We start from the raw sequence: 57671 nt of genomic DNA, 5'->3' as shown, positions 1-57671 counted from the left end.
AAGATGGGTGACCAAATTCCGGACAATATTATAAAAGTACTTAAAGACAGTTTAACAACAGAAGAAATTGTTGAACTCATTGCATTTATTACATTCACAAATGCACAACAAAACTTTGGCGCAATAATGAAATTGCAGCCATAATAAAATCCTCTAGCCAACTTGGTTAGAGGGTTTTTTATTTAAGTGAGTAGCAAGATAATCTTCCAAATCTTATAAAACTTATATGAAATAACGGAAATAAGTATATAAAAATTTAATTTTACAATTATTTGAAAATTAAAAATCATGAGTATAAAATGTAATTAAAGAAATGAGAAAACGCTTACATTAAGAATATAGCATATCTCATTTCTATGTTTTTACAGTATGTTTTGGGATGCACAACGATATGATCTTACGGAAGTGGGTGATAGTGATGACGGACTCATATGATTTGATTGTGGTTGGTGCAGGACCTGGTGGATATGTTGCCGCTATTCGCGCTGCACAATTAGGTCAAAAGGTTGGAATTGTAGAGAAAACAAACGCAGGGGGGACTTGTTTAAACGTAGGTTGCATACCTTCTAAAACACTACTCGAACATGGAACGAAAGCACATGATATACGTAAGGCTAATGATTGGGGAATTGAGACACAAGCGATGAAAGTGAATTTCTCTAAATTAGTGCAACGTAAACAACACATTGTTAGCACGCTCACAGGTGGTGTGAAGCAATTATTAAAGAAAAACAAAGTTACTTTTATTAAGGGTGAAGCTACTGTAACAAAAGATTTAGAAGTTAAAGTTAATAATCAAACATATCAAGCGAAAGATATTATTCTAGCAACTGGTAGTAAACCTTTTATTCCACCTATTGAGGGATTAAATGACATAAAGTATGAAACGACAGACACATTTTTTGATATAGAAACGTTGCCTAAACAACTCGCAATTATTGGTGGCGGTGTTATTGCTACTGAGTTAGCATCTTCAATGGCTGATTTAGGAGTCGAGGTTACAATGATTGAAGTTAATGAAGATATTCTTCTCACCGAGATTGAAGAAGTACGTGAACTATTAAAGGACCATTTGAAGAATCAAAGTATAAGAATTTTAACAGGCGCAAAGATATCTAAAGTAACAACCTCTAAAGTGATTTTGGATAATCATGAAGATGTGTCATTTGATACTTTATTAGTGGCAACTGGTCGACAACCGAACATCAAGGTAGCTGAAGATCTAGATATCGATATGGATGGTAAATTTGTACAAGTCGATGAACATTATCAAACAACAATTAATCATGTATATGCTATTGGAGACCTTGTTAAGGGCTATCAACTTGCACATTCAGCAAGTGCACATGGTTTACATGTTGTTGAAACTTTGGCTGGATTAAAACCAACGCCAGTATCTCCAAACAATATTACACGTTGTATTTATACCCGTCTTGAAGCAGCATCAGTTGGTTTATCTGAGTCTCAAGCTAAAGAAGCGGGTTATGACGTATCTGTTACACAATCTTCTTTTCAAGGAAATGCAAAGGCACTCGTAAAAGGAGAAGCACAAGGCTTTATCAAAATTGTGACTGATAAAGCATATGGAGAGGTTTTGGGTGCTTTTATTGTTGGTCCACATGCTACAGATTTAATTAGTGAAATATTAGGTGTCAAAGCTTCAGAAGGTACAATGAATGAGTTATCTAACATCATTCAACCACATCCTTCTCTATCCGAAGCAATTGGCGAGAGCGCGGATGCATACTTTGGAAAAGCCATTCATATGTGATAACAGAACAAATCAATGAATGATAGGAGGAACTAACGATGGAAAAAGAACAAGCACGTTGGATTTATAAAACGATGAATGAAATTCGATATTTTGAAGAAAAGGTGCATAAAATCTTTAGTGACGGTAAGATTCCTGGTTTTGTTCACTTATACGTAGGCGAAGAAGCTGTAGCAACTGGTGTAATGTCACAACTTGAAGACGACGACTATATTACAAGTACACACCGCGGTCACGGACATGCAATTGCCAAAGGATGTGACCTTAATGGCATGATGGCGGAGATAATGGGTAAACGTGATGGACTTGGTCATGGTAAAGGTGGTTCCATGCACGTTGCAGAAATAGATAAAGGAATGCTCGGTGCTAATGGTATCGTAAGTGGTGGCTTCGGACTTGCTACTGGTGCAGGTATTTCTATTCGAAATCAAGGTAAAAAGAATGTTGCTGTATGTTTCTTTGGTGATGGTGCAGCCAATGAAGGTAATTTCCATGAGGGCCTTAACTTTGCCTCAATCTTAAACCTTCCAGTTATCTTTGTTTGTGAAAACAACCAATTCGGTGAAGGTACAACACATGATTATGCCAGTGCTTCAGAAACAATTGCAGAGCGTGCTTCAGCTTATAACATGCCAGGTGTCAGAGTGGATGGCATGGATGTCGTTGAAGTTTATAAAGCAGCGCAAGAAGCTGTAGAACGAGCAAAAAATGGTGAAGGCCCTACGCTAATTGAGTGTGACACGTATCGTAAATATGGTCATTTTGAAGGGGACGAACAAAAAGTTAAATCACCAAATGATCGTAATGCGGATAAGAATGCAACAGAAGACTTTAAACGTCAAGCACTTGAAGAAGGTTGGTTAACAGAAGAAGAATTAAATGAAATTGAACGAGCAGCTGAACAAGCAGTAGAAGATGCAGTGAAATATGCAGATGAAAGTGAATTACCAGATGTAGATTCATTACACGAAGATGTATTTGCCTAAAAGGAGGTCATAACTATGAGTGAAGAACGCAAGTTAACATTTATGGGTGCAATTAACGAAGCAATCGATCAATCAATGGAACAAGATGATAATGTTATTCTCATTGGTACGGATGTTTCAGGTGGTGCAGGTGTAGAACATATTAAAGATGACGATACATTTGGTGGCGTTTTTGGTGTAACTAAAGGACTTGCGAAAAAATATAGTCGAGATCGTGTTATTGACACACCAATCGCAGAACATATTACACTCAGCTCTGCTGTAGGTGCGGCAGCTACCGGTATGCGTCCTATTGCAGAATTAATGTTCAATGACTTTATTGGATTTGGTTTAGATCCTATTTTGAACCAAGGTGCAAAAATGCGTTACATGTTTGGTGGTAAAGCTAAAATCCCACTTGTGGTACGTACAGTTCATGGCGCTGGTGCAGGTGCAGCAGCACAACATTCTCAATCGTTATATAACATGTTCGCCGCTATTCCAGGTGTGAAAGTGGTTGTGCCGTCTAATCCTTATGATGCTAAAGGACTGTTAATGGCAGCAGTACAAGATGATAACTTAGTAGTCTTTTCAGAAGATAAAACATTATTAGGACAAAAAGGTGATGTGCCTGAAGAACCTTACACAATAGAAATTGGTAAAGCAAATGTGACACGTGAAGGTGAGGATTTAACAATTGTAGCAATCGGTAAAATGGTTGCTGTTGCAGAAGAGACAGCAGAGAAGTTAGCAGAGGATAACGTTTCAGTTGAAGTTATTGATTTACGTTCTGTATCACCATGGGATAAAGAGACAGTTCTAGAATCAGTGAAGAAGACTGGTCGTTTAATTGTGATTGATGAATCAAATCCACAATGTAATGTAGCGGGAGATGTTGCATCTGTTATTGGTGATATTGGTTTTGATTATTTAGACGGACCAATCAAGAAAGTCACTGCACCGGATACACCAGTTCCATTCGCAGCAAACCTTGAACAAGCCTATATACCAAACGTAGATAAAGTATTAGATGTCGCATCTGAACTAATTGAAGACTTGAAAAAAGTTAATTCATAGGCAAGGAGGTGTTGAACGATGAGCGAAAATATTATTATGCCAAAACTCGGTATGACAATGAAAGAAGGAACAGTCGAAGAGTGGTTTAAAGCAGAGGGAGATGTGGTTGAACAAGGTGAAAGTGTATGTACGATTAGTTCTGAGAAATTGACTCAAGACGTTGAAGCGCCAGCTAGTGGTACATTACTCGAAATCAAAGTTCAAGCCGGAGAAGAAACTGAAGTTAAATCTGTACTTGGTATTATAGGTGATGAAGGAGAAAGTACTGAATCAAGTAGTACGACTGATTCTGATAATGAAGAATCCAATAACTCACAATCAGACGATGAAGAGCAACAAACCAACGATACAACTTCTGTAAATGAAGATGATAGTAATCATGATGAAGATACAAATATGTCTAATAATGTTGAACCCCAAAATGGTAAACGTATCTTTATATCACCACTTGCACGCAAGATGGCAGAGGATAAAAACTTTGATATCACTAGAATTCAAGGTACAGGCGGTAATAATCGTATAACAAAATTAGATATTCAACGTGTAGAAGAGCAAGGATATGATATTGAAGCAAAAAATGAGGATATGCAATCTAAAGAGGATAAGAACACTAAATTTAACAGTGCTAATGTCGGTGAAGGACTAAATCCAATGCGTAAGCGTATAGCACAGAATATGCGTCAAAGCTTGGCCGAAACAGCACAACTTACGCTACATCGTAAAGTGGATGCTGACCGTTTGTTAGACTTCAAAAACAAACTATCAGCTGAACTTGAGAATGCAAATCAAGATACTAAATTGTCTGTCACAGCATTGCTAGCTAAAGCCATCGTCTTAGCACTTAAAGATTATGGTGCAATGAATGCTCGATATGAAAATGGTCAACTTACAGAATATGATGATGTTCATTTAGGTGTGGCAACGTCACTCGACGAAGGGTTAATGGTACCAGTTATAAATAATGCAGACACTAAAAGTATTGGTGCTTTAGCTAAAGAGATTAAATCTTCAGCAGAAGCGGTACGTGATGGTAATACAAATGATGTTAAACTGTCAGGTGCTACATTCACAATCACCAACATGGGTACGAGTGGCATCGAATATTTCACACCAATTCTTAACCTGGGTGAAACAGGAATCCTAGGTGTAGGTGCACTTTCTAAAGAAGTTGTACTTGAAGGAGATAGTGTTAAACAAGTATCACGTATACCGTTAAGCTTAACGTTTGATCATCAAATTCTTGATGGTGCGAGCGCTGCTGATTTCTTAAAAGTATTAGCTAAATATATTGAAAATCCATATCTATTAATTCTTTAATAACAAATATATTTAATTTGATTAAGACCCTCAGTACACAAAAAAGTGCTGGGGGTCTTTTCATGTCTCGAACCACACTTCCAATCCTTTCGCACAACACAAATCCCTTTATTGAAAAAGTAAAAATTCTGTCACTTACGTTTATTTGAAATTATAAAAATATAACTCTAATATATAATTGAAAGGGTATAAAAGCGCTTACACAATAAACAAGTGGTTATGTTCATAACAAAGGTTATTAAGGGATGAAAACAACTTCAAAGGTGAAAGGGGTACAAATGATGTCTAAATCGTATGATTTGATCGTTATTGGAGCAGGACCTGGAGGTTATGTAGCAGCAATTCGAGCAGCACAACTAGGCAAAAATGTAGCGATTGTTGAGAAACAGCACGTTGGCGGTGTATGCCTCAATGTAGGTTGTATACCGTCGAAGATTTTTTTAGAATATGGTGCTAAAGTGAGAGATATTCATTCTGCAAACAATTGGGGAATCAAGACGAATCAGATAGACATTGATTTATCAGGTCTTGTGCAACGTAAAGACCGAGTAGTTCAGTCCGTGACTGATGATGTTCGAGACGCATTAAGACAACACAACGTTGATTTTATTGAAGGGGAAGCAGAAGTATTAGATGGATTAAAAGTTCAAGTCGATCAAACTATTTATACCGCGAAAGATATTATCTTAGCGACAGGAACAAAGCCATTCGTACCACCAATCGAAGGGCTAGATAAAGCGCACTTTGAAACAGCTGATACATTTTTCGATATGGAACAGCTGCCGAAACAACTTGTGATTATTGGCGGCGGCGTTATTGCCTCGGAAATAGCCTCATCAATGGCTGATTTAGAGGTCGATGTTACGATTTTGGAAAAGGGCGATAGCATCCTATCTAGTGAAATTAAAGAAATACGTGACCATCTATCAACCTATTTGAAACAACAAGGTGTTAACATCATCACCAATTCAGAAACTAAGAAAGTAAATGCCAAGACTTTGGAAATTGATGGAAAAGATGGTCCTAAGGAAATACCATACGAGACATTACTCTTTGCGACAGGACGACAACCTAATGTTCATGTAGCTAAGGCACTTAATTTAGAACAAAATGGCAAATGTTTACAAGTTAATGAACATTATGAAACTAGTTACGCACACGTCTATGCGATTGGTGATTTAGTGCCAGGCTATCAGTTAGCACATACTGCAAGTGCACATGGTAAATATGTGGCAGAATATATTGCAGGCAAACAACCAGAACCGATAAATCAAGAGGATATACCAAGATGTATTTACACAAGATTGGAATCTGCGTCAGTAGGTTTATCAGAATTACAAGCACAAGAAGCGGGTTATGAGGTTGAAGTGACGACTGCACCTTTTCAGAAGAATCCTAAAGCAATCTTAAAAGGTGAAACACAAGGAATGGTTAAAATAGTAGCGAATAAGCAGGATGGTAAGATTTTAGGTGGATTTATCGTTGGACCTCATGCGACAGATTTAATTAGTGAAATCTTAGGCATTAAGGTTTCAGGCGGTACATTAAACGATATTTCTCGAATTATACAACCACATCCTTCTCTATCGGAAGTGATTGGTGAAAGTGCAGATGCATCTTTTGGAAAAGCAATATATCATTAAGTAAGATCGATTATGATCTTTTAAAGTCTTAGTAAAATACATTGATAATCTATACCTTTTAACGCATTAGCGTTTTGATTAAAAACACATAAAACGAATTATAATATATAAGTTACTAGCATGAAAAATCCCCCAGGCGCGTCAAAGTTGCTGGGGGTTTTAATGTGTCATTTATGTAACTCGTTAATTAACGTAGCGATTAAAATGTTAAAGTAAATTAAATTGTTTAAGTAATAAACCTCATTCGTTAACAATACGCAGTATTATTTAAACTGCAATTATTAAAGTAACTTAATAAACTGCGATTTATCAGCCATTAAGTAACTACTATCTTTTATCGTAAGATAGTTGACTTATTTATTAAAATACACTATCTTATATTATAAGATAGTTAATAAAAGGTGATGACATGTCAGTATCTAATCAAATGATGAAGGGGCTTTTAGATGGTGCAATACTTGGACTTATAGCTAAGGGCGAGACGTATGGCTATGAAATTTTAGAGAAATTAAAAGAAAACCAATTTCCTGAAATTAGCGATGGTAGTATTTATCCTGTATTGCTTAGGTTAAGCAAGAAAGGATATGTTCACACAACCACGCGCAAATCGGATAACGGTGGACCTAAGCGGAAGTATTATACGATTTCTGAAAGTGGACAAGAAGAGTTAAAACGATTCAAAGAGAAATGGAGTTATCTTAACTCAGGAATGAATAACTTATTCGGGAGTGATGAATATGATGACTAAAGAACAAGAGGATTATATATTTAAATTAAAGGCAGAATTAATGTTTAGAGGTAAGGATGAAGATGAAGTACACGCTATTGGAGATGAATTGCAAGATCACTTTGAAATGGCAGAAGCAAATGGTGATGATGTTAGTAATATTTTAAACACACCAGTTAAAGATTATGCCGACAACTTTTCTAAAGAAATGAGCTTTACCAAAGGACTACCTAAATATTTAACATACTTTGTGCTTTTTATGTTTGCGATATTCACAATTCCAGATTTCTTTGAAAATGACTTTACCCTAACATTAGGATATATTTTAAATACAATCTTTATCTTCGTTTTGAGTGTTGTCGTACCATTATTTTTAATAAAGAAAGCTATTATGAAATATGGAGATGCTAAACGTGTATATGTCTATGCATTTATAGGAGGAATAATTCTTTTCTCACTGATGGTTTTAAGTACGTTTATTGCCAAAAGATACCCAATATATACACTTGTTACACTAGATCAAACCCAAAGCATCATTACTGGGCTCATATTATTAGCAATCGTCATGGTGCTATGTTTCATAGTTAAACAAAAACTATTTGCACTTGTAATATTTATTGTGTGCTTACCTAATTTAATAGGTCAAATCTTTAAAGCCCATAGCCATTCTAATGAGCAATTTTTAGCGATATCAATTGTACTTTACATCGTGTTGATTATTGGAATGAACATCGCATTCTTTGTTCATGCTTATTATACGAACCGAAAAGAGCGAAAACATCATTCTTAAATGATTGATAAAAAGCGTTGGATCACTTCATTAATAGTGACTCAACGCTTTTATTACTGACACATCATTGAAATATGAATGCATCATTAATCGACTAACCAACCACCATCGATTGGAATAATTGAACCATGGATGAAATCAGAATCATCACTTGCTAGGAAGAGTGACAATTGTGCAATTTCCTCTGGTTGACCATAACGACCAGCAGGTACAGAATTTGTTTTTTCCATAACATCTGCAGAACCTTCTTCAAACATCGCATGTGTCATGCCAGTATCAACAGCACCAGGTGCTATGGCGTTTGCTTTAATACCTTTAAGGCCATAATCAAATGATAATTGTTTCGTATAACCTGCAATACCATGTTTCGCTGAAGTATAAGCTGCACCACCACCGCCAGCTACAAATGCACCGATAGAAGCAATATTAATAACAGTACCTTTGCCATTGTCAATCATATGTGGCAACACTGCATTCGTTACAAGATACGTACCTTTTAAATTGATATTAATAATTCTATCCCATAATTCCTCTGACGTTTCTAGCGTTGGTTTATAATCATCTAGAATACCAGCTGTATTACTTAAGATATTAATCGTACCAAATGCTTCAACACCTTGTTTAACAGCGTGATCAACACTTTCTTTATTAGATACATCGATTGTAACTGGCAGTGCTTCGCCACCATGCGCTTTAATGTCACTAGCTGTTTGGTTCACAGTTTCTTCATTGATATCAGCGATTATAACTCTAGCACCTTCTGATGCATAAAGAATGGCCTGTGCTTTACCCATACCAGAACCTGCACCTGTAATAAATGCGACTTTACCATCTAATTTTCCCATTAATAATCCCTCCAAGATATATTCATGAACACCCTTTATTTAACTATTCCTTTAAATTGTGAAAGTATTCATATCACTTATTTATGTATTCATAACTTTAAGTTATGAGACTTTGAATGATTATTAATTAAGTCGAAAGAATTTATCAGTTGATAGAAAATATATTTAACGTTAAATGATATTAAGCTATTATATTAAAGTTCAACTGTAAGACGAGAATGAGAATAATAGCAATTAGAATATTATATTAATTAAAAAGCGTTGAATCATGATCTACTTGACTAAAAAAGCCTGTAGAATGATTCAACGCTTTTATTATTTGTATTTCAAATTATTTGTAACAAAATCAATTAAAAGATTTGTGATTTCATTAGATCTAGTGTCTATCATACTTTTAGTAAAGTGTTTTTCATTTCCAGTTAACTTAGGAGTATCTATATAGGAATTTAACATATTTACTAATCTAGTATCCTGCCCATTTTTTACGTTTGTTTCTAAATCAGTAGCTAATTTTTTGGTTAGTAAAAATTCCACGTCTTCTTTATAGTGAGCTAGTTTATCAATAAACTTTTTATTTCCTATTGAAGAATTATCAGTATTATTAATTAATGTCAAATTGCCGACTTTATTTTTGTACTGAGCAAATTCTTCAGCGTCTACAAACCCTAAAAGGCTATAATCATCTATATCGATTTTTTGAGATAGTATGTGCTCTATTGTAAGTTGTTTAGATAAAGACTTAGATATTGCATTATTATTTTCACTGATTAATCCTTCTAATAATCTGTAAAGTAACAATGCTTTTGAAGAGTGAGTGCCATTTTTATTTTCTAATCTTTTTGAGGGTAAACTTGCTTTAATATCGTCCACGTATAGATTTATTTCATCATTAATTAATTTTACAGTTTTCTTAATATTTTTATCTTCATAGTGTTTTTTTATCATTTTAGGTATAAAGCTTTCTATACTATTGGTCTGATTAAAGCTAAAGAGAACGGATGTAACATATCGAATTATAGCTTTTAAAATTAATTCTTTATCATCTTCATTAGTAAGTGAATAAAAAGGCATTAACATAACTTTAGCTTGTTCTATTCCTATTACTTCATAGATAGTGGTCATTAAGTATTGGTGTTTGGTTGTGAAAGTAGTATAGTCATGTACTTCTAATTTAGCGTAAATATAAGAAATATTTGCTAAATCTTTTGAAAAATCAACTATATCTATTGATTTCCAGTCCTTCAATTTATCTTTGAAAAATTTTAAAAGATTATTCTTTTTAACATTTTCACCATAAATAGCTAAGAAATAATTTGTTAAAAACTTAGAAGAAGATATTTTTTTTCTACGATTATCTTGTTTGAAAGGGTACTCTAAATTTTCACTAAACTTTTTCCAATGACTTAAAAATTCTTCTTTAAGGGATTCATCACCATCTTTAACTATTGATTTTAGTGCTAAGTTTTTAATTAAATCTAATGGCTCAAGCGCTCTTCCTCTATCATTTAAAACCTCAAATAATTGAAATGCTTTAGCTTCACTTGGGGCAGTTGTCATAATTAAATAAACATTATACATTAGATAATTAATGAAGCGTATTATTTGTTTTTCTGTAAGTGCATTTCTTTCGATGAAATCAAATACATATTCATAAATTTCATTTATATTTTTATCACTATTATTTTTGATTACATAGTCTTCATTTAATTGATCTTGCATTAATCTTCTGTAATAGTCTCCGAAAGGTAAAGAAGCATCATGTTTAATTTTTAACTTAACAAACTCGCCTAAATCGTTGGTCATACTATAACCTTTAGGTAAATTACTAGCTAAGTTGGACCATTTTTCTTTATATTCACTATCTTCGTTAATTTTTCTTTTTGCATAAGATTGAAGAGCCTTAAATATAATTGTAATGGTAGTTAACCTTTGTTGCCCATCAATAACAGTCATATCTGAATTATTTGCGATTAAAACAATATTACCTAGTCAATAACCACTTAACTCACTTGTTTCTTTTTTGAAATCTTCAGAGTCTTCTTTAAAATCTATTAATAACTCTTCTACATCTTTCTTTTCCCAAACAAATTCTCTCTGAAATTCAGGTATGAAAAATGGTTGTTTACTATTAAAAACCAATTCTGAAATATTTTGGTGCCTTGAATCAATTTTATTTTCTTCCATAAAGAATAAGACCTCTCATTTAATAGCTTTAAGATCAGTATAATAAAAATTAATAATTTAGATCAACTGTTAAATATAAAAACAAAATAACAATAAACATTATAATAATTATATAAGTCATTAAATATATATAAATCAGTATACGTAAATAATCAATTACTATCGCACAAGGGATTATCTGAGAACCATAAATAGCGTAACTATTGAAACCAGTTCTTATTGAAAAAGCGTTAAACCACGTTTTAGAAGGCCTTGAAAAAGGCTTTTAACGTGATTTAACGCTTTATGCTATATGTTTAACTAATGTATTATAGTTCTTCATAAACAGATACAATTTCATCTGCTAAACGGTCATTGATTTTCGCATATTCTTGTAAGAATGCTTTCACACCATGTGCATCAATGTATTCACGCATTTCAACTGTTTCTTTATCGTTCATATCATCATATTTTAATAATAACGCTGCTGCTTTTAATAAGCCTTTGCGACGTAAATTATTTTCATATAAATAAGATAAAGGTTTGATAATACGATCTTTAGGACCGATTTTACGAATTGTTCCACGACCTACACGTGTTACTTCGTCAGATAGGTATGGATTTTCGAAACGACCAATAATCTTCTCAACATAAGCCGCTTGTTCTTCTTTAGTGAAACTGAAGTTATCAACGATGTACTCGCTTGTTTCACCTAATACTTGACGTAAATCTGCAACGATAGCTTCATCTTTAACAGCATCTAATACAGTATCTCTACCATAGAAGCGACCAGCATATGCTAATAAAGCATGACCAGTGTTAACTGTTAATAATTTACGTTCGATGTAAGGTGTTAAATCATCAACATATTTAATATGTTCTAACTCTTCACCGTACCAAGCGTCTTTTTCAACAACCCATTCAAAGAAAGGTTCAACCATAACGTCTAAGATATTGTCATTCTTTTGAAGTGGGACAATACGGTCAACTGCAGAGTTCGCGAAGTGAATGTTATCACCTAATGGACCAGTGATGTCTAAAATCGCGTCTTTAAGCGTATCAGTCGCCATAATCGCATTTTCACACGCTACGATATTAACGTGATTTTCCTTCTCTTTTAAAACAGGTGCGAATGATTTCGCAATGATAGGAAGGATGTTCACACCAACTGCAGTTGTAATAATGTCAGCTTCAAGAATTGCTTGTTTCAATTCATCTGAAGGTTGACCACTATTAATCGCACTAACACCAGTAACATGTGTTGTTGTTTTCTCTTCATTAGCAAGAATAACGTTATACGCGCCTTCATTATCTAATGCGTTAATAATTTCCTCATTAACGTCTGCAAATGTTACATCAATGTTGTTATCTGAAAGAATATAGCCGATGAATCCACGGCCAATATTTCCAGCTCCGAAGTGTACAGCTTTCATTATGCGTCAGCCTCCTCGAAGACTTGTTTAATTTCTTCAGCAGATTTAGCGTTGACGATACGATCAACATTTTCTTCTTCACTGAATGTAATTGCGATTTTAGATAGTAAGTCTAAATGTTCGCCATCTTTACCAGCGATACCAACAACAACCTTAACTGTTTCGCCGTTCCAATCTACGCCTTCAGGAATTTGTAGTAATGTTAAACCTGATGCTAATACATCACCTTTAGCTTCGTCAGTACCGTGAGGAATTGCTAAACCGTTACCCATGAATGTTGAAACAAGTTGTTCACGTTCTTTCATTGCTTGGATATACGCTTCGTTTACAGAACCGTTATCTACTAAAGCACGACCAGCTTTTTCAATTGCTTCGTCTTGGCTTCCTACAGATACGTTTAAAAAGATATTGTCATTGCTAAATAATTCAGTCATTTTATACACTCCTAAGTTAATTGGTTTTGAATTCGTTTTAAAAAGCTATCTCTCAATATGTGTTTCATAGCGTCAGGGTCTTGCATGAAGTCATCAATTTGCTCGAGATGATGTCCTAATTCAGCAGATAATTCCCCAACAAGTTGTGCCATTTCATCATTATTTGGGATGAATAGGCTAACCATATATTTAATTTTGAAAAGGTCATTTTGAGTACTTTGCATGCCCAAACTTTCATTTAATATCGTGATTAAAATGAGAGGGCGTAATATTAAATCATCCTTCATATGTGGAATTGCAACAGGATAGGGTTGCAATATCCAACCAGGATTCTGATTTAATTTATCTTGCAACAGCTCAGCGAATGACGTCTGACTATTCGGCGCAATGACGCCATGTTCCTCAAGATAGTCAGCTAAATGATGATTCCAAATAGTTACATCTTTGTATTCAAATTGCATAGAGTTCAACAATGTTAAGCCGTGTTCGATGTTCATGACCACTTTATCAGGGTCTTGAATCGAATGCTTCATTTCGTTCTCTTCATGTTGTTTCGCTTTATGCTCGGTTGTCTTTAAGAATGATGCTACATACGTCACATCGGATTCTGGTAGCAATGGATTGACGGTAATAAATGGCGTTGTGATATCCAATTTAACCGTTGAAATAATGCCATCGTAATCCTCTAGATTTAACATTTTCAAATCACTGACGGACGCTTGTGTAATCTTCTCTATTTCATTAAAAGATTGTTGTAATCGTGTTGCCAACAATCGACTTGTTCCAATACCACTACTGCAGACAACTAAAACATGTAGAAGTTGGGTGGACTGACTTTTCAAGGAGCCACCAAAATGCAAGACGATGAAGGCAATCTCACTATCCGGGAAGACTAACTCCGGCCATGTCTGATCGATGGCCTTGTGTACAATATCGAAGAGACGAGGATACTTGTACTTAATCATCTCGGTAAGTGGATTGTACGTCTCAATGTTTGCTTCCAAACGATTAATCGCTGGATTAATGTGCAATGATAATCCATGAACAAGTGTTGCATAGTCTTCAAATGATTGGCCTGATAAGCGCTCAACACGATTTACAAATGCTTGTATTTTACGGTCGTCAAATTCATTATTCTCAAACATCTTGGAGGTTGTTCGACGGTTTGCACCACGTAAATGAATTGTTATAAAAGTAACTTCCGCTTGGTTAAAGTCGATATCGTATAGTGTCTCTATACGTTTCGCAATTTCTGTGGCAATTTGATGTTCAAATGTGTCTTTTACAGAATTATGAATATCTTCATTAATCGATACATATTCACCATTTTGAATACGCGCAATACTTAACACGATATGGACGGTTAAGGTCAGATAACTCGATTCTGTTAAGGTATAAGGCAATTGGCCTAGGTAATCCATTAAAATACGTTCAATCTTAAATATGCTATCAAGGTCGACTAAAGCTTGTTGTGATTGATTAATCGATTGATAGACGAAGTGGTTCTCGATAACCGAGTAAACACTTGTACTATTCAAATTGTTGACCATCAATTGACTTAAGAACTCACGTTTCTTTGATTCGGGGCCATCAAGATATACCCCTTCACCACGCTTGCGATAAAGGATAAGTTGATAGCTAGCGAGATCATTCTCTAGGTCATCAAGCAATTTGGTTAATGACTGAACAGATACGCCAATTTCTTGAGCCAAGCTATATTGCTTAACAGCATGTTTTGATTGAATGAGCGCATACAGAATAATTGCCTTTTGTTCTTCAACAGACAAGTCAATGGTATCGTGTTGTGCCATTTCTTGTTTTAACAGCTGGATTTGATCATCATCACAAGATAACTTAATCCCTTTTTTATTTGCCCGTTCAAGTGTCATATTGAAGCCTTGGAGGTAGGTTTCAATGCTTTTTAATTCACGATGAATAGTACGAGAGGACACGCCAAGTTGTTGAGCAATTTCATAAATCGTGACGTATTGACCGTAATACTTAATTAGCAGTTCAATGATTTCCTTTTCACGTGTACTCATTAACATGGTGTGTCCCCCTTGAAAGGAGTCTGAACATAAGTGATAGAAATAATATGTTCGACTCCCAAACTATTTAATTATGCTTTGTCTTGATCTTTCTTCAAGTTGTTTAATAATTCTTCATAACGTGGAGAATTTAAGAAGTTATCCACTGAAATATGAATTGCGTTTGGAACTTGTTTGATTGCACGGTCTGTTAATGTTTTTTGTGTAATAACAAGTTGTGCATTATTTGGTAATTGGTTAATAGCAGTATTTGTAACATTAACGTCTGAAATGCCTGCTTTTTTGAATTTATTACGTAACATACTTGCACCCATTGCACTAGAACCCATACCCGCATCACATGCGAAAATAACATGGTCAACATTGCTATAGTCATGCGCGTCTACGTCTTCAGTGTTGTAGTTATCAAGTAAGTCTTCTTCTTCGTCCTCTGATGAAGCTTCTTTTTTATCTTCATCATCAGCTTTGTTAGAAGCTACGCCAGCTGCGCCAGTACCAGTTGTCGCACCAGTTAATTTAGAAGACACGCTAGATTTTTTACCTTTAGTAGATTCCATTTTAGCTGTTGCTGCTTCTAAATCTTGTTTAGGTTCTTTAGTAAATTTCATAATTAATGCTGCAACTACGAATGAAACAAGTGCTGCTAAGAATACGCCTAATACCATGTGTAAGAATTCACCTTTAGGTGCATTTAAACAATACACGATGAATGAACCTGGTGAAGCTGGACTCTTGAATCCAAAACCAGTTGCTTGGTAAGTTGCTACGCCAGTCATACCACCTAAAATAACAGCGATGAATAATAATGGACGCATTAATACATATGGGAAGTAAATTTCATGAATACCACCGAAGAAGTGGATGATACCTGCACCATATGAAGTTGCTTTCGCTGTGCCTTTACCGAAGATCATGTACGCTAATAAGATACCGATACCTGGTCCAGGGTTTGATTCGATTGCGAATAAAATTGATTGACCTGCACTTGCTGCTTGGTCAGTACCAAGAGGTGTGAATACACCATGGTTAATCGCGTTGTTAAGGAATAAAATTTTAGCTGGTTCTACGATGATACTTACGATTGGTAATAAGTGTAAGTGTACTAAGAATTCAACTGCTACAGATAAGATGTGCATGATGAATTGCATAATTGGCGCCAATAATTTGAAGCCAAGGATTGTCATAATGAATGCTAGAATACCCGCTGAGAAGTTATTGAATAACATTTCAAAGCCTTGTGGTGTTCTAGGTTGTAAGAATTGGTCAACTTTCTTCATTAACCAACCAACAAGTGGTCCCATAATCATTGCACCAAGTAACATTGGTGTATCTGGTAATGCAACAATAACCCCCATAGTTGCTGTCGCTGCAACGATACCACCACGTAAGTCGTGAATTAAACGACCACCACTAAATGCGATAAGTAATGGAATTAAGTACGTGATCATTGGTACTGCTAATTGAGATAATTCTTTGTTAGGGAACCAACCATTATCAATGAAAATCGCAGCAATAAAGCCCCATGCGATAAACGCACCGATGTTTGGCATAATCATACTACTAAGGAATGAACCAAACGCTTGAACTTTACGGCCGAGACCTTTTTTCTCTTGTGTCTCTATTTGAGCCATAACTACACCTCTTTTTTATTCTGATTTGATAATTCAATTGTAATGGGACAAGAAAGCGTCTACAACACAAAGAAAATGCGACTTTGTCACAGTAATTGTGACAACGGTGTGACAAGGTCATGGTGAGAGTCTCACAACTATATTGAAGCCCAATGTAAAAACCTTCTACTTATGATAATTATGTGAGAAATTCCATTGAAAATGTTTGAATATGGCAATGAAAAAATGTCATTAGTTATATTTTAAATGCGCAATAAGTTATTACTTATTTAAAGATTAAATGATAGGAAACAGGTTATAGAACAAGTAAGAAACAATATAAGGAGTGTTGTTTATGACTGGAAACACAGGAAACGGATGTGTGAAATGTGGACATACGGAAGTGGAAGAAGGAACATTATCAGCAACAGGATCTGGACTATCTAAGATGTTTGATGTGCAGCATAACAACTTTAAAACAATAACTTGTAAAAATTGTGGTTATACGGAATTTTACAAAACAAATAATAATAGAACGAGTGATATTGTCGATTTATTCTTTGGTGGATAATTGAATATCAATATTTATGTCAGAATCAGCGACTTTCTAGGCGCTGGTTCTTTTTTATTTGGTAAAAGGGAGACTTCGGGTTGTGTGATGTTAGGGGGTGGGATGTCTAAATTCAAATAAATTCAACCTAAATTACTAAGAATTTGAATGATTTTGAGCAATTTATATACCTTACTTTCTTAACTATTGGTACCATAGTTTTATTAATTAAAACATATTTCCAGGGTTATATCGTTAGGAGGGTTAGGATGAATTCCAATACTGAATTTAAAAAAGGGATTCTATATGCGTTAGGTGCTTATGTATTATGGGGTATCTTGCCAATTTATTGGAAATTAATTGGTGGCGTTAGTGCATTTGAAATCTTAGCTTACCGCATTGTATTGTCTATGATCTTTATGATACTAATGATCGTAGTTTTAAAGAAATCACAAACGTTCAAACGTGATTTAAAACATTTATTCTCACATCCAATTGAACTAATCGTCATTATTATTGCTGGTTATGTGATCACAATCAACTGGGGAACGTTCATCTGGGCTGTGTCAAATGGACACGTACTTCAATCTAGTTTAGGTTATTATATTAACCCATTAGTAAGTATATTATTGGCGTTCATTTTCCTAAAAGAGAGATTCAATAAATTTGAAACGCTAGCAATCATCTTTGCGACAATCGGAGTTCTGTATATGACGATTCGCGTTGGAGAATTCCCAGTCATCTCATTAATGTTAGCATTCTCATTCGGTATTTATGGCTTGTTGAAGAAGATTGTTAAAATTGAAGCCATAAGCATTATCGCGATTGAATGTATCGTTACAGCGCCAGCAGGATTAATATATATGATTTATTTATGGAATACTGGAACATCATCAGTAGGTTTGAATATGGACACATTCTGGTTGATGTTCTCAGGTGCAGTAACTGCCATTCCATTAATCTTATTCTCAGCCGGTGCCAAACGTATTCCGTTATCTCTAACAGGATTCATTCAATACGTTGGTCCAACTATCATGTTCTTCTTAGGTATCTTCGCATTTAAAGAACATTTTGATGCGCAACAATTAGTTACGTTCGCGCTCATTTGGTTCGGTATCGTATTGTACAGTATTTCTCAATACGTGAAAATGAAACGTAACCCTAGACCTGAATAATTACAATAAGGCGTGGGAATAAAAAATATAATGATGCTATTTTGCAAATTCGCAGTAGCTGACTGAACTGAGAAGGCGCTTAAATTAAGCTTTTCTCAGTTCTAGTCATCCTTGCGGGCGGGGCCTCAGCAAAGAGAATTTCATCAAGAAATTCTACAAGCAAAGCAAGCTGGGAGTGGACGACGAATTCTATATGAATTCTGTTCAGCTCCCTTTTTTCTGAATAAAAATTAATAATCTTCAAAACTTAGTTATGTATAAGTGAGATTAATTAAACTGTTTGATTCATTCAATTGCCTCTTCTATTGGATAAATATTTCCATCTTTATCTTTATACATGCCCATTTCATTCAATTTATCATCTTCAGATTCAATGTTTGTTAAGTAAAAATGATGATCTTTCTTAAGTTGTCTATATTTAAAGAAAAACATTAAACATAAGACACTGTTGAAAACTAAAATTAACTTTTTCACTTTATTAACCCCTTTAAATTGTAGTAAATATAAAAATTTATATTTATAAAAATATTAAAAGTAATTACATGTATTATGATATAATAATTGATGATTTATATATTTTGGTTACTATTTAATATTACATTTGTATTTTAACGCATATGACCATTCAAAAGTAGATATATTTATAAATAATTAAAAAAATAATAGAAAACCATTGTAATATTATGGGAATTTGATTTTAGCGGAAAGAAGGGGTTTAATTGCAAACTATTAAGCAAGATGGATCAATACTACATATCTATTTTGAGAATCCTATTAATAAGATTGAAAAGCTCTACGTAAAAAACGAATTTGATTCAATAGATGTGGAAGACACTAATGGGGATTTACATTTTCAAATAGATTTAATAGAAGTTGCTAAACAATTTATTCAATATGAAAATAAAAAATTATACATAATAGTAGAAGAATCAACGCCGATTTTAACAACGCAACGTAACTTGAAAGTTACGAATAACCAGTCTGAAGTTTTGGATTTAACTGAAGTGCTCATTGATGCCGATGAGGATATAAAAATACAACCCTATATTACTAGAAATGGCTATTTACACTTATCATTGGATGAAGTTGATTTAAATAAAACATATTTTTCAAGAAGACACATTGATAATATTAAAATAAACAACACTGCAGCGTGTATAAAAGGTCAGTTTGCGATACTGAATTCCACATTAGAAACTGTGCAACTATTAATAAAAACGAGACTGACTGACAGAGAAACATTCGTAAATATCAATCTTGAAGAAATTGGAAAGACGAAAAATACATCGACTTATAATTTTTCGGTAGATATCTACAAAGATTTGATAGAATTCATGAAGTATGAATATAAAAATGAGGATATTATAGATATTTACTTAAGTATTAAAGTACTAGAATCATCGGAGAATTTAAGAATAAAAATTGGAAATCCTAGAATAATGGCGGAAAAGCTATTAAAGGGTGAAATAATCACTGAGTTTAACGGTAATATAGTGTCACTTACACCTTATTTCACGATGAAAGGTCGTAATTTATCTTTTAGAATTAATACGTATGACATCGATAGTTACTTAACATATGTGGATGAGTTAAAAAGACCAAAACGTCCCAACTTCTTAAAAAAGGAAAATCAAAAGATTTGGGTAATTGGTGAGAAATCATATAAAGCTCAGGACAATGGTTATCACTTCTTTAAATATATGAGAACATATCACCCAGATAAGCCTGTTTATTATATTATTGAAAAAGACTCTAAAGAAGCTGAAAATGTTTTGCCTTTCGGAAATGTCATATTCTATAATTCAGCGGAACATTTCAAAATTATGCTTAAAGCAGATTACATTTGTACTACGCATCATCCGGAATTAATTTATCCTACAACGAGTGAAATTTATACACGCAAAATAAAAGCCGTTAAAGTATTTTTACAGCACGGGGTTTTAGGTACAAAAAACTTAAGCAACATCAATGGTAACCAGTTAAAAGATTTTAATGTTGATTTATTTATCACGAGTTCTAAGAGAGAAAAAGAAATCGTTGTAAGAGATTTGAATTTCTTCAGTAATCAAGTTGCTGTTACAGGATTAGCAAGATTTGATGAATTGTTTAATCCTAATGTAGAAGTTAAAAATCAAATCTTAATTATTCCAACATGGAGAGATTGGTTAACGAGTATTGATCGATTACAAACATCGGAATATTTAAAACGAATGAACGATTTGCTTCATAGTCAGAAATTAAAAGAAATAGCTAACAAAGGTACGGACATAATTTTCTGTTTACACCCTAATATGCAACCTTTTATTGATTATTTTGATGTGCCAAGCTATGTTACGAGTATTAAGCAAGGGGATATAGATGTTCAGAAATTGATAAAAGAAAGTAAATTAATGATTACAGATTATTCAAGTGTTGCCTTTGATTTTAGTTTTTTAAATAAACCAGTGATCTATTATCAATTTGATAGAAATGAATTTTTAGGAAAAGAAGCGTCACATATTGATATAGAAAAAGAATTACCGGGAATCATTGTTAATGCTCAAGATAAATTAGAAAGAGAACTGGATAATATACAGAAGAAACAATTTAAAATCAATGAGGCATTAGAGAAACGTATTGATCGATTTATTGCGTATAAAGATCGAAACAATTGTGAGCGAATATTTGATGCAATTACTAACTTTAGAGAGACGAGTAAAGTGAAAAGTAAAATTAAGTATGATATTCTTTCGCAACATGTAGTTAATCGTTTTAGAAAAGATAAAAAATACTTTAAAGTTATGGAAAAATTTAACACGGGATTAACACGCTTATTACCTGTGAAGAAAGATCTAATTGTGTTTGAAAGTAATGTAGGGAAATTAGTGGGCGATAGTCCGAAATTTATATATGACGAATTAAAGAAATATAATAAGAAATATCAAATCGTTTGGGCTACTAATACGCTTTATCCATTCAATGATCCGAATGTGAAAACAGTTAAGAGATTGTCACCGGAATATTTCTATTACTTATCTAGAGCGAAATATTGGATAAACAATCAAAACTTCCCACACTATCTTAGAAAACATAAAGATACGATTTATATACAAACTTGGCATGGGACACCGTTGAAAAAAATGTTAAACGATGTTGAAACATTCCAAGGACGAGATGCAAATTATAAAAATAGAGTGAATCGAGCCATTAAAAATTGGGATTATTTAATTTCTCCAAGTCCTTATGCAAGCGCGTGCTTTAAAACAGCATTCGATTTCAAAAAAGAAATTCTTGAGATAGGTTACCCAAGAAATGATGTCTTTTATAATGTGGAAAACACTGACATGACAGAGAAGAAAAAATTAATCAAGCAAAAACTAGGTATTGAAGGTAATAAAAAAATCATTTTATACGCACCGACTTTTAGAGATGACGAAATTAATAAAGCCAAAAAACACATCATCAATCTAAAACTTGACTTACCAAGATTGAAGGAAAGTATTGGAGATGAATATATTCTCATTTTACGCCCACATATTATTATTAGTAACGCGTTAAATTTAAGTGAATCGCTAAATGATTTTGTCGTCGATGGTACTAAATATCCAGAAATCAGTGATCTTTATTTAATTACAGATATATGCATCACAGACTATTCGTCAGTCATGTTTGATTTTGCAAATACAAAGAAACCATTATTATTCTTCACATATGACTTAGAATTTTATAAAAACAAATTACGTGGCTTTTATTTCGATTTTGAAAAAGAAGCACCAGGTCCATTAATTAAAACAAATGATGGCTTAATCGAAGCAATAAACAATATTATTAACGTACAAGAAGAGTATGATGATAAATATCAAGTCTTTTACAATCGTTTCTGTACCTTTGAAAAAGGCACAGCTTCTAAAACGATAGTGGAAAAATTCTTTAAGCAAGACTGATCAATATATCTTGACTCCTTTGCTAGAAATAGTTGAAGGGGGAGTGGGACAGAATTCTTTTTAAAGTCGTCGTCCCACTCCTAACTTGCTTTGCTTGTAGAATTTCTTAGTGAAATTCTCTTTGTTGGGGCCCGCCCACAAGGATGATTAGTACTGGAAAAAGCTTGATTTAATCGCCTTTTCATTTTAGTCAGCTACTGCGAATTTGTAAAATAGCATCATCATATTATTTATGTTCCAGGCTCATGTTATGTTTGTTAGTATAAGAGATGAAAGAGAGGTCGCTTATGCTTAAATCATTTGATTTGGACATTATTAAACGTGCCGTAAAAATATTCATAGTTGCTACCATTTGTTTAATCATTACCACGATATTCTGTTACTTTGTTCATCCGTCTTTCAATGAATTGAAAAATATGGGAAATGCGAGTGAAGAAATTGGCAACACTAAAGGACTTGAAAAAGTTTGGAAGTATATCGTTAATAATGGTTTCCGAGTTCCGCTACAAATGTTTATCTTGGCCTTACTACCTATACCTTATCTGTATTTGATTAATCTAGTGGTTACCATTATTATGCCTGGAATTCTATTAGGCTTTCTTCTGAGTTTTGATGTACATAAAGGGGTGATAGGGAGTATAGCCTTCATTCCACACTATACATTTGAAATCATGGGCTTTTGCATTTTAGCAAGTGCATTGTATATGTTGAACAAAGCCATCACACGTCGCTTTACCAATCTCTTTAGGAAAAGTAAAAAAGAAAACTACGCAATAAAAGATAACTTAATCAACGTTATCAAATTTTATGTATTGATCGCATTACCATTAATCATTATTGCAGCATTTTTAGAAACCTATGTAGCTAATTTTATATTTGAATTGATGAGTTGATTCTTATACAAGAAGCCAAATGAACCCTATCTTGTGTTCATTTGGCTTATTTTGTGCCTTATTCAATTTCTGATTGGATATTCAGAAGTTCGTTGTTAAAGTATTTATTATGACTAACATTAATGTCATAGAACATTCATGATAACTTGCAATCTTGAGAGTCATAGGTTTCTATAAAATGAAAACTTCATGATCGTTTATTGTGAAACAATATTATTAACCATTTCAGATATACTAGTCGGCTTCATAGGTGGTTATAAACTACACCAATTCATCATGAGCACACTACCACCAAACAAAGCCATGGCAGACATGACACTCTACTGGACCAACCTCGGCCTATCAACCGTGTTAACACTCGTCTTCGCCTTCATCGTCATGCTCATCATGGCACGAAAAATAAGTAAGACAGACATGCTAAGTGCGTTGAATTCGGTGGAATAGATTAAGTGATGATATGGATTTCTACTAAATACATTGTAGAAATCCTTTTTTTAAACTAAAATTAATATAAATATTCACTTAATTTTTATTATATAAGATATTTTATAGGTGAGGTGCATTATGAAAATAAGTAATGTAGTTATTAAAAATTATCGTAATATTAAAGATATAAACATAAGTTTAAATGATAACGTAGTTTTAATTGGGGATAATAATAGTGGTAAAAGTAATTTTTTAAAAGCTTTAACTTTACCTTTAATTAATCATGAAACTGGTTATGTAAATAAATTATTGAATTGGCAAGATATAAATAAAGAAGCAAAAGAAGATTACTTTAATTTTCTAAAAAAAAATAAAAGTGAGATAATTAGTGGAAATATAGAGGTTGATAAATTTAAAGACATAATCCCTAATGTTCAAGTAATATTAGATTTTGAAATTAGTAATAGTGAAGAAATATATTTTGTACGTAATTGGTTAAAGGAAATAGATGAAGAAAATATTGTAGCATCAATTAAATATGAATTCATGGTAGATAATCCTAAAGAGTTATTTGAATATGTAGCTGAAGTATTAGAAAAAAATGATGAGATTAATATAATTAAAATGAATCTTCTTCCTTTAGAATATTATTCATATAAAATTATAAATCCCCTAAAAGATGATAATGTTTCGCTATCAGATTTATCATATTTTAAATATAATTCTTTAGCTGCAGAAAGAGATGAATTTTCTAATAAACCTACTAAATTAGGTTCAAAATCATTAGTTACCTTGTTAAACAGTAAATTAGAAGTTCACGATAAAACAAGAATTGAAACATCATATGAAAACTTTTTAAGTGAATTGAAAAATATAGAGAGTATTGACGGGATATTTAATTGGCAAACAGATTCATTTATTAATAATGCCGAAGAATTTTTTGAAGAAATAACATTACTCCCTAATATACCTACTATAAAATCTTTACTTAATAATGTGCGCCTTGGTTATGGTGAAGAATACTTAGATACTCAAGGATTAGGATATAGAAATTTAATTTATTTGTTTGTAATGATGAATGCCCTTTCATTAGAAAAGAATGTAGCTTTAAATGTATTAACAATTGAGGAACCAGAAGCACATTTAAGTATTAGCAATAAAAGACTTTTAGCTAGTTATATTAATGCAATAACCAAAGAGGATGCACAGTTACAAATATTCATTTCAACTCATAGCCAAGAATTTTTAAACAAATTAAAATTAGAAAATGTTGTTATATTTAATAACGGAAAAGCTAAATCATTAAAGCAAGAATTAGAAAATAAAGATATTAACTATTTATCAAAAAAACCTAATTTAGATTTTTTGAAATTTCTATTTTCAAGAAACTGTATATTAGTGGAGGGACCAACTGAAGAATTATTAATAAAGAATTTCTTAAGTACTCACTCAAATGAACTAAATGATATTGAAGTAATCACTCTTAATCATAAAGGCTTTAGAGACATGATGCCTATTTGGTTATTAGTAAATGAAGGTACACAGAATAAATTAGGAATAATTAGAGACTATGATAATCAACCGAAAGCACTAAAAGCTCATGAAGTTTATAATGATTATGAAAATATATATGTTAAAACAACACGATATTATACTTTAGAAGATGAAATTGTTAACACTGATGAAAATTATATGATTTTAAAGAAATATTTTGAACAAGAACATCAATGGGGAGATATAGAAAACGCTAAAGACTTGTCAGATAAATGGAAAAGTAAGAAAGCAGATACAATGTTGAGATTTTGTCAAGATATTGGAGAAGACTTATTAACAGATATAAAGATGCCAAAGCATATTAATGATGTTATACACTTTATACAAAATGGGGAGAAATTATGAATATAACAGTGGCGGGAGCTGGTGCAGGTAAAACAACGAAAATGGCTAAAGATGTATTAGAATATTCTAAAATGACAGATAATAAGAAATATATTTTTGTAATCACATTTACTAATTCTGCTTGTAATAAAATAAAAGAAGAATTAAAAAAAAGAAACGGCACGATTCCTCAAAGGATTAAAGTTATGACAATTCACTCTTTTTTATTACAACAATTTATCTTCCCTTTCTATCACTTAGTTTATCCCCAAAAGTTCAAGTCAGTTAGTGTTATAAATTTACCCACAAACCCCATGTATAAAAATAATAAAATTAAAGAATTAAAAAAATTAGAAATGATTCATGTTAAAGAAATAACAAGCGAAGCTCAATATCTTATATGTGGAAAGAGTAATGATAATAAAAAAATCAAAGAAAAAAGAAAAAATATAATAAATTTACTATCGAAATATATAGATTCGATTTATATTGATGAAGCCCAAGATATTGATGAGAAATGTAAATTTGTTCTTAGCGAGCTTGAAAAGCACAACATAATAATTAATTTAATTGGAGACCCTAAGCAAGACTTGAGAGGGAGAAATGTATTTAAAAAAATCGTGGATGAACAAAAAGATGCTAATTTTATAAATATTAATTATAGATGCCCAATTGAGCATGTTACATTTTCTAATAAATATGTAGAAAACAAGCAACAACAAAATAGTATTAAAATTGGTGGAAACATCAATTTTATATTTGAAGATGATATTAACCTCAATGAATATATGAGCGAATTTGCATTTGGACTACAATATATATATCAAAAAAATAAAAGATTTGTATTTAATGATAATGTGCAAGATAATTCTTCTTTAACACATGAGTTAAAAATTATAGTAAATGAAACGGAGTTATCAAATATAAAAAAAGAAACGACTCTATATTTTCTTTTATCAGAGACTCAAAAAAGTATTAAAACTAATAATGATAAGAAATTAATTATAAAAGCAATTGAAAGGCGTTTAGATTACAAACTAAATAATAAACAATGGGCAAAATTACATGAAGCTATGGAAACTTTTGAAAAGTCTATCAATGACTATGATGAACAAGGAATAATAGTGCAATCTATAGATAAAGTTAAAGGATTAGATAATGAAAACTGTTTGTTTATTATTTCAAATGAACTATTTCCATATTTAGTTGGTTTAAAAAAAGAAAATAATAAAATGAATAATTATTTATACGTAGGTTTAACTCGATCAAAGGAAAACTTAACAATTTTAATTACTAATGAAGTTGTTGATAAGTATGGAAAGAAATACGTAAAAGAAAAAATTGATTATATTTTAGACAATTAAATCTTCTGTAGAAATAAAGGTCAACTTTTATCATTTGAGTATGATAACTAACTTATAAAATAAAAATAATTATAAACATATCGCATTGTGTTGAATAATAAAATTTATATATTAAAGAAGCTATAATAAAAAAATGTCTCTCATAAGATGGTGACGTGCGCACTTGATTTTATAAGAGACATTTTACAAATAAAATTTAAAATAAATATCATTTGTAAATTAATTATAATTTGTAATTAGTAATTATTAAATGAGAGACGTTTCTATCATTTCTAGAGCGTACATTATATGTATACTTTTTCTCAAAATTTATAAAATTAAAATGTTCATTATTGTATAAATTGAATATAAATTCTGTATTTTTAATTACTAACATAAACTTAGAAGGTACTGTAATTAAAAAGTCTCTTAATCGAACTTGATCATTTTGATCAAATGATCGATTTTCATAATCACTAAAATTAGTATCATAAGGAGGATCAAGGAATATAAAATCATCTTCTTTAAGAGAAACTGAGTTTAAAAAACTTTCGAAATCATTATTATATAATTCAGTGCTTTCGAATGTGCTTCTCATATTATCATTAAAGATTTCATTTATTTTTTTTAGAAAGTTTTTCTTATTATAAGAAATTCCACCATAAGGTATATTGAATAAGTTATTTTTATTGTATCTAAACATTGAACCGTAACAATACTCTCTTATCCAATAAAAGTTTGCTGCTTTATATTGATGAGTGTAATCAAAATCTGCTGTATTTAATTGAATATCATTATAAATTTTTCTGAAATATAAATAATAACCGCTAGTAATACCAGTAAGTAGGTTGTTGTGAATATCTTCATCATTCATAGGTTTTTTTTGATTATTTCTATATAACCTTCTGATTTTGTCGTTCATAGAGTTTGTTAAATATGAAAGAAACATTGCAGTATTAGGAATAAAATCAGAAAACTTATTAACGTCAAAAATACTAGAAATTTCTTTTTCGGTTATTGTAGTTTGATTGATATAGTGTAGTTCTAGTAATTTTATATTTTCAAGAGATACATTATAAAAATATGAGAACGAGTTATGATAGTCTAATAAAATAGTTTTAAATAAACTATCTTGCTCTTTAACAAATTTATAGAACATCATCAAATTAGTTGAGATATCATTAATTAATGCTTTTTTTGGGCTTAAATAAAAGAATACTGCACCTCCACCTACCATTGGTTCTATATATCTGTTGAAAGCGGGAATGTATTTTTCAAATTCTTTGATTTCGCGACTTTTGCCACCAGGCCATTTTATTAGGGTCATTATTGGTCCTCCATAATTAAACATTGTATTAAAAAACATGTAATATTTAATATAACTACTTAATTATATATAAATAATGATATTATTAAAATATAAATAAGTATTAAATAATTAAGTCTAGGTGAAGAAGTTATGAGTGTAAAGGTGAATATTTCGTGGAGAACTGCTCCAAGAAGTATACAGGTGTTAATTAATTGGTTGCCATATTTTTATCAGCACCAGGGAGAAAGCTGGGATTTGAAATTGAATCCACAACTAAGAAGAAAAATTCGTTGGACATATGAGAATGATAAGGAAGTTCCTGACGATGAAGTAGTAGGAGTACCTTATAAAGATTTTATAACAGGTAAACAGAAAGGGTCAAGAGATAAGGAATCATTAGTGAGGCAAGTTTATACTACTGCTGAACAATTTGGTTTTTTAGGTGTGCGTGGAGAAAATAAAGGTCCATTTATAACAGAAGCAGGAAAAAGAATTATTGAAAATACATTTACACCTGAAGATTTTTTAGTACAACTGATAAAAATGTATGTAATAACTAATAAAGATGAGGAAGGAATATTTCCGTTTGAAATATTCATTAAATTAATTAATGAATTTAATTACCTTTCTAGATTTGAGTTAGCATATATGTTTGCTGTGACTACTCCTCAAAAATATAAAATAGCTTTAGAAGCTATAAATGAATTTAGAACTCAATATAATGATAGATCAATCATAAATAATAAGAATGATAATAAAAAAGTTGAACTTATCCATAAAAATATTTGGGAAAAATATTTTGATAAGGGTACATATTTAAAATCATGGGAAGATTATACAGATGCTTTTTTAAGAGCAGTTTCATATACAGACTTCTTTATTACAAGTGGTCGTGGTAAATATACAAAAGTAAGAGTAAAAGATCTTTTTAAAAAGAAGTTTGACTTATTAGTTTCTGAAAAATTTAAATTTAAAAAGCCACCAAAAAAAGAAGTTGAAACTAAGGGGAATATCACATATTCTGAAGTTTCCTCAAGAGATGATTTAGAATGGTATGGAGCAATTGGGAACATAACTCTTCCATGGGATAACTTTATTGAAAGAAAGAAATTAGTTGAAAACTCGTTTATGAGAGTGAGAGAAGAATTTGAAAATTACGAAAGTAATATTTTAAATAAGGAAGAGATAAAAGAATTATCTGATGAAATTAAAACTACTAAATCTATAACACGATTAAAAGATATTGAAAATGATTTATCTAATAAATTGATGATTAGAAATCAAGAACATTTTGTTGAAGTAGTTTCAAAAACTAAAGAAGCAAAAAAAGAAATTATTGAACGTTTTGATATCATATTAAATGATAATGATATGAGTGCATTGTGGCTTGAAGTTAACACTTGGAAATCGTTAGTTAGTATAAATGGAGAGAAAAAGGTAGTACCTAATTTTAAAATGGAAGAAGATTTGACTCCAAGAGCATTTGCCCCAGGTTTGAATAATACACCGGATATGGAACTATATACTAAAGAATTTACAATTGTTCCTGAGGTATCATTGATGACTGGGAAGGTTCAGTGGGAACATGAAGCTTCATCTGTAATAGACCATGTTAATCAAATTAAAAAGAATAATAAAAATAATACCTTAGGGCTATTTATCTCATCAACTATAAATCAAAGAACTTTGTGGCAATATTTTATACTTTCAAAAACAAGTTGGTTAGGAAAACCGATTCCAGTTATACCTTTGACTATAAAGCAATACACTGAGATTATAAAAAATATTTATGATAATGAAAGAGACATAAATGATTTTTATAACTTATTAAATGTATGTGCAACAGCTTCTATTAATGTTGATGATTATATAGAATGGCAAACAAAAATAAATGAAAATATCGAAATATTTGTAAATTAAAATAATTTACATTAATGTGATAGCACATTGTATAAATAAAAATGAGGTAACTAAATTGAATTTTTTAAGAGAAGAAGAAGTTCCAAGATTAATTAGGCAGTTATTAGATTATTATGGGGAATTGACTACTAGAGAGGTTATAAATCATATTGAAGAGGTCTATGAGTTGACTGATGCTGATTTAGAGATAATAAAGACTAGAAATGATGAAAGATATACTCAAACTATTCGCAACGTAGCTTTACATAAAAAAGGCATTCTAGAAAAAGAGGGAGAATTTATTTTTCCAGAAGGCGTAACATTAACTATGGATGATTCTAAAGGTAGAGATAAATATAAATATAATCTTGCTACAATTAATTCTGAAAACGAAAAAGTCAAAAGTATTGATCGTAATGAGGCTGAAAATCGTAAAAGTCGAAGAAAGACTTTTACGGCAAGGAAAATTGATTTTGAGGATTTACGTATCAAAAAAAGTTTACTAGGCAAGGCTGGAGAAGATTTTGTCTTAAAAAATGAAATTGATAAACTTGAAAAATTAGGGCTATCTCCTGGAATGGTTTATCATACTTCGAAGATAGAGGGCGATGGGGCAGGCTATGATATTGCTTCTGTAAATGAAAAAAAAGAAATTATTTATATTGAAGTCAAGACTACTTCTGGTAAAAAAGAAACACCATTCTACATTTCTCAAAATGAGAAAACATTTTTTGAAATATATAAAGAAAATGCCTACTTATACCGAGTATATAATTTTAATATGGATAAAAAAGTTGGTGAAATTGAAATATATATGGCAGAAGAAATATTAAATAGTTTCCAATTTGATCCAGTAGGGTACAAGGTTAAAAAATAGCATTTTTGAAATTTACCATTTCTTTACTCGCTTCAAATAATCCATAAATATTCCTCTTGTAAGATGGTGGTGTATACACTTTTATCTTACAGGGGGATTTTTTATGGATAAGAAACAGTTAGGGAATAAGCGTGAGTCGTTTTCGATTCGTAAATACTCAATTGGGACAGCATCTATTTTAGTTGGGAGTTTATTATTTTTAGGTGGAGGCCAAGCGTCTGCTGCAGAGAGTAATGAGGCGAACACTTCTGAAAAGGTTTCAACGGAACAAGCGCTATCAACTGAAGAACAACCGAGTCATGAAGCCTCAACACAACGTGTGGAACAACCACAAAACAAAGCGATAGCAACAAAAGTAACAAAGACAAATGTAGATGCTTCTTCTGAGAAAACGCAATCAAACGAGGCGGATACTGAGTCAAACGAAGTTATACATAATGATACTCAAAGTAATGAAACATCAGAACAATCTACAGAAGAACCAAAAACACAACAAAATAAAGCATCTGATGATATTACGACACAAGAAGTGCCTTCGACTGAACAATCTACACAGGGGAAGACACACCCCACTTCTAAACAAGAAGTAATGACACAAGAGACATCAACTACAGAAGTTCAACCTAAAAACGAACAATCACAAACTGAAGTACAGCCTCAACATGAAACTAAAGAAACATCTTCACAAAGCAACACGCAAGAAGCACCTACAAAAGAAACTAAAAAACCAACACAACCAACTACTGAAAACAAACAATCAGAAAAAAGTAATACGACACAACAAACTAACCAAAAAGCAAATTCTGAGGTATCTCAATCCAATGTAACGTCAACTGAAGAAGTAACAAATACTAATGAAACGCGTACTCGCACACAACCTTTTTCAAAAGAAGAAATGAATAAAGTAACGGCTACAGAAGAGAGTGATGTAGCAGTTTCGGACCTACCTCAAACACAAATGAAGCACATGTCTCCGAAACAAAAACAAGTGCTCTTCAAAGCATTGCAACGTGATGCGAACACGCAAGATCAACAACCGAAAGCAATTCTTTCTACAACGCCTGAATGGACGTCAGCACAACGTACAAAGAATGCGTCTCGAACTGGTCAAGATCAGTTAAATATTACGCATAAGGGGCGTTATACAAGTGGTGCGGACTTTGATAAGGGTGGCACAGAAATTGTGAAGTACAATCCGAAGAATGGCTATGCGTATTCGGTAAATGGCGATAAAGAAGCGTTGGATATTATTGATGTGAAACATCCTGGAAAGGATGGCGCAATTAATTTAGTGAAGCGTATTTATCTACAAGATAATGGAATTGAAGCGGGTGATTTAACGAGTGTAACAGTACATCCGAGCGGAGATTATGTAGCCGTGTCTGCGCCAGCAGTGGATAAGACGAAGCCAGGACATGTTGTATTCTACGGTTCAAATGGTGATTACATCAATAATGTGACGGTAGGCAGTCTTCCTGATATGGTCACTTTTTCTAAAGATGGTAAATATTTATTAGTAGCTAACGAAGGAGAACCGAGCGACGATTACACTGTTAACCCACCAGGCTCTGTGTCAGTCATTGATGTGACAGGTGGCCCAGCTAATGTGAATGCCAATAATGTCCGTACAGCAATGTTCACGAAAGAACATCAAGAAGGTATTCGTGCGTTAGGTCCTAATGCGGAAGATGCTTACTTAAATATTGAACCAGAATATATTGCGGTAGATAGTCAAAGTAAATATGCCTATGTCACATTACAGGAAGTCAGTGCCATTGCGAAGGTCGATATCGCGAAAGGACAAATTGTCCAAGTGAAAGGGTTGCCTTACAAAGATCATTCGCTAGCACAAAATGCAATGGATGTATCAGATGAAGATGGTAAATCTGAGTTGCGTCGTGTGCCAGTATTAGGATTATTACAACCAGATGGCATCGATACGTATGACTACAATGGCGAAACCTATTTATTAATTGCGAACGAAGGAGATTCTCAAGATTATGAGGGTTATTCTGAAGAAAAACGTGTGAAGAAATTGAAAGATGATATTCAATTGGATGTACGTTATTATCAAGGCTACACGCAAGCAGAACTAGATGATATGGTGGAAAATGGCTTGTTTGATGACGAACAATTGGGTCGTTTGAAAGTTACGACATCGCATGCGTTTAAAGATGGTAATGGTAAATACAATGCGCTTGTATCTTGTGGTGGTCGTTCATTCTCTATCTTAAGAGCTTCCGATTTAGAAATGATTTATGACAGTGGTAGCGATATTGAGCAACGCGTCTTAGATTTATTACCTGAACGCTTTAATGCTAATTATGAAACAGCTGATGACATTAAAGTAGATGACCGAAGTGATGATAAAGGTCCAGAGGCTGAAAATGTGGTCGTTGGTAAAGTAGGTAGTCATTCATATGCATTTGTCGGTCTAGAACGTGTTGGTGGTATTATGATTTATGATATTACTAATCCTAATGAACCGTATTTTGTGAAATATTTATACGACCCAGATAATAAAGATATTTCACCTGAGGGCATTACGTTTGAAAGTGCTGAAGACAGTCCAAACGGTAAACCAATGTTAATCGCGTCATTCGAATTGTCTGGCACAACATCTGCTTGGGAATTAGAAGATTTAACAGGTGATCAAGAAAGTGATGATGGAGAAGATAGTGATAACCCGGGAAATACCAACGGGGAGTCTAATGATGACGATACAACGCCTAACCCACCTTCTGAAAATGATGGTTCAAATACAGATCATGATGTAGATAATGGAGAACAACCTGATAACGGTGACGATACTTCAAATAATGATGAAGACAACCATTCTTCTGATGACACTAATGGAAATGATGAGGGCATAGAACCACTTTATGAAATTGACGGTGACATTTTTGAAGATGATAGCGACGAAGTTATCTCAGATCAAGAAGATAACAATGATACAAGTGCACAATCACATGAAGAAGTAGAGAGTAAAGGTGCTTCACACAATATTAATCATAGTGCCCATGCAAATCATCAAGAAGATAGCCATGATAAACAAATAACAAATTTTAACACTCATAACTCGAGTGTGGTAAGCACTAAATCTTCAAGTCATCACGTAGTGGTAACTAACTATAGAAGTGTAGTATCTGATAAGTCAAACCATGCAAATACTTCGTCTGATAACGTAAAAAAAGAACTGCCAAAATCAGGTCAAACTGAAACAAACACAACGTTATGGTCAGTGTTATTTGGTGGTTTGGGGTTAGCATTTATTAGAAAACGTAAAGATATAAAATCCGTCAAATACTGATTAACATGGTCCGCTAAATAATTTATTGTTTAGCGGGCTAATTTGTAATTTTATAATCTTTGAAAAGTAAATAGATTTCATAAATTAGTGGGAAATAATTATTTATTAAATTTTGATACTGATATATCAAGCTTTAAGACGATTTTCCGAACTTTTGTCACGTAATAGTTACTTTTAATACAGCAACAACTTAAGTATAATTATATTAAATTGTAACTAGATTAATCATTTCTTACGTGTGTAGGAGGTGATAATAGCAATTGATATTAATTTTTGATTTTAATTTAGAATTTGTTTTAACTATCAATATTTTAATTTACTCAGTACTTACATTCCTTATTAAAAACAAATAAAAATCCTTTATTATTGCAGTAATAAAGGATTAAATCAATAGTAAGAAAAATTAGAGACACTAACTCTAAAGAAATCTAGCTATAGTTTGACACCAACCTATGAGATGGGTTGGTTTTTTAATTAAATCATCTTTATTTTAGGTTAACTAAAACTATGTGTCAAACAAACTTAGTAAAATATCGTGATTTTATTAAGTGAAAAAGATGTAACATGATATGCTAAGTTTTGGAAACAAAATGTTAGCGAAATTCAAGCAAATGCACCATTTTGTATGCGGAAAGTTGTATATGAACTTGCTAAGTTAGAAGAGAGGTGACCATAACTATGAAACTTGCTGAACAGATTAGGAAACATCGTAAAGAGAATGATCTAACTCAAGATCAATTAGCTACTGAATTACACACGACACGCCAAACCGTTTCCAAATGGGAACAGGGTACGATTGAACCGAATGCGCAAATGATTGTGCAATTAGCGCAACGTTTTGACATTTCCACAGACGAATTATTAACAGGGCAAACGTCTCATCCTTATAAAAGAGAAGAATCACAATCATATCCTGAACATTTAAATTTTTGGGATTTCTTATCTCAAAAGTGGTGGTTCGTATTAATTTTGGTAGTTATCGTGTGCGGTACAATAACACAAATCTTTACAAGTTAATAGTGAGGTCTCCTAACTCAACTTGGGAGGTACATGATGAGCTTAATAATTAAGTATTTAAAAATGATTTGTGTCATTATTTTGACGTTTGTATTAACAGTCATTGCGCAAAATATTGCTTTACTATGGCATTTGTTAGATTTGAAATCTTTTGAAACAATCTTACATGGTATCACCTATGTGGGACTTACCTTTTTATTCATTAAACTTTTAATTAATAAAGGATTTAAAGAGAAATTAAGTGACTATCGTATTAACTTACCTAAAAGTAAACTCAGTTATCTATCAGTTGGCTTACTGATTCCGATTATAAATATCATCATTTATTGCGTCTTTATTCCAGGTCATTTTGAAATAACGAAAGCTGATACTGTAATAGAATATTTAGAAATGTTATTTGAAATTATTGTTTTAGGTGGAATATGTGCACCTATAGCTGAAGAATTAACAGTACGAGGCTTATTAATGGGATACATTGAAAAGAAAGCGAATATTACCTTTGCCATCATTGTTACATCAGTATTATTCGCTTTAGTCCATTTGTTTAATGGCGGGATGTCTGGTGTTAGTCTAATATTATTAGTCGTAAGTGGCACGGTCGCTGGTATATTGTACGGTATGACGGCGTATAAATTTAACTCAATTTGGCCAAGTGTTTTTATGCATATGTGTTGGAATCTGTCAGACTTTGTCCATATCACAACGCATAATGATGACTACGGCGTAATTCAGTATATTATTAAAGTTAAAAACATACTCCTAACCGGTGGCGCATATGGTAATACATCTTCACTCATAGCAATAGTATTATTCTTAATAGCAATAATTTTAGTTGCAATGAAAAGTGTGCAGAGAATTAATTTGAGAGACTAATTTAGTCTCTTTTTTATTGACCTTCAAGTATAGTTTAATGATAACTTTTAAATAACATAGGAAGGGGATGAGAAAATGCAAATAGATGAAGTTTCCAAAAAGCTTAATATATCTAAATCAATGATTCGTTATTATGAAGAAAAAGGCTTGATTAACATTTCTAGAAATCAAAATAATTATAGGGAATTTAATCAGACTGTCTATACAACATTGAAACTTATTAAAGATTTGAAACGATTAAACTTAAGCCTAGAAGAAATAAAGTATATTGTAAATTTATTTAACAAGCCTATTTCAAAGGAGTGTAACATCCAATCTACTAAGTACTTAGATCGAATTATTAAGGATTATAAAAGAAGTATTAATGAACAAATTAATATATTGAATAGATTGGAACAAGTTAAGGAGCTCTCACAAGACATGAAATTTGAGGAAAATAAAACAGAAATTTTGAATATGTTAGCAGGAGTTAAAGAGTATGATTAGTATTATATACGCTGGAAATCAATCAGGGACATGTTATGGAATTTTTAAATTATTAACTCAAAAATTGGAAAATAAAGAGAAGTATATTTTCAATCTACAACTTATTAAAGAAGACATACTTATTTTAGAAAAAGGATATAAACATGAATTAACAGATAAGCAAAATAAATTTATAAATATTATTAATCAAAGTGATACATTAATATTCATTTATCCTCTATATTGGTTAAACATGCCAATGTTGCTTAAAGGATTTATTGATATGACATTTTGGCCTAATGAGGCTTTTAGTTTCAAAAATAAACAATATTATAAAAACGGTTTATGGAAAGATAAAAAAGCAATAGCTATATATACAATTGGTGGAAGTGAATGGTTTAATTTATTAAATTTGAATCTAGGTTATAGAGTATTAAAGTATCCACTAAATTTAGTTGGTATTTCTAATATAAAAAAATTTTATATTGATCAACTCAACCGAAGTAATAGGCAATCTGTAAATAAAAAAGTGAATAGTCTTGTAGAAAAGGTAATGAAATCCATATAAATAAACTAAGCACAAAGCAGTTATTAAGCTTTGTGCTTTAGTATGTTAGCCTTAAATTGCACTCATAAAAATTTAACTTGAAGGAGATAATGATTTATGAAGGTAAGGCAATTTAGTATTTATAAGATTTTAACTTATATGATTCTCACAATTGCTATATTGGAAGTTGCAGGAGAATTAGGTGGGCTCGCTATGAATCATGGTCTAGCGAAACCTATTGGTCAACTAATAAGTGGAATTATATTTACCGTTGGGACATTGATAACATTAAAGTACATTTACTCAAAGAACCCAGACATTTTAAAAGAAATTAAATTAAAAGGGTATAGTAATAAGCGAGATTTAATCATAGCATTGGCACTACCATTTTTAATTACATTTATCGTATTAGTAATAGGTATTAGTACAGGTCTAATGCAAAATGTGAGCGTAAGTACGGATATACATATTTGGGCAATGTTTTTATTTAATTGTCTTTTCGCAGTATTATATGAGGCTTTTCCAGAAGAAGTGTTGATTCGTGGATTGATATTAAATGAGTTACGAAAGAAATTTAAGTTTATCCCATCATTATTTATCCAACCATTATTATTTGCAATTATTGGTGGGTCAGCGCATATTATTTCAAATTTAATACATTTAGGTAATCCAGAATTAATATCTGTTTTAGGCTCAATGATACAGTTCTATTTATTTGGCATTACATTACAGCTATATAGAGAACTTGCAGGTTCCTTATGGGCGAATATGTTGTTTCATTTAGTTTGTCTAGAAACCGTTAGATTTGTCTTTATGAGTTCAAGCCAATCTATCATTAAATTTCACGAAACACAACAAGGCGTTTTTGGCACAATAGGATTATTTCTTGGATTATACATAGGAAGTGCAATTATTTTGGGTATTTTACTTTGGCTCAGAAAAAGAAATTATCAGAGATCAAATTAATAATAAGGAGGTACCAAATCAACGATGCGTCGTTCATTACTTACATATATTATTTTAGTGTTCGTTTTAACCTATAGTATTGAAGGTCTTGTTTATTTAATCGGCGGACTTCAAGCTTTCTCAATAATTGCGAGTTTAACGATGTTGTTTCCTGCTATTACGGCAATCATTGTATGGGCTATTTATTATCGTGACAAAAAATTTTGGAAGTTCTTCGGACTTAGATTAGGTAAAATTAAATATTGGTTTATACATCCATTGATGATGCTATTGGCTTTGATAATTATTTACTTAGTTTCTTATATGTTGAATCCCAATCAATTTCTAAATAGCACAGAACAACAAGATAGAATGAAAGAAATTTTTATTTTCTTACCAGATGTACCGCTATTTATCAACTTATTGGTTCCAATAATACTTAATCTATCAATAGGTATACTATTTAGTATGATTGCTTATCTAGGTGAAGAGTTAGGTTGGCGAGCTTTCATGTACCCTAAATTGACTAATATTGGAGTAACAAAAGGATTAATTTTAGGCGGCTTTATATGGGGATTATGGCATCTCCCTCTTATCTTAATGGGGCATAATTATCCTAATCATCCAATTCTAGGAAATATAATGATGATATTAATGTGTATTCCGTTTGGCATTATTCTATTTTATTCATATATCAAATCTGGAAATATCTTTGTGCCAGCGATAATGCACGGAATTTTAAATCAATTTTCAAGTACTGTAACTACTTTCTCTATAAAAGAATCACAATTCAATCCATTACTTTATGGTTCAACAGGACTTGTTGGAATAGTGATTTTTAGTTTAATTGCTTTATTTTTAATTAAAACTATCAAGAAATCAAACCATATTTATAATTTTTAATTTTAGACTGACCCTCTATTCCGGAAGGTCTCAAATTAAAAAAATTGCTTCAAATCACTAAATTTCTACAAAAATAACGTATTTGTTCATAATTTTCGCTAGAATAAACAAGATTTTAACCATATGATGGCAACGTAAAGGAGCGGATCAATTTGAAAACTAAGAGCGTAGGGGAACGTATTAGAAACTTAAGGAAGTCTAAAAAGATGTCTCAAGAGAAGTTGGCAGAAAAACTAAATGTTTTTCGACATTCTATTTCAAATTGGGAAAGGGATGTCAGTTCTCCAGACATACATTCATTATTGGAGATGACAGAACTTTTTGGCGTTTCTTTAAATCAATTGGTTAAAGGAGACGAACTTATAGTGAATAAATATGTTTATGCAGCGTTAGCATTTTTCTTAGGTAGCTTGGGGGCACACAGATTTTATAGAAAACAATATGGTAAAGCACTATTATATATATTATTTTGTTGGACAGGTATTCCTGGTATTATTGGAATGATAGAGGGAGTTATAGCATTTATAAAAACTGCAGATGCCCAAGGTAATATTTAAGACATAATATGGAGTAGGGAGTGAGACAGAATTTAACTTGAATTCAGTTTCATTCCCTTGTTTTTTGCATAGCAAAAGCACTTATAGCATTGGGAGAACTATAAGTGCTTTAACGGCCATATTGGCGTTTTGGGAAAATACAATTATTGGGTTTTAATAAAATGTATAGTAAGGATACATTTTATCGGCATGGGATCATTAGTGATTCATAAATGTACTCTATAATTTAAGGAAGTGTGAGTAATTCAATCTAAATTGAAAAGAAAAGAGCATGTAATTCAACACGTAAGAAATTACTAATGCAATGATTATCCCAAAACAAATACATCAATTATGTATCTACTTTTAATAAATACCCATTCAAATTAAAATAAAACTCTTTTTGCAAACAAAAAGAATAAAAATATTAACTTTATTGAAATCAAAAGTAATCTACTTAAAATAGCGCTACGTTAATAATAAATAAAAAGTCATTCCAATTACCAAATAATAATATTAAATGCGAAATTCGTATATATTCTTTTGCATAGTATTAATTTTGCTTTTTACATAAAAAATAATAAATTCCGTGGAATATAATTTGTTTTTTTAGTAAAATAGTCACTAAATGAGGATAAAAGATAACTTTAGGCGTCTAAAACAGTTAACTTATATTCTCATTTTTTTATTATCTACTAGGGGATGGGAAAATTTTATGGATTTACTTATTGGTACTTTATTCTTAATTTTAGTTCTTATTATTTTTACGTTATTTACTTATAAAGCACCTAACGGAATGCGTGCGATGGGAGCACTGGCAAACGCGGCTATTGCGACATTCTTAGTCGAAGCATTCAACAAGTATGTTGGTGGAGAAGTATTCGGAATCAAATTTCTAGAAGAGTTAGGGGATGCTGCGGGAGGTCTTGGCGGTGTTGCTGCAGCCGGATTAACTGCGCTTGCGATTGGTGTATCTCCAGTCTACGCACTGGTTATTGGTGCTGCTTGTGGTGGTATGGATCTCTTACCTGGTTTCTTCGCAGGTTACCTTATCGGTTACGTTATGAAGTATACAGAGAAATACGTTCCAGATGGTGTTGATTTGATTGGTTCAGTAGTTCTACTTGCGCCACTTGCAAGATTGATTGCAGCAGGTTTAACGCCAGTCGTTAATAATACACTTTTAAAAATTGGTGACATTATTCAAAGTAGTACAGATACGAATCCAATATTTATGGGTATCGTTCTCGGCGGTATCATTACAGTTGTTGGTACAGCGCCATTAAGTTCAATGGCATTGACAGCTTTATTAGGACTAACAGGCATACCTATGGCAATCGGTGCTATGGCGGCATTTAGTTCAGCTTTTATGAACGGTACATTATTCCACCGTTTAAAATTAGGTGATCGCAAGTCAACGATTTCAGTAAGTATTGAACCTTTGTCTCAAGCAGATATAGTGTCAGCTAACCCAATTCCGATTTACATAACGAATTTCTTTGGTGGAGCAGCTGCAGGTTTAATAATCGCATTATCAGGCATGATCAATGATGCGACAGGTACAGCAACACCAATTGCTGGATTCCTTGTAATGTTTGGTTTTAACAATCCAATGACAGTCGTTATTTATGGCGTTGTCATGGCTATCGTTGGTGGACTTGCAGGTTGGATTGGTTCACTTGTATTTAAGAAATATCCAATTGTTACTAAACAAGATATGATTGATCGAGGCGCTAAAGACGCATAGCACTAAAATAAACCTTCTTTGTATCGTCGTTACAAAGAAGGTTTTTTAGTATATAAATTCCTAAAAGAAAGTATTTACTAAATAAGTTTAATAATGCTATTTTATGTGTAATAATAAAATCATAAAAATCATGGTATTCACTTTCATTATAGCGCTAAAAATTGTAAATATATCAAAAAACATGTTATTGTAAACATTTTGTCAATTATACATAAATAATTTATAAAGTTATTTAAAAAGTGTTGTATTATATTTTGCAATCGCTTACAATACATGTGAAAGATATCACAAAGGAGTTGTACAAGATGCAAAATTTAAGAAACAGAAGTTTTTTAACACTATTAGACTTTTCACAAAAAGAGGTTGAGTTTTTACTAAATCTATCAGAGGATTTAAAACGCGCGAAATACGCCGGTATAGAACAGCAAAAACTTAAAGGTAAAAACATCGCATTAATTTTTGAAAAAGATTCTACTCGTACACGTTGTGCGTTTGAAACTGCAGCATATGATCAAGGCGCTCACGTGACATATCTTGGACCAACTGGAAGCCAAATGGGTAAAAAAGAATCTGCGAAAGATACTGCTCGTGTATTAGGTGGTATGTATGATGGAATCGAATACCGTGGCTTCTCACAACGTACTGTTGAAGAATTAGCGAAATATTCAGGTGTGCCTGTGTGGAACGGCTTAACAGATGAAGATCATCCAACTCAAGTACTTGCTGACTTCTTAACAGCAAAAGAAGTATTGAAAAAACCTTACCACGAAATCAACTTCACATATGTTGGAGATGGACGTAACAATGTAGCAAATGCATTAATGCAAGGTGCAGCTATCATGGGAATGACTTTCCACTTAGTTTGCCCTAAAGAATTAAATCCAACAGATGAGTTATTAAACCGTTGTAAAGAAATCGCAGCTAAAAATGGTGGCGAAATCTTAGTGACTGATGACATCGATGAAGGTGTTAAAGGTTCAGACGTTATCTACACAGACGTTTGGGTATCAATGGGTGAACCTGACGAAGTTTGGGAAAAACGTATCAAATTATTAGAACCATATCGTGTAACTAAAGAAATGATGGAAAAAACTGGTAACCCACGTGCCATCTTTGAACACTGCTTACCATCATTCCACGATACTGAAACTAAAATTGGTAAAGAAATCCAAGAAAAATATGGCTTAACTGAAATGGAAGTTGCTGACGAAGTCTTTGAAAGTGAACAATCTGTTGTCTTCCAAGAAGCTGAAAACAGAGCACACACTATTAAAGCTGTAATGGTTGCAACTTTAGGAGAATAATTGAAGGGAGACCTACCTATGTCTAAAATCGTAGTGGCTTTAGGTGGTAACGCTTTAGGACAATCACCTGAAGAGCAATTAGAATTAGTTAAAGGAACAGCTAAATCATTAGTTAGCTTAATCCAAAAAGGTTATGAAGTTGTAATCAGCCATGGTAATGGACCACAAGTCGGCAGCATTAATTTAGGATTAAATTATGCAGCTGAAAATGGTCAAGGACCAGCGTTCCCATTCCCAGAATGTGGCGCAATGAGTCAAGCTTACATTGGTTATCAACTACAAGAAAGCTTATTAAATGAACTTCATGCTTTAAATATTGATAAACAAGTGGTTACATTAGTGACTCAAGTTGAAGTAGCTGGTGATGACCAAGCATTCAATAATCCTACGAAACCAATTGGCTTATTCTATACAAAAGAACAAGCGGAACAAACAATGGAAGAAAAAGGTTACAAATTTGTAGAAGACTCTGGACGAGGTTATCGTCGTGTTGTACCTTCTCCAATGCCAATCAACATTGTAGAACTAGATAGCATTGAAACATTAATTAAACACGGTACATTAGTTATTGCAGCTGGTGGTGGCGGTATCCCAGTTGTCAAAGAAGAAGGTAACTATAAAGGCGTCGATGCTGTTATCGATAAAGATAAAACAAGTGCTTTACTAGCAGCACACTTAAAATCAGATCAATTAATTATCTTAACAGCAGTAGATTATGTTTATATTAATTACGGTAAAGATAATCAAGAAGCTTTAGGTGAAGTAACAGTGGATGAAATGAATCAACATATTGCTGACGGTCAATTCGCAAAAGGTAGCATGTTACCTAAAGTAGAAGCAGCATTACAATTTATCGAGAAAAATCCAGAAGGTAGTGTATTAATAACATCTCTTGAAGATTTAGGAGATGCCCTAGACGGTAAGATTGGTACATTAATTAAAAAATAATAAACGTGATTGACTTTTGACATGGTTATACAATAACACTCAATACATTTTAATAAATAAGTTAAACCTGGGCTTAATGTATGTGATTTACATACTAAGCTCAGGTTTTTTAGTGGTCGTTTGGGTATCAAAAAACCCCTCACTAGTTGGCGTAGTGAGGGGACTGGTGTTTACTAAATGTATTATGAAACTTGTTAAAGCATTTCAATATCAGAAAGTGTAAAAATGTATTTTAAGTAATGGATGAACCATTTAAATTTCTGACAAGCTAATCTTTGATTCGCGTCTTATATTTTAAGTACGTTGCAATGCCCCAATAGATAACTAAACCGATGAGTAAAATCAACCAGACTATATTAAAATCTCCCTCAGTAAATTTAATATAGAAATTATAAACCGCTAATACGATAAAAAAGTAAACTGTAGTCCATTTACTAGCTATACTAAAATGTTGTTTTTCCATTTCATCTTGTCTTTTTAACATTATTATCACCTACTTATAATTTTTAAGGATTAAATAAGTCGTCCACAGTTGTATTGAATTGCTTTGCTAATTTAAATGCAAGTTGCAAGGTTGGATCGTATTTATTGTTCTCGATTGCATTAACTGTCTGACGGGAAACGTTCACATTTTTACTTAATGTGTCTTGAGACATACCCATTTGTTTCCGGTATTCTCTTATTTTGTTTTTCATTTTAATCAGTCCTATGGCGTGTATTTCTTTTTCACTATAAAGTAATTCATTACTAATAGTAAAGCTACTATTAATATATAAGCCAATTCTGGGAATTGATTAAATGGATAAACCGTATGATGTCCTTGGTATAAAGCGAATATTTTTAAAATCATACCGATGAAAAAGGTATAAACTAAACCTACAAAAGTTTTAGAAAATATTTCTAAAAACATTGTGCGTTGTCTCTCATCGTAACCAGTTCTATCAGTATTTTTAGTATCTAGCGTTTCGCTTGGGAGATACTTATTTGTAATAATTGTCCAAATGATACCAAAAATTAGTACGCTAATGAAAAGTAAGATATAAAACATATATTTCACCTCAAAATGTCAAAAGTATTTTACATTTATAGCATAGCATCATGAGAGATAATGTCAAATTCTTTTTACATTTATGAGAATTCTCTATAAATATAAAAAAACCTATGATTGTAAAATAGTCAATCATAGGCTTGAAATGAATTCTTTTACTTATCCATTCTAAAATACGTCTATCTCTGCAATTAACTCAATATAAATGACACAAATTCTTCTACGCTAAGATTGCCAAAGTAGAACGTCAAATCAATGTCATTTAAACGTTCAATCAAGTCAGCTTTGACCATACGCGTACCAATTAAATGTTCCTGAACATCGTGAATGTTACCTTGGCCAAAGAAATCGCCATAAATACGACAAGCGGCAATACGGTTATGTTCAATTGATAGGGAAATATCAATTGTGCCACAACTAAAGCGCTCATTTCGATTGTATTCATATCGTGGTGAACGGCCATAGTTCCATTCCCAATTATCATACTTTTCAGCGACTAATTGATCAATGCCAGCCCAATCTTCGTCTGTTAATTCATAGCGTTTGGCATCTTTAATGTCATCTATTCCCATAATTTGCTTAATCATGAGATCTTTGAATTCATGAATGGTGATGTCTTGATATTTAGGGTCTAATGCGTCGCGGATTTGACCGACGCGGGCACGTACTGATTTAATGCCTTTAGATTCAATCTTTTTACGGTTTGGTTTCAATACATTAACCATAGCGTCGTAATCGACATCTAATAATAATGAATAACCACCATAAATACGATTATTCAATAATGTCATCGCTGCACCTGAAATTTTCTTGTCATTTAAAGCAAGATCATTACGGCCACTTTGAATGACGTCAGTGGCACCTAAATTGTGCAACGCTTGAATGGCTGGACGATAGAAGCGTTGGAAGTCACCGTAAATGGATGTATCCTGTTCTAAAATACAACATACGTTGACGGCACCATCATCCACGTAAACTGCGCCACCGCCTGTATCACGGCGAACCACTTTAATATTGTTCTCATCGACGTAGTCTTGATTGATTTCAACCGCTGTATTCTGGAAACGACCGATTTCTACTTTAGGTTGGCAATAATATGGAAGTAATATATCTTCGTCTAGAAAGATATTGTTATTAATATATACTTGCATCGCCAAGTTTACGGCGCCATCATCGATATATTTACCATTACGAATAGGTTCTATTAAATACATGTTTTCGTCTCCTAAGTTGTTAATTGTCTTTGTGCGTTAATGATTAATGATGCTATATCTTCAGTGAGATGAATGGTTCTATCTTGGATTGATTTAGGGATACGATACGCTTTCTTGTTTAACGTCATAAACACGGCATTGGGATTGTGACGCGTCATACGTTGGAAAGGATGTTTCACAAATTGTGGTGTCGTATAACCAATACCAATTTCAAGATATAACACTTTGCCATTCTTATGAGTATCTAGAAAATGATTGTAGCGATCTAATTGTGCATGGAAATCTGCATCTTCAACCATGCCGACTTGTGCTTTACGTTTGTTAATCTCCATAGGGGCATCACATTTTGGGCAATGTGGAATCAACTCATATGGGATTTTCATGTCTTCTTGCTTGGCTACCATTTCGCGAATGGCATCATCATCACGATAGGTTTGTGCATGACAGTGTTGGCTACATTGCCAAAGAATGTATTCTCCTTGAATATGGAATACTTTATTTAAATCATAATCTGCCACTAAAAAGGCATTATCTGCATTGGTCGTAATAATATGATAATCCTTGTGTTCAATCATCTTTTTAAGTGCAACGTATGAAGGGCCGACAGGTTGGTCTAAGTAGTTCAACTTCACGAAACGACTTTCAAATGCCCAATATTCCTGCCAACTATCAAACGGATGCAAACTCGCTTGCAACATATCGAAGAAATTATATTTCTCGATAAAGTCGGGAAAGTTCTGCGTAAAACGTTCACCAATATAAGTGAAACCGTCTGAAGCAGACATACCAGCGCCTATGCCGACAACGATGGCATCAGCTTCATCAATGGCTTGTGCCAAGATATCCGTTTGAGTGGCGTCTTGTTGTTGCGCCTTATCAAGGACTATCCAATTCTCGTTATGCGTTGGGTTATCTGTTGTTGTCATTGAAAGCCTCCTTATATAGTTCTAAATCTCTATCTGTAAATACGTTAAAGAGTACTTTCAACTCTGAGCCAGTTTCATGTAAATATTGACGTGTCGTTTCAATCGCTATACGACTTGCCTCATCTTGTGGGAATCCAAAGACACCTGTTGAAATACAACAGAATGCTAAGTGTCTTAACTCCTTTTCATCGGCAAGCGCTAGACAGCTACGATAACAACGTGCAAGCAAATCTTTATTCATCTGAGATACAGGTTGTTTACGAATTTGCGGGCCAACCGTATGAATGACATATTTGGCTGGTAAATTATAAGCAGAGGTAATCTTTGCTTTACCAACACCTTCTTTACGTCCTTGTTGCTCAATTATATGAGCGCAATCTAGACGTAACTGTACACCAGCCTTGGTATGAATGATGTTATCTATGCAGTCGTGATTCGCTTGCATACATCCTAAGAATCGGCTATTCGCTGCGTTGACGATACCGTCAATTTCAAGTGTTGTAATGTCACCTTGCCATAAATATAATGGTTCATCTGAAACAGGCGTTAAATCATCAATATGTGTAATGTCTTGTTGGTTGTTTAATGTAGATAAATAGGCATCTTGAATATCTAAGTACTCAGAACTGACAGGCTTTGGAGGGCGCACATTGGCTAAACCTCGATAAAGTTCCCATTGTTCTGTGTCAGTGTGAGGGAAGTCTAAAGGTTTGTCACCATATTGTTCCTTCCACATCGTTTCAATAAGATAAGCTAAGCGTTCTTGTTGGTTCACTGGCATTTAGTCCTCATCTGGATCTGGTAATGCGTCGTATGCTGCTTCATCTACATTTTCTAATTTAACTAACCAATTTTCTTCTGGTTTTTCAGAATTTAAAATTGCTGGTTCATCTTCAGCTTTCGTATTACGTTCGACGATTTTACCAGCAAGTGGAGATTGCACATCTAATACAGTTTTCGATGCTTCGATACTTACAATTTCATCATTGACGTTAACGTCGTCTGGTCCCATAAATTCTACATAGCCTACAGTACCTACGTCATCTTGTAATTCAGGTGTCATACGATAAATATATTGGTTTCCTACCTTTTCGACATATAAATAATTAGCTAATTTAGCCATTTCATATCATCCTTTCTTTATTTATAAATACGCTTGTGCGATGCGTTCAATTGTACGACATCGTTGGTCGATGCCTGGTAATAGCGGTACGACTAAGACTTCATCCGCCTTGAATTCTTGGATCATTGCGTCCAAGCGGGGTTTCACTTGCTCGATTGTGCCAGCTAAGATACGTGCACGGTGCTGAGTTATGACACGTTTATCTCGGTCACTTAAGTTGTATTGTCTTGCTGTTTCGATAGATGGGAAGCGGTCGAACTCGGCAAATTGACGTTTCCCTAATAACCATACGTCAAGAGCGTGTAGTAAGTCTTGCGCTTCTTCTTCAGTGTCCGTTACAATCGCAAACGTTGTTAACATGACTGTGGGTGACATGTTTAACGCAGTTTGTTGAAATTGTTCACGATACGTTTCTACTGACGCTTTAGCTGAAACAATCTTATCTTGGCTAGGTAATAAGAATGTTCCTAAGGTGTACCCCATGCCTTGTGTAGCAGCTAATTTAGCTGAGCGTTGACTCGCACTTAAGAGCCACATTTCTGGATGACGTGATAGGTGAGGTTGACTAATGATTTGTCCTACACGTTGTTCCTCTGGTGATTGTGTCAAATACTGACGAATATCCTCGATGCTTTGTGCATAATCAAGGTAGTCACGCTTATCCTCATCCATTGCACGTTTAACCACCGCTGTACCTGGATTATTGCCGATACCCAAGTCAACCCGACCAGGATGGATTGCCTCTAGCATTTTAAAATTTTCGGCCACTTTAAACGGGCTATAGTGAGGCAACATGACGCCACCAGACCCTAACTTAATGCGCTTCGTTTCCCCTAACAAATGCATCATTAAGAGTTCAGGACTACCACTCGCAAACGCTGGAACATCATGATGTTCTGTTAACCAGAAACGCTTGTAGCCTAAGTCATCAGCGAGTTTCGCAAGTCTTGTGGTGTCTTGTAACGCTTGTGTCGCATCCTTGCCTTCATCAATCATGGCATAATCTAATATATTGAAATCCACTTGGTGCTCATCTCCAAAGTTAATTGTTTAGTCCCTTAATTATAATACCCACCACCATTTTAACGTGTTTAGTGAAATTTTGTAGGAATTTAGTTTATACGTCACACAAATGTTCTAGTGCTTTTCTTCTTTTCCTGAAAAGGGGTGTCCAAACAGTTCACAAACAAGTCGATTGAGTATTGTCATAAAGCATGATACTTTGAAAATAATACAAAATGAACGAAAGAGGATGTCATAAATGTCGAAATTCGCACCATTGCTAGAACCTATTACATTACCTAATGGCATTACATTAGCTAATCGATTTGTCCTTTCGCCCATGACGACGAATTCTTCTACTAAAGAAGGGCATATTACAGAGGAAGATATACGTTATGCGAAACGTCGCGCTAATTCAGCAGGATTGCAAGTGACTGGCGCAGCATATATTGAACCATATGGTCAGTTGTTTGAATATGGATTTAATATTTCTGATGATGCCTGCATTCCCGGTTTAAAAAAAGTTGCTCAAGCGATGAAACAAGATGGCCATAAAGCGATAATTCAACTTGCACATGCTGGAAGATTCTCAAATACTGCAATTATGAATTATGGAGAAGTGTATGGCCCAAGTCCAATGACGTTACACTCTCCAATTAAACATGACGTTTTAGAAATGTCGGTGGAGAAAATTCATGACGTCATTCAACAATATGCCGATGCGACATCTCGAGCAATTCAAGCAGGATTTGATGGCGTTGAAATCTCCGTTGCACAACGTTTACTCATTCAAACTTTCTTCTCTACGTTTTCCAATCAACGACATGATCAATATGGCGTAGATTCATTAGAAAAAAGAGCGCGCTTTGGCTTAGAAGTCATGCAGGCAGTACAAAAAGTCATCGATGAAGAGGCGCCTAGTGATTTCATATTCGGTTACAGAGCGACACCAGAGGAAACAAGAGGTAGTGATTTAGGCTATACCGTTGATGAATTTAATCAGCATTTAGATTGGGTCATGGAAGTCGCAAATATTCATTATTTGGCTATCGCAAGTTGGGGACGCAATATTTATCAGAATAAGACGCGTACACCAGGCGACAATTATGGACGTCGCGTCAATCAAGTCGTATATGAACATTTAAATGGTCGTATACCGTTGATTGCGAGTGGTGGTATTAATACACCTGAAACGGCACTAGATGCTTTAAATAACGCTGATATGGTCGGCATGTCATCACCATTTGTTACAGAACCTGATTTCGTTCATAAATTGGCAGAAGGACGTGAAGATGACATTGATTTACATGTACATCCCGATGAGTTAGATGAGCTGGCCATTCCACATGCGGCGTTTAAAGACATCGTTCAAATGATGGATTACGGTGAAGGTCTGCAGAAGAAAACACGCGACGAATTGCGTAAATTAGAGAAGAATTATGATGAAGAATAGGGCGCAGGGCAGAAATCGAATGTGTTAAAAGATTTCGTAGCCTTGCCCTGCAATGATGACTAAAACGTAGAATATGTTGATACAGGTTGGGATGTTTTAATACATTCCAGCTTTTTGTTTTGGTTGATTTTCAGCTAAATATTTAATTTTTCACGTTGTTAATGTAAACTTATTTATATATAAAGTTTACATTTAGAATTTTCACGGGATTTTTTAAAGTAAGGGGTTTAACAACATGAGATTAAATTTAGCAGAACGTATCTTAAATCAAGACGTATTAAGTAAGGATGAGGCGTTAGCATTATTTGAAGATGAAACGATTGATACATTTGAATTATTAAATGAAGCATATATCATTCGGAAACACTTTTTCGGGAAAAAAGTGAAACTCAATATGATATTAAATGCGAAAAGTGGAATTTGTTCAGAAGACTGTGGCTATTGCGGTCAATCGGTCAAAATGAAAGAAAAACAACGCTATGCGTTAGTTGAACCTGACAAAATCAAAGCTGGTGCACAGGTAGCGACGGAGAATCATATTGGCACATATTGTATTGTCATGAGTGGACGTGGGCCTACAAATAGAGAGGTTGATCATATCTGTGAGACGGTCCATGATATTAAAGCGTTGCATCCACAACTTAAAATTTGCGCATGCTTAGGTTTAACGAATGAGGCACAAGCGGAGAAGTTAAAAGAAGCGGGTGTGGATCGCTATAACCATAATTTAAATACAAGCGAAAGATATCATAGTGAAGTCGTTACGACACATACATATGAAGATCGTGTGCGTACGGTGGAAATTATGAAAGCGAATCATATCTCGCCATGTTCTGGAGTTATTTGTGGCATGGGTGAAACGAACGAGGATATTATCGATATGGCATTTGCGTTGAGAGAAATTGATGCTGATAGTATTCCAATTAATTTCTTACATCCAATTAAAGGGACAAAATTCGGGGGACTCGATTTATTGTCTCCGATGAAATGTTTAAGAATTATAGCGATGTTTCGATTGATTAATCCATCTAAAGAAATTCGTATTGCAGGTGGGCGTGAAGTCCATTTACGTTCATTACAAGCCATCGCATTAAAAGCAGCCAATTCCATCTTTGTAGGTGATTATTTGATTATAGGCGGACAACCAAACGAACTCGACTATCAAATGATTGAAGATTTAGGATTTGAGATTGATGGGTAATTTAGGAAGACTTTGATATTTGATATGATAAAAGAGAATAATATTTGGAAAAGGATGAAAAGAACATGTCATCTAAACAGTCATCATTTGGAGATAAACGTTGGCATAACATTTTACTCATTGTAGTGGGCATATTGGCGTTTTGTATATTTCATTTTGCAATGGGTGTTAATGTAGCATATGCGTTAATGTTTTTATATGCGCCACTTACGATAGGGATTGTCAATTTAAGAAAGATTAGAGGAAAAGACGATAGAAATCACTGAATTATAGACATAAACCACACGCTGTGAATTTAAGGGAAAAGCGTGTGGTTTTTTATGTTAAAACACAAAGTAATTAGTATTCAAAAATTGTATTGAAGATACCTAAAAATAATAATTGATGTTGCGCCATAGTGGGATCTAATAACTCAAAATATACTTGTTTATTTGGTTCTCTTATTAACTTCCAACTTGCTATTGTACTGCCAGTATCTTCATTTACAATTGTACTCCATTCAAAGAAATCATAACGTAACGTATAACAATCATCATTAAAATAAAAATAAGGATAATCTGTTTTCTCGGGAAATAATTTTTGGTGGATGGTTATATCATGCGTTACTCGAGGTTCCGATTCAAAATAATTAACGATATATTTTTTGGTGATAAATGGAAATTTTCTGCGTCCTTTAAATACTAAGCGTTGTTCATTGTTAAAAATACGCCATCTTGCTTTGAAAAAAATACGCATATCCTCAATGAATAAATATTCAAAACCATGTATTTCAAAGCGCTTAATTGTTCCTAACTGTTTGTTAGGATCGTCTACATCAACAATGTTTTTTAATTTTGGTGATAAGACATGCCCGATTTTATGTGTATACATACTACGCACCTACTTTTAAAAAATAAAAGAAGAATCATTTAATTAAAACATAAACAATTTGTATATCACATGCAAGAGGACAAAAGGGAAAAATATTTTATAAGTAGGATATAGGGAACGTGGAATAAGTTTGAGAAGAAAATCATCCAGCTCATAGTTAGTAAGTTCAAAGATATTACAAAGTTGATGGTTTATCTTTTTCATTTTCTACTAGTTTTTTAAATGGATTTGGTTGTGGTGAATTTTCTTCAAGTCAGCTATGAAAAGGCTTAAACTTTGCAGTTGCAAATATGATAACTTCTTCTTCAGTTAAAGTATATGAACTTCTTTCTTCTGGAATCATAGTATCATCTTCATTTGTTATAATATAATGTTTTTTATAAATTATATTACGCATCAAAATATTTAGAAACAGAAAAGATATGTCAGTAAAAGTCTTTATTTGTTCAATAGTATTGACTAAGGCAGAGATAAATATGAAGGAATAAAAACAAAAAAGGAGGGAAACAGAATTCACTGTTCCTCTCCTTAATATAGTTACATCAATCCTATCAATTTCATCCATAGTGAACCTAAACCGAGCCAGATTACAAAGTACACAACGCCTAAGGCTAGGTTCATAAGCCACCAACGTTTCTGAGTGACGTAACCAGCTACATAAAGAATAGGTGCAGGACCACTACTGTAGTGTGTTGTAGAGGCCATTAAGTTACCAAAGAAACCAAGCATTAAAGCACTAAACAACGGTGGTGCACCTGCAGCAACGGCTACACCAAGTAATGCTGCGTACATGGCACTGACGTGAGCAGTTGAGCTGGCAAATAAGTAATGTGAATAGAAATAGAAGATAATTAGAATTACAAGGACGACTGGCCAACTTAGACCGCCTAAACTGTTTGCGATAGTATGACTTAACCATGGAATAAAGCCTAATTGATTCAGTTGATCTGCCATCATCACTAGCACTGAGAACCAAACTAATGTATTCCAAGCGCCAGTTTCATTTAAAATATCTTTCCAATCTAACACGCCTGTAATAAGTAATAAGGATAATGCGATAAACGCAGTTAATGTTGCGTCTACACCAATAAAGCTACCTACTACCCAAAGTAGTAATGCGATAATAAATACACCAATCATGAATTTTTCGGCTTTAGCAATTGAACCCATATCAGCTAATTCATTTTCGGCCCAGTCTTTCGCATCAGGTGTTTCTTTAACTGTAGGTGGATACATTTTATAAATAATAAATGGTATGACGATAAGTGACACAATGCCAGGAACGATGGCTGCTAAGAACCAGTTCATCCAAGTAACATGAACATGTGCAGTCTTCTCAGCTAAGTTCTGAGCAAGCGGGTTACCGGCCATTGCAGTTAAGAACATCGCGGCAGTAATAAGGTTGCCGTGAAATTCAGTAAAGATTAAAAATGCCCCCACCTTACGCTCGGTGCCTTGTTTCGGATCAGAATCAAATGATTTAGAGAGCGACTGAATGATTGGAAACATAATCCCACCTGCGCGAGCAGTATTACTAGGTGTTGCTGGTGCTAAAATCAAATCCACACCGACAAGTGAGTATGCTAGACCGAGTGTCTTCTTCCCAAATAATCTTACGAACTGAAGTGCGATACGACGACCGAGTCCAGTTTTAACGAAGCCTCTAGAGATAAAGAATGCCATTGCAATCAACCAAATACTTGGATTACCGAAACCTTGAACGGCAGTCTTTGTATCGATAACACCAACTAAAACGGTTAGCGTGAACCCTATGATCGATACGGCACCAATAGGCATAGGCTGTGTGATACAGCCGATAATGGTACCTACGAATATAGCAAACATTAGCCATGCATCCAGACTTAATGATTCAGGTCTGAAAGGGGCAAGCACAGCTATAAGTATGCCTATGACTAGAGGTAATATAAATTTTTTATATTTAACAGAGTTATTCATCTAGAAACCTTCTTTCCAAATTTCGAACATTTTCATACATAGAATAGTCCTATTTTTAAGCAATGTACAGAGCATTTTTACATTTTATTGAGAATTATTATCAGTAGATTATAACGTTATAAAAACGACATAGACTATCGAAATTCATTTTTGAATAGTATAAAATGTTACTAAAGAAGGGGGATGGGATGATGTTTACAATAGGGACATTAATCGCAAAAGATGATACGTGGATATTATGGGCCATAATTATAGTTTGGGCGACAGTCAGTATCTTCTTGGAACAGAAATATCAATGGGCAAGTACCATTTCAGGTGCCATCATTGCATTAGTAGGGGCTATGTTATTATCCAATTTTAAGATTATCCCGACTGAATCGCCGGTTTATGATACAGTATGGGATTACGCGGTACCAATATCAATTCCTTTATTATTGTTCAGTTCTAATATTTTAAAGATTTGGAAGGAAAGTCGTCGATTATTATATATCTTCTTAATCGCATCAGTTGGAACATTGATGGGGACAACGGTAGGATTTATTTTACTTCATCAGTGGATTCCATATTTAGCAAAAATTGGTGCGATGATGACAGGAAGTTATATAGGAGGTGGCGTGAACTTTGCAGCTTTAAGCACGAAGTTTAAAACGCCGAGTGACATGATATCATCAACTGTCGTTGCAGATAATAGTGTTATGGCATTGTACTTTATGTTGTTGATTGCAATACCGTCTTTACCTATTATAAAAAGGTGGTTTAAGACAGATTATCAAACTGAGTCAACACCAGAAACGCAACAATCTTATTGGCAACCGAAGCAAATTCAATTATTAGATATTGCACTTTCAATAGCGATTGCAGTGGCATTAGTAGCAATCAGTTTTAAATTATCTGAGGTCATTCAACATGTGATACCGCAGTCTAATGTCCTACTTACGATACTGGTTTCTTTCTTTGGTGATCAATACTTGTTACTTACAACACTTACATTATTGGCAGTGGCTATTTGGGGAGATTTCTTTGATAAATTAGCCGGTTCTTCAGAAATTGGAACATTTATTATTTACATATTCTTTGTAGTGATAGGAACACCTGCTTCATTTATGACGATTATCAAAACAGCACCACTATTATTTGTCTTTGTGATGATTATTTTAATTTTCAATCTAGGTTTAAGTTTAATACTAGGAAGGTTATTTAACTTTAAGATTGAAGAAATATTATTGGCAAGTAATGCTACTGCTGGTGGTCCTACAACGGCAGCAGCTTTAGCTATCAGTAAAGGATGGCAAGGTCTTGTTGGACCGATACTAATTATAGGTACATTGGGTTATGTCATAGGGAACTATGCGGGCACACTTATTTATCAACTTTTAATACACATTGGATAATATCAATACATAAAGGGAGATATCTCAGCATAATTTTTAGCTGCGTATCTCCCTTTTTCAAAAAAATTAATCATTTAATTCGCTATCTTTAATATCTGTAATAAACATGTGTCCGGGTGAGTGTGTAATCATTAACTCAGGTTTGGCATCAAGTGCAACAGATTGTGGTGTCACGCCACATCCCCAAAAGACAGGTACTTCGTTAGGTTTGATTGTGACAGCTTCTCCATAATCAGGCTTATCGATATCAGTGATTCCTAGTTCTTCTGGTGTGCCAATATGGATTGGCGTGCCATGAACATTCTTAAAATGTGATGTGATTTCTGTTGCCTTAATCGCTTGAGTCATAGTCATAGGACGCATACTAACTGTGATATTACCTTTAAAGTATCCACTTGAATGTGCTGGTATATTTGTACGATACATCGGTACATTATGACCCTCTTCAATATGACGTACAGGTAAGCCAGCTTCCAACATGGCATGCTCAAAAGTGAAACTACAACCAATTAGAAAGCTAACCATATCTTCTGTATAAAGGTCAGTGATATCATCAACTTCTTTAATCAATTGACCATGTTCATAAATACGATACTTCGGAACTTCAGTGCGTATATCTGCATTAGGCCCATAATATGGAAAGGAATGTGCGCCAATTTCTGACACATCTAAGAGTGGGCAAGTCTTTGGGTTTCTAAAACAAAACTTTAAGAAATCATAAGCATATTTCGATGGCAATATAACCACATTAGCTTGTATGTAACCCTCTGCCATACCGCTTGTGTGACCGACAAGTTCTCCATCTCGAATTAATTGACGTAATACTTCAGGTGATGCCTGTTTGTAATTCATTATAAATCCCCCTTGTTTCCCCATAATGATAGAAAGTGCTTATTACTACATTATTTTAAAATTACACATATGACAAGAGCGGTATATGCGCTATTTATTAAAAAGCTTGTATGCTAAAGTGATCGAACTATTCACAAATATTGGTAATAAACAATATAAACTTACAATAACCCAATTATCATCTACGCGATAAATGACAAAATATAGTATGAATAAAAATATACTTATGATTAGTCCAATTAAAGGCAGTAAATTAAAGTACAGATCCATATTGTTATTTTTCTTCATTGTCTTGTTCCTTTTCATTAGATTTATTATGATCTTCTCGTTGTTCTAATGGAATAGAATAATCTTTGTCATCATCAATATAAGACATTTGGAAGTGCTTCGTATGTTCTCTACGAAGCGCCCGCATTATTGAGAGTGTCATTAGTAATAGAATGATAGAGAATGGTAATCCTGTTACAACAGATGCAGTTTGTAAACTCGTCAAACCACCTGCAATCGTCATTGCAACTGAAATGGCACCGATGAGCAATCCCCAAATCACTTTATGTTTCACCTTTGGATTCTCACTGCCTCCTGTTGCCATGCCAGCAACAATATGTGTAGTTGAGTCTGCACTTGTCACTATGAGTAAGAATATTAAGACGACTGCTAATATGCTCGTAATATCAGCTAATGGAAATTTTGATAGTAATTCAAATAAAGCCACTGTGTAATCTTTATCTACTAATTTAGCGATGTTATCACCACCCATAGCAACCTTAACGGCCATACCACCAAATCCTGCAATCCATACGAATGAAATGAGTGGAGGTACGATTAAAACACACATGATAAATTCACGAATTGTACGTCCACGAGATACACGAGCGACGAAACCTCCTATGAATGGTGACCATGAGATTACCCATGCCCAGTAAAAGACAGTCCACTGTTGT

51 protein-coding genes and 2 pseudogenes (2 of these 53 cut by a window edge) are annotated in these 57671 nt (G+C 33.4%); 31 read left to right on the top strand and 22 right to left on the bottom strand.

Annotated features, from left to right (window positions below):
- The 8 genes from F1592_RS06670 to F1592_RS06635 all read left to right on the top strand — a co-directional run.
- Nucleotides 1-144: the end of a carboxymuconolactone decarboxylase family protein gene (locus tag F1592_RS06670; protein ID WP_053016183.1), read on the top strand. The gene continues 264 nt to the left of window position 1, outside the view; 144 of the gene's 408 nt are visible here — the last part of the coding sequence; its start codon lies beyond the left edge, outside the window; the stop codon is at nucleotides 142-144.
- Between the two features lie 274 nt (nucleotides 145-418).
- On the top strand, nucleotides 419-1771 hold the full coding sequence (gene lpdA / locus F1592_RS06665) for a dihydrolipoyl dehydrogenase (protein ID WP_053016184.1): 1353 nt from the start codon (nucleotides 419-421) through the stop codon (nucleotides 1769-1771).
- A gap of 38 nt (nucleotides 1772-1809) precedes the next feature.
- Nucleotides 1810-2757, top strand: a complete 948-nt coding sequence (locus F1592_RS06660; RefSeq protein WP_011274553.1) for a thiamine pyrophosphate-dependent dehydrogenase E1 component subunit alpha — start codon at nucleotides 1810-1812, stop codon at nucleotides 2755-2757.
- Nucleotides 2758-2772: 15 nt separating this feature from the next.
- Entirely contained in the window at nucleotides 2773-3813 is a 1041-nt protein-coding gene (locus F1592_RS06655) for an alpha-ketoacid dehydrogenase subunit beta (protein WP_053041684.1), read from the top strand.
- 18 nt (nucleotides 3814-3831) lie between these two features.
- Nucleotides 3832-5130: a dihydrolipoamide acetyltransferase family protein gene (locus F1592_RS06650; protein WP_053016186.1), complete on the top strand. Its 1299-nt coding sequence runs from the start codon at nucleotides 3832-3834 to the stop codon at nucleotides 5128-5130.
- A gap of 281 nt (nucleotides 5131-5411) precedes the next feature.
- Nucleotides 5412-6773, top strand: a complete 1362-nt coding sequence (gene lpdA, locus F1592_RS06645) for a dihydrolipoyl dehydrogenase (protein ID WP_149809373.1) — start codon at nucleotides 5412-5414, stop codon at nucleotides 6771-6773.
- Nucleotides 6774-7182: 409 nt separating this feature from the next.
- Nucleotides 7183-7521, top strand: coding sequence for a PadR family transcriptional regulator (locus tag F1592_RS06640; RefSeq protein ID WP_033079817.1), 339 nt, complete (start codon nucleotides 7183-7185; stop codon nucleotides 7519-7521).
- Nucleotides 7511-8290: a hypothetical protein gene (locus F1592_RS06635; protein WP_053016188.1), complete on the top strand. Its 780-nt coding sequence runs from the start codon at nucleotides 7511-7513 to the stop codon at nucleotides 8288-8290. The genes F1592_RS06640 and F1592_RS06635 overlap by 11 nt, the downstream gene beginning before the upstream one ends.
- 86 nt (nucleotides 8291-8376) lie before the next feature.
- Here the strand turns inward: F1592_RS06635 and F1592_RS06630 are convergent, their stop codons facing one another.
- The 7 genes and pseudogenes from F1592_RS06630 to F1592_RS06600 form a co-directional block, all read right to left on the bottom strand.
- Complete coding sequence (locus F1592_RS06630) at nucleotides 8377-9135, bottom strand: SDR family NAD(P)-dependent oxidoreductase (protein WP_080365581.1); 759 nt, start codon at nucleotides 9133-9135, stop codon at nucleotides 8377-8379.
- A 315-nt stretch (nucleotides 9136-9450) separates the two neighbouring features.
- Nucleotides 9451-10080, bottom strand: coding sequence for an HNH endonuclease family protein (locus tag F1592_RS13745; RefSeq protein WP_223197225.1), 630 nt, complete (start codon nucleotides 10078-10080; stop codon nucleotides 9451-9453).
- A 525-nt stretch (nucleotides 10081-10605) separates the two neighbouring features.
- Nucleotides 10606-11319, bottom strand: a pseudogene (locus F1592_RS13740) (DUF262 domain-containing protein); the annotation flags it as partial.
- A 308-nt stretch (nucleotides 11320-11627) separates the two neighbouring features.
- Nucleotides 11628-12731, bottom strand: coding sequence for a mannitol-1-phosphate 5-dehydrogenase (locus F1592_RS06615; RefSeq protein ID WP_053016191.1), 1104 nt, complete (start codon nucleotides 12729-12731; stop codon nucleotides 11628-11630).
- Nucleotides 12731-13165, bottom strand: coding sequence for a PTS mannitol transporter subunit IIA (locus F1592_RS06610; RefSeq protein WP_011274562.1), 435 nt, complete (start codon nucleotides 13163-13165; stop codon nucleotides 12731-12733). The genes F1592_RS06615 and F1592_RS06610 overlap by 1 nt, the downstream gene beginning before the upstream one ends.
- Nucleotides 13166-13176: 11 nt before the next feature.
- On the bottom strand, nucleotides 13177-15213 hold the full coding sequence (locus tag F1592_RS06605) for a BglG family transcription antiterminator (protein ID WP_053016192.1): 2037 nt from the start codon (nucleotides 15211-15213) through the stop codon (nucleotides 13177-13179).
- A 71-nt stretch (nucleotides 15214-15284) separates the two neighbouring features.
- Nucleotides 15285-16844 (bottom strand): PTS mannitol transporter subunit IIBC, encoded by a 1560-nt coding sequence (locus F1592_RS06600; RefSeq protein ID WP_053016193.1) that lies wholly within the window; start codon nucleotides 16842-16844, stop codon nucleotides 15285-15287.
- Nucleotides 16845-17178: 334 nt separating this feature from the next.
- Here F1592_RS06600 and F1592_RS06595 point away from each other — a divergent pair, with 334 nt between their 5' ends.
- Together F1592_RS06595 and rarD are read left to right on the top strand one after the other, a co-directional pair.
- Nucleotides 17179-17394: a zinc ribbon domain-containing protein gene (locus F1592_RS06595; protein WP_037537490.1), complete on the top strand. Its 216-nt coding sequence runs from the start codon at nucleotides 17179-17181 to the stop codon at nucleotides 17392-17394.
- A gap of 248 nt (nucleotides 17395-17642) precedes the next feature.
- Nucleotides 17643-18548: an EamA family transporter RarD gene (gene rarD / locus F1592_RS06590; protein ID WP_149809374.1), complete on the top strand. Its 906-nt coding sequence runs from the start codon at nucleotides 17643-17645 to the stop codon at nucleotides 18546-18548.
- 285 nt (nucleotides 18549-18833) lie between these two features.
- Here rarD and F1592_RS06585 read toward each other — a convergent pair whose 3' ends face one another.
- The gene (locus tag F1592_RS06585) at nucleotides 18834-19022 is read right to left on the bottom strand and encodes a hypothetical protein (protein ID WP_011274567.1); all 189 of its coding nucleotides are present in this window, start codon (nucleotides 19020-19022) and stop codon (nucleotides 18834-18836) included.
- Between the two features lie 245 nt (nucleotides 19023-19267).
- On the opposite strand from F1592_RS06585, the gene F1592_RS06580 reads away from it, so the two are divergent.
- From F1592_RS06580 to F1592_RS06560, 4 genes are all read left to right on the top strand, one after another.
- Entirely contained in the window at nucleotides 19268-22471 is a 3204-nt protein-coding gene (locus tag F1592_RS06580) for a CDP-glycerol glycerophosphotransferase family protein (protein WP_149809375.1), read from the top strand.
- Nucleotides 22472-22758: 287 nt separating this feature from the next.
- Nucleotides 22759-23364 carry a stage II sporulation protein M gene (locus F1592_RS06575; protein ID WP_033079806.1) on the top strand — a complete coding sequence of 202 codons (606 nt, stop codon included), beginning with the start codon at nucleotides 22759-22761 and terminating at the stop codon, nucleotides 23362-23364.
- Between the two features lie 564 nt (nucleotides 23365-23928).
- Nucleotides 23929-25689, top strand: a complete 1761-nt coding sequence (locus F1592_RS06565) for an ATP-dependent nuclease (protein WP_149809376.1) — start codon at nucleotides 23929-23931, stop codon at nucleotides 25687-25689.
- Complete coding sequence (locus F1592_RS06560) at nucleotides 25686-27032, top strand: AAA family ATPase (protein WP_033079804.1); 1347 nt, start codon at nucleotides 25686-25688, stop codon at nucleotides 27030-27032. Before F1592_RS06565 ends, F1592_RS06560 begins: the two co-directional genes overlap by 4 nt.
- Before the next feature lie 223 nt (nucleotides 27033-27255).
- On the opposite strand, the gene F1592_RS06555 is transcribed toward F1592_RS06560, so the two are convergent.
- A complete protein-coding gene (locus F1592_RS06555) occupies nucleotides 27256-28338 on the bottom strand; it encodes a DNA adenine methylase (protein WP_053016195.1) in 1083 nt (360 codons plus the stop codon).
- 132 nt (nucleotides 28339-28470) lie between these two features.
- Between F1592_RS06555 and F1592_RS06550 the strand changes: the two genes are divergently transcribed.
- The 13 genes from F1592_RS06550 (at nucleotide 28471) to arcC (ending at nucleotide 43691) form a co-directional block, all read left to right on the top strand.
- A complete protein-coding gene (locus F1592_RS06550) occupies nucleotides 28471-30240 on the top strand; it encodes an AlwI family type II restriction endonuclease (protein ID WP_149809377.1) in 1770 nt (589 codons plus the stop codon).
- A 55-nt stretch (nucleotides 30241-30295) separates the two neighbouring features.
- Nucleotides 30296-31096 (top strand): protein NO VEIN domain-containing protein, encoded by an 801-nt coding sequence (locus tag F1592_RS06545; RefSeq protein WP_053016196.1) that lies wholly within the window; start codon nucleotides 30296-30298, stop codon nucleotides 31094-31096.
- Between the two features lie 103 nt (nucleotides 31097-31199).
- On the top strand, nucleotides 31200-34406 hold the full coding sequence (locus tag F1592_RS06540) for a choice-of-anchor I family protein (protein WP_149809378.1): 3207 nt from the start codon (nucleotides 31200-31202) through the stop codon (nucleotides 34404-34406).
- A gap of 678 nt (nucleotides 34407-35084) precedes the next feature.
- Nucleotides 35085-35423 (top strand): helix-turn-helix domain-containing protein, encoded by a 339-nt coding sequence (locus F1592_RS06535; RefSeq protein ID WP_033079800.1) that lies wholly within the window; start codon nucleotides 35085-35087, stop codon nucleotides 35421-35423.
- 36 nt (nucleotides 35424-35459) lie between these two features.
- Nucleotides 35460-36296, top strand: coding sequence for a CPBP family intramembrane glutamic endopeptidase (locus tag F1592_RS06530; RefSeq protein WP_033079799.1), 837 nt, complete (start codon nucleotides 35460-35462; stop codon nucleotides 36294-36296).
- A gap of 75 nt (nucleotides 36297-36371) precedes the next feature.
- Nucleotides 36372-36782, top strand: coding sequence for a MerR family transcriptional regulator (locus F1592_RS06525; RefSeq protein ID WP_033079798.1), 411 nt, complete (start codon nucleotides 36372-36374; stop codon nucleotides 36780-36782).
- A complete protein-coding gene (locus F1592_RS06520; protein WP_149809379.1) occupies nucleotides 36775-37329 on the top strand; it encodes an NAD(P)H-dependent oxidoreductase in 555 nt (184 codons plus the stop codon). Before F1592_RS06525 ends, F1592_RS06520 begins: the two co-directional genes overlap by 8 nt.
- Before the next feature lie 96 nt (nucleotides 37330-37425).
- Nucleotides 37426-38274, top strand: a complete 849-nt coding sequence (locus F1592_RS13615) for a CPBP family intramembrane glutamic endopeptidase (RefSeq protein ID WP_142400707.1) — start codon at nucleotides 37426-37428, stop codon at nucleotides 38272-38274.
- A 24-nt stretch (nucleotides 38275-38298) separates the two neighbouring features.
- The gene (locus F1592_RS06510; RefSeq protein WP_033079796.1) at nucleotides 38299-39156 is read left to right on the top strand and encodes a CPBP family intramembrane glutamic endopeptidase; all 858 of its coding nucleotides are present in this window, start codon (nucleotides 38299-38301) and stop codon (nucleotides 39154-39156) included.
- 152 nt (nucleotides 39157-39308) lie between these two features.
- On the top strand, nucleotides 39309-39713 hold the full coding sequence (locus F1592_RS06505; RefSeq protein WP_149809380.1) for an NINE protein: 405 nt from the start codon (nucleotides 39309-39311) through the stop codon (nucleotides 39711-39713).
- A gap of 694 nt (nucleotides 39714-40407) precedes the next feature.
- Entirely contained in the window at nucleotides 40408-41439 is a 1032-nt protein-coding gene (locus F1592_RS06500) for a PTS sugar transporter subunit IIC (protein ID WP_037558241.1), read from the top strand.
- A gap of 305 nt (nucleotides 41440-41744) precedes the next feature.
- Nucleotides 41745-42743, top strand: a complete 999-nt coding sequence (gene argF / locus F1592_RS06495; protein ID WP_011274587.1) for an ornithine carbamoyltransferase — start codon at nucleotides 41745-41747, stop codon at nucleotides 42741-42743.
- An 18-nt stretch (nucleotides 42744-42761) separates the two neighbouring features.
- Entirely contained in the window at nucleotides 42762-43691 is a 930-nt protein-coding gene (gene arcC, locus F1592_RS06490; protein ID WP_016930574.1) for a carbamate kinase, read from the top strand.
- A 268-nt stretch (nucleotides 43692-43959) separates the two neighbouring features.
- On the opposite strand, the gene F1592_RS06485 is transcribed toward arcC, so the two are convergent.
- From F1592_RS06485 to F1592_RS06450, 8 genes are all read right to left on the bottom strand, one after another.
- On the bottom strand, nucleotides 43960-44175 hold the full coding sequence (locus tag F1592_RS06485) for a hypothetical protein (protein WP_011274589.1): 216 nt from the start codon (nucleotides 44173-44175) through the stop codon (nucleotides 43960-43962).
- A 22-nt stretch (nucleotides 44176-44197) separates the two neighbouring features.
- The gene (locus F1592_RS06480) at nucleotides 44198-44386 is read right to left on the bottom strand and encodes a helix-turn-helix transcriptional regulator (RefSeq protein WP_016930575.1); all 189 of its coding nucleotides are present in this window, start codon (nucleotides 44384-44386) and stop codon (nucleotides 44198-44200) included.
- An 11-nt stretch (nucleotides 44387-44397) separates the two neighbouring features.
- Nucleotides 44398-44739, bottom strand: coding sequence for a hypothetical protein (locus F1592_RS06475; protein WP_011274591.1), 342 nt, complete (start codon nucleotides 44737-44739; stop codon nucleotides 44398-44400).
- Between the two features lie 191 nt (nucleotides 44740-44930).
- A complete protein-coding gene (gene lplA / locus F1592_RS06470) occupies nucleotides 44931-45953 on the bottom strand; it encodes a lipoate--protein ligase (protein ID WP_053016200.1) in 1023 nt (340 codons plus the stop codon).
- Nucleotides 45954-45964: 11 nt separating this feature from the next.
- Complete coding sequence (locus F1592_RS06465; RefSeq protein WP_053016201.1) at nucleotides 45965-46879, bottom strand: SIR2 family NAD-dependent protein deacylase; 915 nt, start codon at nucleotides 46877-46879, stop codon at nucleotides 45965-45967.
- Nucleotides 46863-47660: a protein-ADP-ribose hydrolase gene (locus tag F1592_RS06460; RefSeq protein ID WP_053016202.1), complete on the bottom strand. Its 798-nt coding sequence runs from the start codon at nucleotides 47658-47660 to the stop codon at nucleotides 46863-46865. The genes F1592_RS06465 and F1592_RS06460 overlap by 17 nt, the downstream gene beginning before the upstream one ends.
- Nucleotides 47661-48002 (bottom strand): glycine cleavage system H family protein, encoded by a 342-nt coding sequence (locus F1592_RS06455; protein WP_011274595.1) that lies wholly within the window; start codon nucleotides 48000-48002, stop codon nucleotides 47661-47663.
- 21 nt (nucleotides 48003-48023) lie between these two features.
- Nucleotides 48024-49025: an LLM class flavin-dependent oxidoreductase gene (locus F1592_RS06450; protein ID WP_149809381.1), complete on the bottom strand. Its 1002-nt coding sequence runs from the start codon at nucleotides 49023-49025 to the stop codon at nucleotides 48024-48026.
- A 238-nt stretch (nucleotides 49026-49263) separates the two neighbouring features.
- Here F1592_RS06450 and F1592_RS06445 point away from each other — a divergent pair, with 238 nt between their 5' ends.
- The 3 genes from F1592_RS06445 (at nucleotide 49264) to F1592_RS06435 (ending at nucleotide 51924) form a co-directional block, all read left to right on the top strand.
- A complete protein-coding gene (locus tag F1592_RS06445) occupies nucleotides 49264-50457 on the top strand; it encodes an NADH-dependent flavin oxidoreductase (RefSeq protein WP_053016203.1) in 1194 nt (397 codons plus the stop codon).
- A 235-nt stretch (nucleotides 50458-50692) separates the two neighbouring features.
- Complete coding sequence (gene bioB / locus F1592_RS06440) at nucleotides 50693-51658, top strand: biotin synthase BioB (RefSeq protein WP_149809382.1); 966 nt, start codon at nucleotides 50693-50695, stop codon at nucleotides 51656-51658.
- 65 nt (nucleotides 51659-51723) lie between these two features.
- Nucleotides 51724-51924, top strand: a complete 201-nt coding sequence (locus F1592_RS06435; protein ID WP_142399504.1) for a hypothetical protein — start codon at nucleotides 51724-51726, stop codon at nucleotides 51922-51924.
- Nucleotides 51925-51997: 73 nt separating this feature from the next.
- On the opposite strand, the gene F1592_RS06430 is transcribed toward F1592_RS06435, so the two are convergent.
- The 3 genes and pseudogenes from F1592_RS06430 to F1592_RS06425 form a co-directional block, all read right to left on the bottom strand.
- Nucleotides 51998-52528 (bottom strand): tubby C-terminal domain-like protein, encoded by a 531-nt coding sequence (locus F1592_RS06430; RefSeq protein ID WP_107613145.1) that lies wholly within the window; start codon nucleotides 52526-52528, stop codon nucleotides 51998-52000.
- A gap of 256 nt (nucleotides 52529-52784) precedes the next feature.
- Nucleotides 52785-52871 (bottom strand): annotated as a pseudogene (locus F1592_RS13730) (hypothetical protein); the annotation flags it as partial.
- 194 nt (nucleotides 52872-53065) lie between these two features.
- Nucleotides 53066-54484, bottom strand: a complete 1419-nt coding sequence (locus F1592_RS06425; protein WP_053016208.1) for an anion permease — start codon at nucleotides 54482-54484, stop codon at nucleotides 53066-53068.
- A gap of 191 nt (nucleotides 54485-54675) precedes the next feature.
- On the opposite strand from F1592_RS06425, the gene F1592_RS06420 reads away from it, so the two are divergent.
- Nucleotides 54676-55875 carry a DUF819 family protein gene (locus F1592_RS06420; protein WP_149809393.1) on the top strand — a complete coding sequence of 400 codons (1200 nt, stop codon included), beginning with the start codon at nucleotides 54676-54678 and terminating at the stop codon, nucleotides 55873-55875.
- Nucleotides 55876-55941: 66 nt separating this feature from the next.
- Here the strand turns inward: F1592_RS06420 and F1592_RS06415 are convergent, their stop codons facing one another.
- Nucleotides 55942-56727: a putative hydro-lyase gene (locus F1592_RS06415; protein ID WP_053016209.1), complete on the bottom strand. Its 786-nt coding sequence runs from the start codon at nucleotides 56725-56727 to the stop codon at nucleotides 55942-55944.
- A 274-nt stretch (nucleotides 56728-57001) separates the two neighbouring features.
- Nucleotides 57002-57671: the 3' portion of a BCCT family transporter gene (locus F1592_RS06405; protein WP_053016210.1), read on the bottom strand. Its footprint extends 941 nt past the window's final position; the window shows 670 of its 1611 coding nt (coding positions 942-1611); its start codon lies off the right edge, out of view — the gene reads right to left on this strand; the stop codon is at nucleotides 57002-57004.

Origin of the sequence: Staphylococcus sp. GDX7P312P (assembly GCF_008385775.1) — a bacterium.
Lineage (GTDB): Bacteria > Bacillota > Bacilli > Staphylococcales > Staphylococcaceae > Staphylococcus > Staphylococcus haemolyticus.
Note: the sequence above shows the minus strand (reverse complement) of the source record. Positions and strands in the feature narration are given on the sequence as shown.

What these genes read in the sequence shown, in the direction of transcription:
- lpdA (WP_053016184.1), top strand. Translation starts at nt 419, where the DNA reads ATGACGGACTCATATGATTTGATTGTGGTTGGTGCAGGACCTGGTGGA.
- F1592_RS06660 (WP_011274553.1), top strand. Translation starts at nt 1,810, where the DNA reads ATGGAAAAAGAACAAGCACGTTGGATTTATAAAACGATGAATGAAATT.
- F1592_RS06655 (WP_053041684.1), top strand. Translation starts at nt 2,773, where the DNA reads ATGAGTGAAGAACGCAAGTTAACATTTATGGGTGCAATTAACGAAGCA.
- F1592_RS06650 (WP_053016186.1), top strand. Translation starts at nt 3,832, where the DNA reads ATGAGCGAAAATATTATTATGCCAAAACTCGGTATGACAATGAAAGAA.
- lpdA (WP_149809373.1), top strand. Translation starts at nt 5,412, where the DNA reads ATGTCTAAATCGTATGATTTGATCGTTATTGGAGCAGGACCTGGAGGT.
- F1592_RS06640 (WP_033079817.1), top strand. Translation starts at nt 7,183, where the DNA reads ATGTCAGTATCTAATCAAATGATGAAGGGGCTTTTAGATGGTGCAATA.
- F1592_RS06635 (WP_053016188.1), top strand. Translation starts at nt 7,511, where the DNA reads ATGATGACTAAAGAACAAGAGGATTATATATTTAAATTAAAGGCAGAA.
- F1592_RS06630 (WP_080365581.1), bottom strand. Translation starts at nt 9,135, where the DNA reads ATGGGAAAATTAGATGGTAAAGTCGCATTTATTACAGGTGCAGGTTCT.
- F1592_RS13745 (WP_223197225.1), bottom strand. Translation starts at nt 10,080, where the DNA reads ATGATAAAAAAACACTATGAAGATAAAAATATTAAGAAAACTGTAAAA.
- F1592_RS06615 (WP_053016191.1), bottom strand. Translation starts at nt 12,731, where the DNA reads ATGAAAGCTGTACACTTCGGAGCTGGAAATATTGGCCGTGGATTCATC.
- F1592_RS06610 (WP_011274562.1), bottom strand. Translation starts at nt 13,165, where the DNA reads ATGACTGAATTATTTAGCAATGACAATATCTTTTTAAACGTATCTGTA.
- F1592_RS06605 (WP_053016192.1), bottom strand. Translation starts at nt 15,213, where the DNA reads ATGTTAATGAGTACACGTGAAAAGGAAATCATTGAACTGCTAATTAAG.
- F1592_RS06600 (WP_053016193.1), bottom strand. Translation starts at nt 16,844, where the DNA reads ATGGCTCAAATAGAGACACAAGAGAAAAAAGGTCTCGGCCGTAAAGTT.
- F1592_RS06595 (WP_037537490.1), top strand. Translation starts at nt 17,179, where the DNA reads ATGACTGGAAACACAGGAAACGGATGTGTGAAATGTGGACATACGGAA.
- rarD (WP_149809374.1), top strand. Translation starts at nt 17,643, where the DNA reads ATGAATTCCAATACTGAATTTAAAAAAGGGATTCTATATGCGTTAGGT.
- F1592_RS06575 (WP_033079806.1), top strand. Translation starts at nt 22,759, where the DNA reads ATGCTTAAATCATTTGATTTGGACATTATTAAACGTGCCGTAAAAATA.
- F1592_RS06565 (WP_149809376.1), top strand. Translation starts at nt 23,929, where the DNA reads ATGAAAATAAGTAATGTAGTTATTAAAAATTATCGTAATATTAAAGAT.
- F1592_RS06560 (WP_033079804.1), top strand. Translation starts at nt 25,686, where the DNA reads ATGAATATAACAGTGGCGGGAGCTGGTGCAGGTAAAACAACGAAAATG.
- F1592_RS06555 (WP_053016195.1), bottom strand. Translation starts at nt 28,338, where the DNA reads ATGACCCTAATAAAATGGCCTGGTGGCAAAAGTCGCGAAATCAAAGAA.
- F1592_RS06550 (WP_149809377.1), top strand. Translation starts at nt 28,471, where the DNA reads ATGAGTGTAAAGGTGAATATTTCGTGGAGAACTGCTCCAAGAAGTATA.
- F1592_RS06540 (WP_149809378.1), top strand. Translation starts at nt 31,200, where the DNA reads ATGGATAAGAAACAGTTAGGGAATAAGCGTGAGTCGTTTTCGATTCGT.
- F1592_RS06535 (WP_033079800.1), top strand. Translation starts at nt 35,085, where the DNA reads ATGAAACTTGCTGAACAGATTAGGAAACATCGTAAAGAGAATGATCTA.
- F1592_RS06530 (WP_033079799.1), top strand. Translation starts at nt 35,460, where the DNA reads ATGAGCTTAATAATTAAGTATTTAAAAATGATTTGTGTCATTATTTTG.
- F1592_RS06525 (WP_033079798.1), top strand. Translation starts at nt 36,372, where the DNA reads ATGCAAATAGATGAAGTTTCCAAAAAGCTTAATATATCTAAATCAATG.
- F1592_RS06520 (WP_149809379.1), top strand. Translation starts at nt 36,775, where the DNA reads ATGATTAGTATTATATACGCTGGAAATCAATCAGGGACATGTTATGGA.
- F1592_RS13615 (WP_142400707.1), top strand. Translation starts at nt 37,426, where the DNA reads ATGAAGGTAAGGCAATTTAGTATTTATAAGATTTTAACTTATATGATT.
- F1592_RS06510 (WP_033079796.1), top strand. Translation starts at nt 38,299, where the DNA reads ATGCGTCGTTCATTACTTACATATATTATTTTAGTGTTCGTTTTAACC.
- F1592_RS06500 (WP_037558241.1), top strand. Translation starts at nt 40,408, where the DNA reads ATGGATTTACTTATTGGTACTTTATTCTTAATTTTAGTTCTTATTATT.
- argF (WP_011274587.1), top strand. Translation starts at nt 41,745, where the DNA reads ATGCAAAATTTAAGAAACAGAAGTTTTTTAACACTATTAGACTTTTCA.
- arcC (WP_016930574.1), top strand. Translation starts at nt 42,762, where the DNA reads ATGTCTAAAATCGTAGTGGCTTTAGGTGGTAACGCTTTAGGACAATCA.
- F1592_RS06485 (WP_011274589.1), bottom strand. Translation starts at nt 44,175, where the DNA reads ATGTTAAAAAGACAAGATGAAATGGAAAAACAACATTTTAGTATAGCT.
- F1592_RS06480 (WP_016930575.1), bottom strand. Translation starts at nt 44,386, where the DNA reads ATGAAAAACAAAATAAGAGAATACCGGAAACAAATGGGTATGTCTCAA.
- F1592_RS06475 (WP_011274591.1), bottom strand. Translation starts at nt 44,739, where the DNA reads ATGTTTTATATCTTACTTTTCATTAGCGTACTAATTTTTGGTATCATT.
- lplA (WP_053016200.1), bottom strand. Translation starts at nt 45,953, where the DNA reads ATGTATTTAATAGAACCTATTCGTAATGGTAAATATATCGATGATGGC.
- F1592_RS06465 (WP_053016201.1), bottom strand. Translation starts at nt 46,879, where the DNA reads ATGACAACAACAGATAACCCAACGCATAACGAGAATTGGATAGTCCTT.
- F1592_RS06460 (WP_053016202.1), bottom strand. Translation starts at nt 47,660, where the DNA reads ATGCCAGTGAACCAACAAGAACGCTTAGCTTATCTTATTGAAACGATG.
- F1592_RS06455 (WP_011274595.1), bottom strand. Translation starts at nt 48,002, where the DNA reads ATGGCTAAATTAGCTAATTATTTATATGTCGAAAAGGTAGGAAACCAA.
- F1592_RS06445 (WP_053016203.1), top strand. Translation starts at nt 49,264, where the DNA reads ATGTCGAAATTCGCACCATTGCTAGAACCTATTACATTACCTAATGGC.
- bioB (WP_149809382.1), top strand. Translation starts at nt 50,693, where the DNA reads ATGAGATTAAATTTAGCAGAACGTATCTTAAATCAAGACGTATTAAGT.
- F1592_RS06435 (WP_142399504.1), top strand. Translation starts at nt 51,724, where the DNA reads ATGTCATCTAAACAGTCATCATTTGGAGATAAACGTTGGCATAACATT.
- F1592_RS06430 (WP_107613145.1), bottom strand. Translation starts at nt 52,528, where the DNA reads ATGTATACACATAAAATCGGGCATGTCTTATCACCAAAATTAAAAAAC.
- F1592_RS06425 (WP_053016208.1), bottom strand. Translation starts at nt 54,484, where the DNA reads ATGAATAACTCTGTTAAATATAAAAAATTTATATTACCTCTAGTCATA.
- F1592_RS06420 (WP_149809393.1), top strand. Translation starts at nt 54,676, where the DNA reads ATGTTTACAATAGGGACATTAATCGCAAAAGATGATACGTGGATATTA.
- F1592_RS06415 (WP_053016209.1), bottom strand. Translation starts at nt 56,727, where the DNA reads ATGAATTACAAACAGGCATCACCTGAAGTATTACGTCAATTAATTCGA.